This is a genomic window from Psychrobacter sp. AntiMn-1, assembly GCF_001854065.1.
GTDB classification, from domain to species: Bacteria; Pseudomonadota; Gammaproteobacteria; order Pseudomonadales; family Moraxellaceae; genus Psychrobacter; species Psychrobacter pacificensis.
Genome location: NZ_CP012969.1, coordinates 2,595,218 through 2,652,888, shown reverse-complemented (window position 1 = coordinate 2,652,888; position 57,671 = coordinate 2,595,218). Strand labels below are relative to the sequence as shown.

Here is a 57,671-nt window from a genome sequence, read left to right as displayed (position 1 = left end):
AATTTATTATGTACAACTTCATGACGGACATAGATGGGTGGCTCAAAACGTATTAGTGCTTCATTAACAATCGCAATCGCACGGTCCACACCAGCACAAAACCCACGGGGATTGGCAAGATAAATTTGCATAAAAAGGCCTATCGTCGGATAATTTATATCTAAAGCTTATGTATAAAAGCTTTGATTCAAAAGTTGGGGCAAAATCAATGCTCTACTTTAGCATAATTTGATTTTATTGCCCTCAAAAATAGCAGCGCACTCATTGCAATATGTCAGGTGCAAACATCAACATGCTAGCTACATATTGCAAAACCCACTTTATCTCATATAAAAGCAGTTTATAATGACGCAACTACGATGATTTCTATCGCCATACATGATGGCGTTTTTTCTTTTTTCCAGTCTCTACCACTGACTGAATCGTCTTTTAGTCTGTTACTAAGACGCATTTTACTAGCACATATTCCATTAGGATAAATTGTATGACAGGTTCATTATTTATTGTTACTGCCGCCTCAGGTACGGGCAAGACCTCACTGGTTAAGCAATTACTTGCTACGACCAACGACTTAACGGTCAGTATCTCACATACGACTCGCACCCCGCGCCCAGGCGAGATTGATGGTCAGCACTATCATTTCACAGATACTGATAGTTTTACCAATGGTATCAATGCGGGTCTATTTTTAGAGCATGCAGAAGTATTTGGTAACTATTATGGCACGTCAGAGAAAAGCGTACGCACCCAACTAGCAGCGGGGATTGACGTTATCTTGGAGATTGACTGGCAAGGGGCGACGCAAATCAGAGAAATCTTTGCCGATGCCATTATGATTTTTATTCTACCACCCAGCATTGCTACATTGCGCCAACGTCTCTCAACCCGTGCGCAGGATTCTGTAGAAGTGATAGAGCGCCGTCTAGCTGGCGCGGTCACCGAAATGGCACAATACGTAAATGCTGACTATGTCGTGATCAATGATAATTTTGATGTAGCCTTAGCTGAGCTAAAAGCGATTATCGTGGCGGATAGACAAACCCTTAGCCGTCAGCAGCAGCGTTATCATCGCACGATTAGCAACTTGCTAAATAAGCAAGTAGAAGAGTAAACTAGGCTACAATGCTCGTCAGGTGCTTATCTAACAAGTAGATATAAAAAGCAACTACGCGACTTGGCAAAAAATGCTATAATATTTAGCTATCCCCTTTTATGTATTTGATATTATTTTTATTGAGTGGCGGGCAAGGTCCGTGGCTAATAAAAACAACCGAGGTAGCTATTTATGGCACGAGTAACGATTGAAGATTGTTTGGATAATGTTGATAATCGCTTTGAGCTAATTTTGGCCGCAAGCAAACGCGCCCGTCAATTGGCCAAAGGTATTGCCGAGCCGTTGGTTGATGTCGATAATGACAAGCCTACAGTATTGGCGTTACGTGAAATTGCCGCTGGAAAAATCACCCGCGACATTCTAAATCAACCAGAGCATAACTTTGCAACGAGCTCATTAGATTTAGCATTGTCAGGCGATCATAGCTTCTAAAAAGCTATTTTTGATAAGGTTTGTTTTGCCAAGTCTTTGAAGCTGATAATGGCTTTATAAGATAAACATAACTTTATTGATAACAAAAACCACAGCATAGGCTGTGGTTTTTTGGTTGTAACTGTATTGTATTTGCTGTTTTGATAGCCATTTATCTATCAAAATAGCCCACTGAGTCAAATTTTTTCATCGCCTACTCGCTTATCAGTTGACATTGAATGCGATTTGCGATTAATTAGAGAATGGCCTATCCCTACTTAAGTTTCGTATGGTTGGTCAATATTCAGTCACCATTCACTGCTTACTTCAATCCATAATCAAGTCAGTCATGGACAATAGGATCGTCATTTATGAGTCAAACCCTACCCAAACTCAGTCATCATCTCGTCGATGACGCTCAATATAACTTGCTGCGTTCAGTCGGTTATCTCACTGCTGCTGAGCGCCGTGACATTGTTGATGCCTGTGAGTTCGGTGATATTGCGCACATTAAAGACAAGCGTAAATCAGGGGAACCTTATATCACTCACCCTATCGCAGTGGCTGAGATACTGGCGGGCTTTCGCTTAGATCGAGATACCATTATTGCAGCGATTTTGCATGATACGGTCGAAGACACCGACGTGAGTGACGAGCAGCTCGAGCAGCGTTACGGCAAGATAGTGGCTAGGCTGGTCGATGGTGTGACAAAACTAAAATCCTCCTCTCACAATAAGCAGCAAAACAAAGCCGCGACCTTTCACAAAATTTTAACAGCCACACTCGCAGATCCACGGGTACTTATTATTAAGCTTGCGGACCGCCTGCATAATATGTCCACGCTTGATGCCGTGCGCCCTGAAAAACAACGTACGACAGCACAAGAAACGTTAGATTTTTATGTGCCATTTGCACGCTTGATGGGTCTTAATGATATCGCCGATTATATTGAGGTGCTGTGTTATCGTAACCTTGATTCTGATATGTACAACAAGATATCTGATAAGCTGCTACAGCATGGACTTGGGCGTAATTTCCAAAGAGAAGCCATTCATCGTTATCTGAGTATCGTGCTTAATAATTTGGGGCTCAACGGACTGGTCAAAGTGTTAGACAATCGTGTGGTCATTTACCGTCAGTTTTTCCGCAATCGCGGAGAAATTAACACGCTGCTACGTCACTATGCATTTGAGATTGTCCTCGATAATATCGAAGCTTGTGACAAGTTGGCGTATTATCTTATTAAAAAGTATCAAATTGATGATACGCACATTGCTGATAATATTCGCAGGCCGTTACCAGGTGGCAATCAATCACTCACGCTCATTTATGAGCGCGACAACGATGTCGTAAAAGTGACTATTTTGACCAAGCAAATGCAAAGTGCTGCAAGGCTCGGCGTTATCGGTGCAGAGCACGCCTCTGAAGTCAGTCAATCAGTTATCCAAGCGTCACTGCGTAACATGAAAGACTTGGTCGATGAAGACAACTTAAATGAGAATAGTCCTAACTTTTCAGCAGCGGTCTCGACTATTAATGAGCTGATGGATTATTTGCATTCGAGTAAGATTATTTGTTATAGCCCGCAAGGTCGTGCCTATGAGCTACCACAAGGGGCAACAGCATTAGACTTTGCTTACGCAGTCGGGCCTATGGTTGGTAACGTCGCTGTCGGTGCCAATATCGATGATAAAGCAGCAAAACTCGGTACCGTGGTAAAAAACGGACAGTCCGTTGAAATTGAGATAAACAGTCACTCAGAACCAAAAGCAGAATGGTTAGGATTTGTGGTGACCAACAAAGCGCGTGAAGAGATATTACGTTGGTTCAAAGACTTATCTACCGCTGACAAGCAGCATCATGGTCGTCAAGCGTTAGATCGTGCCCTTAAAACCTATCAAAAAACGCTCGATGACCTAACAGAGGATGATTGGAAAGATCTGACTGAATGGCGCGGTGTGACTGAAAAAAACGCCCTATTCGAACAAATAAGCTCCGGTACACTACTGCCACAGCTTGTAGTCACTCGTTTGTTTAACGATGAAGTCAGTGACGTACAAGCCAAAGCGCACAACGAAGACATGACACAGCCACAGCAGCTGATTGCCAATGCCTCTGGGGTTGAGCTCGATTTTGCTAACTGCTGTCATCCAATCTATGGTGACCCTATCGTTGGGCACTTATCTCGGCACGGCTTGGTCGTTCATCGACACAAATGCTTTTCGCTTGACGACATTCGTAAAGACAATCCCTATCAGGTGATTCAACTGCGTTGGCGTAGTGATAACGCTGTAAAACAAGGTGAAACAGACGAGCATGATATAAAAAATAGCGGCAAAATACGTTTTCCTGCTTACTTAAAGCTGTCTATTGCGCTTAGCGATGAGCAAATCAGTAAAGTGATTTATCATCTGCGCCAGCTGCATATGGGGGTTGAGACCGTTGACGTACGTAATAGTGATACTATCATCCATATCATCGTACGCAGTCGCAATCACTTGGCTCAAGGCATTCGTGAGCTGCGTTCATTACTCGGCTTCCCTAACATCATACGGCTATATCAATTATAATAACCCTGCCTGTCTAGCAAACTCTTTGTCTAGTCAGATTTGAACGCATCGCGCTGAGGTTTTGACAATCTCTAAAACAATAATAGGCACTGTTGCTTGTCAGTGAGCAACAGACCAACCAATAAAATACGAAAAGGACATAATATGACTCGTCAAACGATCCAAACAGATAAAGCTCCCGCAGCTGTAGGCACTTACTCACAAGCCGTAAAAGTTGGCAACACCGTTTATATTTCAGGTCAGCTTGGTTTTGACCCTGAAACCATGGAATTAAAAGAAGGTTTTAAAGCACAGGCTGAGCAAGTGTTCGAAAACATTAAAGCGATCTGTGAAGCGGCTGGTGGTAGCATCAATGACGTGGTTAAATTTAATGTATCTTTGACTGACTTGAGTGACTTTGCGGTTTTAAACGAAGTATTTGTGGCGAACCTAAGCGAGCCATATCCTGCTCGTGCTGCCGTACAAGTCGCAGCCCTACCTAAAGGTGGCGTGGTCGAAATCGAATCTATCTTATATATTGACTAAACTGATAGTAATTTTTTTAGATACTCCTATAACAGTCAATCTATCATAAGCTTAGCATCATGCTAAGCTTATTGGTCTCTGCCTCTTTTTCTTCATTTCACATCAATATTAATCTGATAAGACTGCGAAGCCGTTTATGTTGGTACAAGTTGCGCTGCCCGTACCCCTTTATCGGGTGTTTGACTATAGCTTACCGGCGGATATGCTTGCTTCGCCAGACCGTCTGATGCCGTCAATTGGAAGTCGCGTTGAGGTTTCATTTGGTCGCCAAACCTTAATTGGTATCGTGATTGCTCATGTTTCTGAAGATGAAAGCAGTGTACCCGTCAATAAAATCAAACCGATTAATAAATGTTTGGACGCTGACCCTATTTTGGATCCCAGCATGCTCAAGCTGGCTTATTGGCTCGCTCGCTATTATCATTATCCACTCGGTGATGTCTTAGCCGTCATCCTGCCAAGCCTTGTCCGCCAAGGTAAGCCACTAGATCTGCTAATTACTCATTGGCGAATATTGCCGCATATCACTGATGATGATTTTCGTGCCAATGCAAAAAAGCAAAAGCAGCAGTTTGACATGCTAAAGCTACATGGTGAGCGCGGTGCTAGTGAAGATGTTTTGCTATTAGAAGGGATGCAGCGAGCATTTTTAAAAACGCTCGAAGACAAAGGTCTAATCGAGCGCTATATCCAAACCAAGCAATCCCCTTCTCCCGTGAAATTGGCAAAAATGCCGCTTGATCTCAATGATGAGCAGAAATTTGCCGTTGATGCCATCGTTGCTGCGCATAAATCTGAAATCTATACTGGCTTTTTATTAAATGGTATTACTGGTAGCGGCAAAACTGAAGTCTACTTACAAGCGATGCAGGCGGTACTAGAAGCAGGCAAGCAAGTGCTGATCTTGGTGCCAGAAATTGGTCTCACACCGCAGACACGTGCACGCTTTGCTAGTCGATTTGCCGCTCATATTGTTTTGCTGCATTCCGGCTTGACTGATACCCATCGTTTGCAAGGCTGGCAAGACTGCCGCACCGGTCATGCACAAATTATCATCGGTACGCGCTCAGCAGTGCTCTATCCATTTGCAGCATTGGGATTGATAGTCGTTGATGAGGCGCATGATGGCTCGTACAAACAGCAGGATACTCTACGTTATCATGCGGCTGATGTCGCACTCTATCGCGGCCTACAGCACAACATACCAGTCATATTAGGTACGGCAACGCCTTCTCTTGAGCATCTGAAACTGGTCGAAGACGGCAAGCTGATAGAGTATCAACTACTGACTCGTCCCGGCAATGCCAAGCCTGCAACCATGCAACTGATTGATGCGCGCCTGCAAAGCACTCACCAGCAAGCGCAACATGATGGTGCTCGCTATGACACGGGGCTGACAGACTCAATGATTGGGGCAATTAAGCAAACGTTAGAAGCCGGCGATCAAGTCCTGGTATTTTTGAATCGTCGTGGCTATGCGCCTGTTTTATTGTGTGAGGCTTGCGGTTGGCAGGCAGATTGTCCCCGCTGTGATGCTCATTTGACCGTTCACTATAACAGTCTGGCGCAGCGCAGCGGCTATTCAGGTAGCTCTTATTTAAAATGCCACCATTGCGATTGGCAGGCTTATATTCCTACAGTATGCCCTGATTGTGGCAGTCAAAACCTAGATGCCAAAGGTATGGGTACGACAAGGCTCAGCGAAAACCTGCATGCAATCTTTGCCAATCCCCAAACCAGCAAAGTGATTTATCCAATTATCCAAATCGATCGTGATACCACAAGACGAAAAGACAGCTGGGAAAATATCTATCAGCAAATCAATCAAGGCGATCCTGCGATATTAGTTGGTACACAAATGGTGGCTAAAGGTCATCACTTTCCTAATGTCACGCTGGTCTGCTTACCCAATGCCGATCGCGGATTTTTATCAGCAGACTTTCGCTCACCTGAGCATACAGCGCAGCTCATGATACAAGTAGCTGGCCGTGCGGGTCGAGGTGACAAAGTGGGTCGCGTCTTGATCCAGACCCTACAGCCTGACAATGAATTACTGTTAAAACTGGTCAAAGATGGTTATTTATCGTTTGCCCGCGAGCTACTGCAAGAGCGTAAAATGATGGGCTTACCGCCTCACAGTCATGCCGCACTGATACGCTGTGAGGGCAAGACGCTGGCAGCTACCACACAAGCGCTCAAGGATGCTATTGCTCACTTACCCAGTGCGCACCATCTTGCGGTTCTTGGTCCTATTGATGCCCCAATGAGTAAAAAGAACAGCCGCTATCATGCGCAGCTACTACTCTTAGCCAAAGATCGTGCGCACTTACATCATGTATTGAACCAATGGTGGCAGCCCGTACTTGCCTTACCAAGTGCTAAATACCTCAAGCTTACCTTAGACATTGACCCCGTTGGTTGGTAAAACCGACACTTATCATTCGTCGGTGTTCTATATAGTGTTGTAATTTTTGTGATTTGTGCCTCCTAATGATTTTTACTTTGTCGTTACAGCTTCTCAGGCGTGGCTATGTTAGATTTATAACCACTATCAGGTGGTATGTATCCAAAAACCTCCTGCTACCTGAACCACAATGGATATTGTTTACTAAACCTCGCTATTAGCTGACTTGAGTGTTGTTATGAATCAAAATAATCTTAGCACTGACGAGCACGATCATAATCACCATAGCCATGAGTACAGTCATGACCATGACGACCAGTTAGAATCGTCATCATCGCAAGACACCAAAGGTTATCAGCGCACCTTGCTGTTTAGCTTTATTATTATCACTGGTTATATGTTTATAGAGGCTATTGGCGGCTGGCTTACTGGTAGCTTGGCGCTATTGTCCGACGCAGGTCACATGCTGAGCGATGCGGTTGCTTTAGGCGCGACCTTGATGGCATTCAAAATTGGTGAAAAAGCAGCCACGCATCAAAAAACATTTGGCTATAAGCGTTTTGAGATACTGGTCGCGACCCTGAATGGCGCTACGCTCGTTTTTATCGCCTTGATGATTTTTTATGAAGCGATCAAACGCTTTAACTCTCCACCAGAAATCGCAACCCAAGGTATGCTGATTGTGGCGACGGTCGGTATGCTGGTCAATATCTTAGTTGCATGGCTCATGCACCGCGGCAGTCAAGGTGGAGAGTCACACGGGCACAATCATGGTAGTAACGATGCCGCATTAACAAAAACACCCGATAATAAAGAACCTGTCAATCTCAATATGCAAAGTGCTTATTTGCACGTGCTGAGCGATCTGCTGGGCTCTGTTGCTGCTATTATCGCTGCGCTGTTGATGATGGGGTTTGGCTGGGTATGGGCAGATGCTGTGGCATCCGTGATTGTCGCCATTCTTATATTAGTCAGTGGATACCGTGTCGTACGTGATTCTGTGCATATATTAATGGAAGGCACCCCTGCCAACATATCGCTAGTCAACGTTGAGCAAAAATTACTCGCACACCCTCAAGTACAAAAAGTCCATGACCTACACGTTTGGAGTATTACCAGTGGCCTACACGCCCTATCCTGCCATGTTGTAGTCGATGGAGACATGAGTATTCATGAGTCGAGTAGCCTCATTGCCAATCTTGAACAAAGCCTATCAGCGCTCGGTATTCATCATGCGACTATTCAAGTTGAAAGTTTGTCACATCCAAAAAACAGCTCACATAGTGAGGCTCTTGTTTGCGATATTTCGGGACAAGCACCTGCTGGCAACAGTCATATTGGTCATAATCATTAAGAGCAAATACCAGTATTGTTAGAAACCTGACCAATTATTGGTTATGTTTTATCAAATGATATAAATAAAGCAATATGTGCCAAATAATCCAAGCAGCCACCAACACCCAAAGGCTGATACCAACCATGAGTAACATCATTCTGACCCATATATCGAGGCAGCCATTGCAGATATTTGGCAAATAGACTGAGCCCATGTTTGACATCATCAGCAACCAAAACCCAAGTGCGAGTATGACACCGGTACAAATGACGATAAAGGCTATTTGCCAATCATCTTCAATGAGGCTCGCCACTTAGGACAAGCTGTCAGTTCTGATGAGTAGTTACTCATAACGGTCATTCTCAATAATCTGATTGGCTATAAATCATTGTTGTCTTACATAGTATTAAAAATGAAAACCTATGAGCCAATAAAATAATAAGGTTTCACTTAAGTTTGCCTAAAACTTGTTTCTACGATTGTAATAGCATGTTAAAACTGATGAAAAACCCTATCTCTCGACCATATTTTTGATATAAATTCTGTATACTTAAGACTGACTACCCCTTTTCACGATCTATTGATGATATAACATTATGTCTAGACGTTCAGCACCCTTTGTCGCCCCAGACTATATCGATGATCCTACGTCAAAAGACGGCAAAAAACACGCCAAAGTTTTGCTATCGACGCTGCAAGAGGACATTGCAAACTTTCGTCATGAGCAATTTCCGCCTGATATTTTGCGCCAGATTCGCGATATGCCTATCTATGAAGGCAACTTAGCAGAGGTACAGGCTTATCAGCAACGTTGGCAAAATCTACTTGAGCGCGCCAAGGATTTTTATCCCGCGGCCAATATGCCACCTGATTATCTGCCATTGCCTGCCAGTCTTGAGATACCGCAGTTTATCTACCATGTTCAGCGCCTACATTTAACCAAAACGCGAGCCAAGGAATCTAAAAGCTTTGGCTCAGTTGGGGCACTGACTGATAAATGTGGTGACTACACTGATGATGAAGTCGCTCGCATGACAGCGGTACTGGATAATGATGACGACGCGCGTTTGGTCGCTCATCGTGAGTTTATCGATCTGCGCGCTTATGTGTTTTGCCGCGATAGCAAGGGTGAGATGCTAGAGCCTGAACGGGTACGTTTTTATCGTACTGGTCTTATCGTCCATGCTTTGCCTGATTTTAAGATTGTCGACAGCAGGCAAACACCGCGCAAGCGCCGCAACGACGCTTATAATAATCCGCTTGCAGATAATGGTGTTTGGAAGATTTATCGCAAAAAATAATGTATGTTGATGCTATATTTTTTCGCGAGTCTAATTTTAGTTATACCCGTTTTAAATTGCTTATTTTGTCCTAATTTCTGAGGATTCCAGATGTTCGCTGCCGCCGCCGGCTCACCAAATTTAATGTTACAAGCCACTATCTTTTTGGGAGCAGCGCTGCTCTTTGTTCCCCTTGGTAAACGCTTCGGTATTGCAACGGTCCTAGGCTACCTCATCACAGGGCTTATATTGGGTCCAAGCGGTTTGGATGTGGCGGGTGATGCTGAAAGTCTACTGCACTTTTCAGAGTTTGGCGTGGTCATGCTGCTATTTATCATCGGGCTTGAGCTGCAGCCATCGCGGCTTTGGGCGCTGCGTCGCTCTATATTCGTTCTTGGCGGTCTACAGGTTGGGCTGACTGGTACACTATTGATGGGGCTATTGCACCATTTTTTCGCCTTACAGCTAGATACTGCTTTTATCGTTGGCTTTGGTTTAGCACTCTCCTCGACCGCTTTTGTGCTACAGATATTGACCGAAAAACAGCAACTTTCGAGCACACATGGCCGCGAAGCTTTTACTATCTTACTATTCCAAGATATCGCGGTTATTCCTTTATTAGCAGTCATTCCGTTCCTATCGGGGGTTCGTGAGCAAAGCTACGATTTACTGTACTTTGGTAAAGTATTCGCAGTCTTTGCTGGTCTCATTTTTGCCAGTCGTTATGTGGTTCGACCATTCTTTAAGTTTGTGGCCTCAAGCGGTGCTTCAGAATTACTGACAGCAGTCGCGTTATTTATTGTTATGGGCGTGTCTATTTTGATGGGTCAAATTGGTCTATCAATGGCACTAGGTGCATTTTTGACAGGCGTGTTGTTAGCTGACTCTGAGTATCGTCACGAGTTAGAGGCCAGTATCGAACCGTTTAAAGGATTGCTATTGGGTCTATTTTTCATGTCGGTCGGTATGCTCACTGACGTCAAACTCATTTTGGCCAAGCCGATATTTATCATTGGCTGTGCCCTCGCTTTAATGTTTATCAAATTTGCAGTGATTGCAGCCATTGCCAAAGTATCTGGCAACCGCTGGCCAACCAGTATCAGATTGGGTGTGACCTTGGCACAAGGCGGTGAATTTGCCTTTGTTCTGTTCAGTGTCGCCACCGCCCAAAGTGTCTTACGTCCTGATCTTGCCAATACGCTAAACCTTGTCGTTACGATCTCAATGGCACTGACACCATTAGCCTTTTTGTTGTTAGAAAAAATAGGCGAACCATTATTTGCCAAACGCAAACCAAGTCGAGAATACGACACCATTCCCGATCATGAGCATCAGGTAATTATCGCAGGCTTTGGCCGAGTCGGTCAGATCATTGGTCGTGTGCTTCGTATGCATAACATTGAATTCACAGCCATTGAACGTTCTGCCAACCGAGTAGATTTCGTGCGTAAATTTGGTAACCAAGTCTATTACGGCGATCCAAAAAACCCTGAGATTCTACGAGCTGCCGGTATTCAAAAGGCGCGTGTCTTTATTTTGGCCATTGATGACCTAGAGCGCTCCATCACTACCGCTCAGTATTTACGCAAAAACTATCCTGAGCTGATTGTATTAGCCAGGGCGCGGGATCGTCAGCATTACTACCGCTTACGCGAAGTTGGTGTGCGTCACATTTGGCGTGAGACTTACTTGTCATCTTTAGATATGTCACGTGAATCGCTACAGCTACTCGGTATCTCTCCGGAAAAAGCTCGAGAGACAGTAAAAACATTCCGTGATTATGATGATGACTTAATTGAGCGTCAGCAAGCCATTTACGATGATGAAGCCAGCATGATTGAGTCCGCACAATCAGCGATGGCAGAGCTTGAAAGCCTATTTGATGAAGATATCGGCAAAGCGCGCAAGATGGATTTGACCGATTTCTACGAAGCCTTAAAGAGCCAAGCGACGCCAGTTGACGAACCACACGATACCGCAACAGACTCTAAACACTAGCAAAAACTAGATAGGTATAGCCCCTAGTCAGATAGACAGTTTTTAGGGGCTTGTTTTTTATTTAGTGAGCTTGTGCAATCCCAGTTATCACTGTCTGGTATATGATAAAAAACCAATGTCTGCTCGTTCAGATAGCGGATTGGAAATGTCACGTTCTGGATCGTAGCAATCACCGCGCAATCCGTCTCTAGCACACCAGCCGCTTGACTATCGACATGCATACGTACCTGCTGCTGCTCGGTACTGAGTGGCAAATCTACAGGACACCGCCCAGTCTGCTGATAAATCAATGCCACTCGGTTTTGGGCATTTTTGGCAATATCATAAGCATCAAATAGCACCTCATTTTCTTTTGGTTTGGCGATGATAGGTAAAAACTGCACCTTAATGACCAATAATGCAAAGGCAAAAAAACCAAATCCTAGCGCCAATCCAAATAAACTGACGCCACCTTCTCTTTTTAAATGTGCTTGTTGTGCCGCCTCATCTCGCGGATGATCGTTAATCGCATCCGCGATCTCACGTCGCGCCATCCGGTAATAATATGCATCTGTCCAGCGTGCCACCATAGCAGACCAAAACAACCAAATAATCGCAGCAATACCAATCCGCGTCGCCATTTGATAAACGTCTGGCACATAAGACATCGCCACAAACTCAAAGGCAACAAGCACAATAGCGACATTAAGCTGAATAAATGACCATCCTGCCACGCTATACACAATGGCATCCATATAACGTTTACGGTATAACAGCCAAGGAAAAGTAATAAAAAATGCGGCCCAATGCCATTTTGGCGACAGATAGCCTTGCTGATCAAACTGCTCAAAGCGCTTGAGATAATAGCGCTGAGTACGATCACCGATAAACCATTGATCCAGTTGCTTGCGTTTAGCAGGTGTTAATGACTCTTGATAAAACGGTGGCGGTGAATCCGTCTCAATAAATAGCATGGCAATACGCTCTACTGACTCTTAGGAAAAATATCTCTTAACGATGACACTATAATAACGCTAAAACCCATATCTAGGATAGAGAAACGACAGAACTGAGCAGCAAACGCGCTAAAATAGGATTGCACGTTCACAGTTGTATGGATTTAACTTATAATGAGCCAACATCACCCACTTAATTAAGCCTTACAAATCCTATGAGTCAACATTCTGATATCAATGACACCATCAACAGCCTTGATACTACTGATGAGCAAACCTTTAATAATACTAGTGCGCCTATCGATACGGATACAAACGCTAGCCAAGAGATAGAACCTAGCTCTGACAAACATATCCGCATCGTTAATACGTTTATGAAGCGGCGCACGCATATGAACAAAAACGCCGAGCTAGCACTCACCTCACCAGAGTTTTCTGAGTATCTGGTCAATAACAGTTTCGGCGATGGCGACCTTTCAGGTATTGATGACTTGCGAGTATTGTTCGCTGATAGCCCGAATGGTTCTGACGCACCGCTGACCTTGGAGATTGGTTTTGGTTTGGGTGATTCATTTATCGAGATGGCAGCCGCAGAGCCCGCGCGCAATTTTGTCGGTGTCGAAGTGCATGAGCCAGGTATTGGTAAATGCGCTTATATGGCAGGAACGCAGAACTTGAGCAATGTCAAAATCATCAATGGCGATGCTATTCAATTGCTGAAGCAATTACCAGAAAATCATATTGACCGTATCCAGCTTTACTTCCCTGATCCATGGCAAAAGAAGCGTCATTACAAACGCCGTTTCGTCAGTCCTGAGCGTATGGCTATCGTTACGCGCAGTCTAAAACAAGGCGGCTGGTTTCATACAGCCACGGATTGGGAGCACTATGCATTTTGGATGGTTGAGGTATTGGATGGGTTTGCTGGATTGACCAACAAAGCAGGCGCAGGCAACTTCACCGACCGTCCTGACTTTCGTCCAATGACCAAATTTGAGCGCCGCGGCCTTGAGCGTGGTCACGGGGTCTGGGATTTGATCTATATCAAAGACTAGCAAACACAATCTTGCTATCGATAATTTTGACAAAGCGGCTATTCTATTTAGCCGCTTTTTTATGCCCGTTTATAAGCTTGCTATCACAGCAATAAATATGCTTGGCGGGTCGTTGGTTGCTTTTATCTCGTCATACTCTTGACTTCAAAGCCCTATAGTATGGTAATACGTGGAAGAATCACAAATTGTAATTATGTGAAACATAGCGGCCAGAGCACAGTTTGTCAACGAAAAATCATCTTCAACGCTTGATACTGGAAGCTTGCAATATATAACCTATACACGCAAGCATAGATACCATAAGGGCTTCAAGAGTTCTCCCCATAAGCTGTGGATAACCCTGTGTATAAGTGGCCACTTGACAACCATATGCCTAGGTAACTTAAAGGTTAAGATAAAATCGTTCATTTTTTGTACAATTTAAAAATCATTTAAAAACAATAACTTATATTAAATATAAAGCCATAAAAAATTATTTTAAATATTTTTAAAAATAATTTAGCCGTTTATAATGTTTCACAACCAGTAAAAATGAGTACATTATTTGCTGTGGACAACTCATAAGTCTATTGACAAACATAGCTGTTATCAGTTTCAAAAACACATTTGAAGAGATGGCTATCTTCGTGAATCCTCACTCTTATATCGTACGACATTCAGTGTCGTTTAGCGTCGTCCAAGACTCAATATCGCGCTTGGATTTTGTTATAATTACTCTATCGAATCAATAGCACTACAGAGATTCAGATAGCTATTAGCCGTTAATATCCGACTCAAAAGCTATTGTAACTGTGATTGATTATGAACTTATTTTTACTTCTCTCGTTATTTAATTTTACTGTATAGTAGAGCGATATCTCGATATTACTACTGATAGCAGTCATATGACAACCTGTGTATTTAAGCCAGTTGTCAGAGCGCGAATAGCTATATGATTTATCTTATTAGCGCTGCTCAGTATGCACCAGTTATCACTCTTAGACGTATAAATCTTTTATCTATAGCGCCAAATCAATTATCAAAAAAGGAATCCAGTATGGACGACAATAAAGCCAAAGCCCTCAAAGCGGCATTAGGTCAAATTGAAAAGCAATTTGGTAAAAATACCATCATGCATCTGGGTGATGATTCAGCCATTCTTGATGCCGATGTGGTCTCAACAGGTTCTCTTGGTCTAGATATCGCACTTGGTATTGGTGGATTGCCGAAGGGTCGTATCATCGAGATCTACGGCCCTGAGAGCTCAGGTAAAACCACAATGACCTTGCAAGCAATCGCGGAGTGTCAAAAACAAGGCGGCACCTGTGCATTTATCGATGCTGAGCATGCGCTTGACCCTGTGTATGCACGCAAGCTAGGCGTCAATACCGACGACTTATTACTGTCACAGCCTGATAACGGTGAGCAAGCGCTTGAAATTACTGACATGCTCGTGCGTTCAGGCGCAATCGATATGATCGTTGTTGACTCGGTTGCTGCCTTGACTCCGCGTGCAGAAATTGAAGGCGAGATGGGCGACTCACATATGGGCCTACAAGCGCGTCTGATGAGCCAAGCGCTACGTAAGATTACTGGTAATGCTAAACGCTCTAATTGTATGGTTGTGTTTATTAACCAAATCCGTATGAAAATTGGTGTTATGTTTGGTAGCCCAGAGACTACAACTGGTGGTAATGCCCTTAAATTCTACGCCTCTGTACGTATGGACATTCGCCGCATTGGTGCGGTCAAAAATGGCGATGACATCATCGGTAACCAAACTCGTGTTAAAGTCATCAAGAACAAAATGGCACCGCCGTTCCGCCAAGCTGAGTTTGAGATTACTTATGGCGAAGGTACCAACCACTTGGCCGAAGTGATTGACTTGGGTGTCGAGATTGGCGCGGTTGGTAAGGCAGGTTCTTGGTACAGCTATGGCGATGAAAAAATCGGTCAAGGTAAAGCCAACTCTGTGCTTTTCTTAAAAGAAAACCCTGCTATCGCCAAAGAGATCGAAGATAAAATTCGTGATGAAAAGCTTGGTAAGAAAAAAGATAGCAAAGCGCCTGAAACTGACGATGTAGAACTGGCACCTGACTCTGTACAATAATGGTCTGTCTATTATCAGTAGCTGCTATAAATAATCATGACTTATTATGAAAATTAAAACATTGGCTGAAATCTTAGCTGAGTCGGAAACCGGCTCAGCTAGTTCTGTTGATAGCAAACGAAAAAAACCTACTAAACACTCCTATCAAAACACATCTAACAAATCAGGTAAATCTAGCAAGCTTTCTAAAGTCCCAGATCAAGATCATTCAAGCACTAGTGAGCCTACTGTTGACACATCATATTTTGAAGAATCTTCTGCTAAGATAAAAAAAAACTCTAAATCCAAAAAACGTAAAAAACGCTTTCATCCAGCTGCTAACTTCACCGCTGAGTCAAGCGATACACCTGCTTATCAGCCACCTGAAGCACAAACCATCAAAGAGATGCTGGCCGAGGTCAAGAACAGCGTACATAGTGGTGATGCAGAGAATGACATAGCTGAAAACGACAACTATGCTCCCTCGTTTGAGCAATCAGAATGCGGAAGTGAACGTCCATCATTTGATGATAGTGCAGTAGAAAACCAAAACGATAATATACCAGCCGCGCTTAAAGCTTACCTGCGTACCCCAGAGCAAAAACAAGCAGAGATTGATGCTATCAAAGCTGAGAGCCGGCTACGTTGGCTTGCCTTCTATTACTTGTCACGACGCGAATACGGCAAAGCTGAGCTCAAGCAAAAGCTAATCGACAAAGAACAAGACCCAGAAAAAATAGATGCCCTACTTGATGAGTTTGAGGAAAAAGGCTATCAAAGTGACTACCGCACCACTCTTATGCTGATACGTGAGAATATCCGTAAAGGTCGGGGACGCGGGCGTATCAAGCAAGAGTTCTATCGCAAAAAAATCGCGATGCCAGGTAACATCGATGAATTGATTGATATGGCAAATAGTGAGTCTGAAGAGTTTCGCGAGTTCGTTGATCCTGATGACAGCTTAGTTGAGGGGGTTGATTGGCTAAAACTGGCTGTGGTAGCCCGTACCAAAAAATACGGTGATGACCTACCTACTGAGCAAAAAGAAAAAGCTAAGCAGTTGCGATTTTTGCAGTACCGAGGGTTTAATACAGATATCTGCTTTGCAGCACTCAACTACACCGTAGAGACGTTAGATGAGCGCTTTTGAAATCTTCATAGCACTGCCAAACGATCTCTGAACATCAATACCATTGTCATTGTAATGAACACAAAGAAGAGCACGTTATTAAACGCGCTCTCATGATATAAATCTAGGCGGTATTCAAACTATTTGTTATTTTAATGTTCCAAGACGACTAGATAACTGATTGATAATTTGATCAATCTCTTCATTAGCTTCTACTTCATTATCTAGATTGCCGTTAGGCGTTAGCTGGTTCATTACCTCAGGTAGTAATTCAGCCAAACCTTGACGTACTTCTGTTTCGTTTGCACCCGTACGCGCTGCTACTTGCTGAATCTCACGCTCATCAAACAGCTGATTTATCTCACTTGGGTCTAGATTGTCATTGATTTCATTGGTACTCATCCAAGAGCGTACCTGGTCGCCATGACCCATACCAGTAATTTTCGATAGTGCACCGCCGATACCGCCATTACGCTTGATCCAGCTCAGCACCATTGGCATAAGGACAGCGATAAGCATCCCCTTACCACCAAAGCCACTACTGTTACGCTGACCCCCTAGTACACTGCCTAAAATATCTCCCAGTCCACCAGCGCCTGAGCTGACGCTACCACGCTGACTGCCACCAGCCAGACCACCAATGATATCATCTAAACCAAAACCATTGTCAGGTTTGCGATCATACTGCTGAGGATTGTATCCACCTGTCTGGTTGCTGCCGCCTAACACACTGCCTAGTATATCGCCCAAGCCACCTGTACGACGTGGATTGATACGTTGATTCACTGGATGGCGTTGAGCATCCTCTGGATTCATCGCACTACGGGCCACTTGGCTCACTAAATTCCCTAATAAACTCATGATCTCTTCCTCTTATCGTCATATTATTTATCATAAGAACCTACTGCTTAATCCTATAAATACTTGCTTTTCGCTTGTATAAATTTGAGAAATGAGACAGTCGGTTTATGTGCTTTGTTATTGACTTTTAATATAACAAAACTCTTTGGAGACCAAGATAGGTATTTTGTTATGACATGTAGGCATTCGTAAGCCTATAACAGATGAGTAAGACTAAATAGAAACGTGAAGATCAATCAGTATATTTTACCCTGTTTAATCCTTATTAATATTGGCTAAAACACTAAGCGTTCGCCATTCCTCTGGGCTTACTTGATCACAAAATATGGTGATAGATAGAGGGCGCTGATAAGGCTCTACTATGTTGAACTCAAGATTTATCGCCCATTGATAGTAATGTGTAGAGAGTAGCTGTGCTTGCCACAGCTCATCGCCTCGACTTGTCTGAATCAACAACTGCCACTGTTTATCCATACGTTGATCAAGTGGCGGCTGACTCAGATGTCGTAGTGTCAAACGTGTCAGAAATAAATAGCCAACAATGGCTAGCGAGACAGTCAAAATCAGCAAATATTGCCACCATGCCAAAGCCGCAAGCCACGCTAAGACAATCATGATCGCAGTTAAACCCACATAGAGCAGCCGGCGTAGCCGACTGGTAGAATGAATAGCTGTATCAATGCGCAGCGCCGTTGCTAGGGTCATATGGGCGCGCCATGAGAAATCATCAGTATTGTGCCTATCAAATACAAAGCCTCTAAACCAAATCTTTGGTGTGTCGCCATGTTTTTATTTTATTAACGAGTGCCCATATATCATCCTCTGCTGGACGATTTTGATTGGTAAAATAATCCAATAGATCCGGGTCCTCATGGGTGAGCATTTGAGCAAAGGTCTCTTGCTCAGCAGAATCTGCTGTCAGATACAGCTCTTTGACATAAGGATCGATATAAAAATCTAACTCTTTCAAGCCGCGACGAGCTTGATAAATAATACGGCGCTGCTCATTGGTCGGTTCTGGCTGAGTGATACTGGTCATAAAGATACTCTCTTTCATTTCAATAGTTTTTGATGTGGTATTCAATCATAGTGGAAAATTAGATTGTAGATATTGTATTTATCACGGTGTGGCTTTATCGAGTATTTGTATTAATAATACAATGCTCATGATGGTACGCTGATAATTGACTCCATAGTGCCACTGCTTGCTGCATCATGTCTACATTATGCGTGCGAATGATGCTGGCACCTTGTTGTAGCGCAAATATCCCAGCAGCAGTCCCTACTGCGTCTCGTTCTATGGCTTGAGTGGTCTGTACTGTTTTGACACCACTATTGGTCAATACCTCTCCTAAAAAGCGCTTACGTGAAATACCAAACATCATTGGCAAACTCAATGCCTGTAAGCTGTCTAACTGACTTAATAAAGCACAATGATGCTCATAGTTTTTGGCAAAACCAAAACCTGGATCAATAATAATATTTTCCTGCTTAACCCCAAGGCGCGTTACCTCTTTGATACGTGTGGTCAGTTCTGTGCTCACTTCATCAATTACATTATCATACTGTGCCAGATTGTTCATCGTCGTTGGCTCACCGCGCATATGCATCAGCATGACAGGAATATCAAGGCTAGCGGCCAGTTCTGCAGCGCCAGTACGTTTTAACGCCCTGACATCGTTCCAAATATCAGCACCAGCATCAAACGCTGCCTGCATGACCTCTGGGTTGCTGGTATCAATAGATAACCAAATATCATCTCCACAATGCTGGCGTATAGCTTGTACCACTGGCACAACCCGTTGTAGCTCTTCAGTAGTCGATACAGCATCTGCATTGGGGCGAGTAGATTCACCGCCAATATCAATAATAGTAGCACCGTTATCTATCATCTGCTGACAATGAGCAACGGCATTCTCTACCGCATTAAACCGCCCACCATCCGAGAATGAATCTGGCGTTACATTCAAGATACCCATGATATGCGGCTCAGACAAATTCAAGGTTTTATTACGGCTCGATATTTTATAGTTGGGTAAAGGCTGAAATAATGACATGACCGATCCATCATAAATAAGTTGTATAAAATAGCTCGAGAGTTCGTTATCTGTGCTTATGATACCAGTAAATCTTATGACGTCCTAAGCCCTTCATAAAATGAAAGCAATAAAAAAGCCCTTTATGATAAAGGGCCTTTTATTAAACTACAATCAGAACTGCCTTACATCGCCGGTAATGGTGGCGGTGTAGAAGTAGTCGTCTTAATGTCATTTTTTGACAAGTTGACTTCGTTATGCTGATAGACTCTTGGTGGACGCGGTTCTTCACCTGCTAGAATATCTTGCAGTTGGTCACGGTCGATGGTTTCCCAGTTCATGAGCGCTTCAACCATTGCATGCATTTTATCTTGATTGGCTTCAATCAATTCGCGAGCGATATCGTACTGCTCTTCTAGCATACGGCGCACTTCTTCATCAACCTTTTGCTGCGTGGCTTCTGAAATCGTACGACCACCACCGCCAAAGTATCCTTGCGAGCTGTCATCATCTTCATACACCATGATACCTAGTGCATCAGACATACCGTACTTGGTTACCATGGCGCGTGCCATTTTGGTTGCACGTTCAAAGTCATTTGAAGCACCCGTTGACATTTGATTAATAAAGACTTCTTCAGCGATACGACCACCGAACAAAATCGCAATGTCGCTTAACATCTTAGATTTATACATACTGGTTTGATCGTGCTCAGGCAGCTGCCAAGTAACACCAAGCGCAAAACCACGAGGCATGATAGTGACCTTATGCACCGGATCTGTACCTGGCAGTAGTTCAGCTACTAGTGCATGACCCGCTTCGTGATACGCGGTCGCACGGCGCTCTTCTTCGCGTAACACCATAGATTTGCGCTCAGGACCCATGTATAACTTATCTTTTGCATCTTCAAAATCATTCATGTCGACGCTGGTTTTGTTACGACGCGCGGCAAACAAGGCTGCTTCGTTTACAAGGTTAGCAAGCTGTGCACCACTGAACCCTGGCGTACCACGAGCAAGAGAACCTGCATCGACACTGATGGTGTTCGGCAACTTTCTTAAGTGTACTTTTAAGATTTGCTCACGGCCTTTGATATCTGGCAAGCCCACTTGAACCTGACGGTCAAAACGACCTGGACGCAATAATGCTTTATCAAGCACGTCAGCACGGTTGGTTGCAGCAATAACGATAACGCCTTCATTGCCTTCAAAACCATCCATCTCAACCAATAATTGGTTCAATGTCTGCTCACGCTCGTCGTTACCGCCGCCCATGCCAGAGCCACGATGACGACCGACTGCATCAATCTCATCAATAAAGATAATACAAGGGGCGCTCTTTTTCGCCTGCTCAAACATGTCGCGTACACGTGATGCACCAACACCAACAAACATCTCAACAAAATCAGAACCTGAAATTGAGAAGAACGGTACTTTAGCTTCACCAGCAATGGCTCTTGCTAACAATGTCTTACCCGTACCCGGTGGACCTACCATCAAGATACCACGAGGAATCGTTGCACCAAGTTTGGTAAATTTATCCGGATCACGTAAAAAGTCAACCACTTCAACGACTTCTTCTTTGGCTTCTTCACAACCAGCCACATCTTCGAAGTTCACCTTGATTTGGTCTTCCGTCAGCATTTTGGCTTTTGACTTACCAAAGCTCATTGGGCCGCCGCCTTTACCGCCTGCACCGCCCTGCATATTACGCATAAAGAATAAAAACAGACCAATAATCAGTAAAATTGGGAAACTGGCTATCAGTAGTTGCATCAATACGCTTTGGCGCTTTGGTGCGGTCCCTTGGACTTCGACTTGGTTCTCACGTAGCATTGGCATCAACTGGTCATCTGACACAGCCGGTCTAATGGTCTCAAAAGTTGAGCCATTTTTCTTTTCGCCGGTGATCTGTTCGCCGTCAATTTCGACACTGGCTACTTGGTTTTCTGACACAGCGGTCACAAACTCAGAGTAGTTAAGGTTATCTGGCTCAGATGATTGATCAAAGCCGCTAAACACCAGCACTAAAACGCCGATTACCACCAGCCACAATAAGGTATTTTTTACCATGTCGCTCACTAGTTATTCCCATCCCTTACTTATTGGTGTGTTTACTAAACACGTGACGTCTATAAACGTATTGCTCATTTTTAACGAGTATCCCGATAATAAAAAGCTGCTAAATTAAACTTATATGATTTACAGGTAGCATAAAAATTGCTTTTATAAATAATCAGTATGAGATAAACATAGATATACGATCATTGAGCTTGTAAAACGCTTATTATCAGACGACTTTGTCTAAAACGTATGCTAAAAACAAAGGTAATATACCATGATATATGGCGCTAACCTGCATAATTCAAGCAGGTTTCGCGATTATTCAGTTAATGAATGTAGCGCTTTTTATACGACCATGATGATAGTTTATGGTGACTGATTAACTCGCTTACAATAGTAGCAACTCATTGATGTTAAAACTATTTAATCGCCACCCAAAACATCTCTTTTGAGCGCGGACGTGACGCACCTGGTTTTATACTACGAATCTTACTAAAATCCTGCTGCATCTGCTTGCGTAATTCTTGTGTGCCTTCGCCCTGAAACACTTTCATAATAAGTGCGCCACCTTTTGGTAAGGTTGATAAAGCAAAGTCCACTGCCAGCTCGCATAAGTACATCATACGCGGCTGATCGATAGCGCTATTCCCCGCCGTATTGGGTGCCATATCAGACAATACCACGTCGACTTGCCTATCGCCTACTTCTGCCATAATGGCGTCAAACACTTCAGCTTCACGAAAATCACCCTGAATAAAGGTAACATTAGGCAGAGCATCCATGGGCAAAATATCAGAGGCAATCAAGATACCGTCGTCACCAACCAACTGTCCCGCTACTTGAGACCAACTGCCAGGTGCACTACCCAAATCTACCACCGTCATGCCTTTTTTAATCAGGTTGGTTTTTTCGTTAATCTCTAATAATTTATAAGCGGCACGGGCACGGTAGCCATCTTTTTGAGCCTTTTGTACATAATGATCGTCAATGTGCTCTTTCATCCAAGCACTGCTGCTCTTTGATAGTTTTTTGTTTTCGATACGCGTGGCCAAAATACCTGCTCCTATTGCTTTACTAAATCTAGCTGCTTTAATTGCGCTATCGCTTACAAACTGATACTAATCCGTTGCGGATTATTCTAAATACGGTGTTAATCAGATTTTTTATTCATGGTTGGTCGCAAACTGACCAAATTCTATTGGTTAAATGACTGTTTTATAAGGCAGTAGCGTTTATAATGTACCAAACATTCAGTTTAACATTTTCGTCACGTAAAATCGTGCAAAATCCTGCTGATCTCATGCAAGATGGTCACAGATTATCTATAATGATCCATAACTGTTTTTGACAGTACCATTTTTATTTTTACCAACACCTAGGAATTCTATGCAACTCGATAACGCTACCATCAAACGTCTAAAAGGCATCGGTCACGAGCTAAAGCCTATCGTTATGATCGGCAACAAAGGTATTACCCCAACCATTACCGAAGAGATTGATCGCGCCCTAACAGATCATGAGCTTATCAAAGTAAAACTGCCTGCTGGCACCAAAGAAGAGCGCGACATCATTGGTGCTGAACTTGCTAAAGCAGCTAATGCGTCTTTGGTCCATTCTATTGGACGTATGGCATTATTGCTACGCCAAAACCCAAATGCCAACCCTAAACTGTCTAACCTAGCACGTCACGCGCAGTAATATGTCATGACAAGCTTTGCTTGAATAACAGTAGGCCGCATCAGCTTAAATAATGACGGTAACTATAAAAGCCGCGATGCATCTTGCTCGCGGCTTTTGTCTTGTCTGCTGGTTTTGGATCTGCTTAGTGTGTCGTATCAGCCTAGGGCATATCCCTATTTAAAAATGGTGATAAACGTTTGAATTCGGGGTGCACCCTAGTTATTCGGTTTAATCTTTTACCATTAATTTTTAAAAGTATTATAGAGTTTGATAAATAATGAACCAATTTTTTAATCTTGTTATAGCCGCCGAGACGCTAGAAAACGACGCACAGCAACTGGACGTGACGGTAGAAGCATTACAGCGTATTCGTGTCAAGGTGAACGCTAAGATCGTTCGACAGCCAGTATTACAATTACAGTTAACCTATCAAATTACTTTACCCAGTCAAATATTAGCCAATCAATTGGTTTGGCCAACTTGGCAGCAAGCCCGAGTAGGATTTGCTGATTATCTGTGGGAAGAGACTTGCCTTGAATGCTTTATCACGGGTAACACTCTAAGTGATGAGGCTGCTACTGAGATTCAAGACGCTAAACCTTACATTGAGATTAACGCCAACCCTGATGGCCGCTATGCACTCTATGAGTTTAAAAGCTATCGCCATCCTGCCACATTGCCACCAACACCTTTATACGAGACTGATGGACACACACGTGCCTCTATTGAGTGGACGTATAATATAAATACACAGGACATAATACAGAAATCGTTATTTGACAAATCACCAGCAGCGTATTCCATTCATCGCTATGAGCGAGGCTTTAACGTTCCTCTGGTCGAACTTCCTAATCAAAAATACGCCATTGCAAATACGATTATTGAGCAGATACATCCTTGTGTTATTTTACAGCTCGGTAAGACCGCTTTATATTTTGCCTCTCAGCACGCCTCCCCTCCTGATTTTCATAATCAAGACTATTGGCCAAAATTTGCACTTTGATTTACTTCTATGATCTGCACTCACTTAGATACAGTTATTATTAGATATCATTATTTAAAGCACAAAAAAAAACCCAGCAATGTCATAAAGAGCATTACTGAGTTTGGAGAAAACTTTTAATTCGTTTAACTGATACTTATTTGTCAGCCATCGCAAGGTAGATACCACGGTCTGATGCATCATCAACATACTGCGAATCACGCCATGTGGTATAGCTGTAAGTACCGCTATATGGGCTGATGCTATTTTGACGGAAATCAGATACCCAGTCATTGCCATCAAAAATCTGGATATGACCATGTGGACGGCTTGAGGTGCGGTTATAGACAACGACGTCACCAACTTGAGGTTCCATATCGTTACTAATTTTGGTAAAGCCTGCTTGGGCTAGTGTGCCACGAGAGGCATATTGATAAGCTGAAGGATTAGGCGTAAATTTGTAACCTGCTGACTGTAGCGCTTTACGTACATAGCGAGCACAGTAGCCAGAACTTCTAGATAGTGCAACTCGTGAGGCATTTGCCGCTGCGATAGCAGGAGCAGAGTTGCGATCAGGAACACGACTTGCTTGCTGTTGATGCTGCTCATATGACAAACGGCTAGTGAGTGACGCAAGCTGATATTCTTTTTGCTTAGCATGAGCGCTTAGATTGTCAATGGCTTGACTGATCTCATCGTTGCTATATACATGAGCACCACTGTTAGTGCTATAGATGTTGCGACTAGAACCATAGTTCGCAGAAGTAGAGATATTTGTGATGGTATGACTCAAGGTATTATTTGGTTGAAAGGTTATTTCGGCAGCACCACTCGTCTGTGCGATACCCATTCCCAATACTGACAAAATTAATAAAGCTTGTTTCATAAATTTACTACCTATTGTTAATACAAGTCTGCTCGTCATCCGTGACGAAACATCAATTAATTTAGAGGATATAATCATTAAAAAACATGATAAAATCCTTATCACAACAGCTCGTTCTTTTATAGTGACTAACACCAGTATCACCACCCGTTTAGTCAACTACCTCATAAAATTTTGCTATATATCGCTTTTAGCATGTCTATTCTACATATCGAGTTTGTCACCTAATAGATGAGTCATCACGATGTCAAAAAAACAGCCTAATCGGCTTGCCCAGCTTATAGATCATCAAGCCTTTGCTGGTAGCGCGCTACCTCAACCTCTTGCTAATAACATGCGGCTATATATAGAAGCGACCAATGAGGTAAAAGAGCTGCTGGTAGACTGTCTACCTGAGGAAATCCTCAATACTTGTTGGGTCGTAGGTTTAACCTCTGAGCAGTTAATACTCAGTGTGGGTTCGACGACAGCTGCTAATCATATTCGCTATTTACAGAATGCGTATTTGCAAGTATTAACAGAGCAGTCAATTACATTTAAACAACTCAAGCAAATTCGCGTTGTAGTAGCTAAAACATTTGCTGATAATTATTCATCTAGACAATCATCAGCGTTATTAGCAGCCTTGCCCAAACCTAGTAAAGCCAATGAAAATCAGGCTCTTAGCCAAAACACAAAACGGACTATATCACAGGCTGCAGAGCATGTCACCACTGATGAAAATCTAAAAAAAGCCCTCCTACGCTTAGCAAATCATTAAAAATACAGATATTACAATGTAAAGTTATGTAAATAAAACCATAAAGTGAGATTGATAACGCTGCTTTTTTGTAATGTCTTAAACAAAAAAAATCATCTACAGCTTTTACGCACTCTGCCTTAGAATAAAATTCACAAAATGCTATAAACTTTATATTTAAAATATTGCATATTATATAAATATAATTATAGCGTTGCTATGTAATATTGCGTAAATGTTTCGATACTTCGTGTATATTCCTGTATTTATCCTTCAACTGCTAAACCATTTAGCGGTGAATATTCGATCGGGCATGTTACATTGTCATCAAAAGTTACAATTTCAAAGTTATTTTTATCAGAGAGTATTTCACGCACTAACAAATTATTTAATGCATGACCAGATTTGTAGGCATTGAAACGACCGACGATAGGATAACCAATCAGATATAAATCCCCGAGCGCATCTAAAATTTTATGGCGAACAAATTCATCATTAAAGCGTAGGCCTTCTTCGTTAAGAATATTGGCATCATCGATGACGATGGCATTTTCCATACTGCCGCCCAAGGCCAGATTATTCTGACGCAATTGTTCTATGTCACGCAAAAAGCCAAAAGTACGTGCTTCGCTTAGCTGCTCAATAAAGTTTTGGGTAGAGAATTGCAGTTGAGCATGTTGAAAATTTCTGTCGATGGCAGGGTGATCAAAGTCAATCTCAAAATTCAATTCAAATCCATCGTAAGGGCGTAGCTCTGCCCATTTATCATCTACTTTGACGCGTACTGGTCGTACAATCTTAATGAACTTCTTTAAAGCATCTTGTTCACAGAATCCTGCATCAAGTAGCAAAGCAACAAAAGGAGCGGCACTACCATCCATAATCGGTATTTCTGAAGCAGAAACACGAATCAATAGATTATCTACCCCAAGCCCAGCGATCGCACTTAGCAAATGCTCAACCGTACCTACACGCGTACCACCAAATACTAAGTTTGATGACATCATGGTGTCTTGCACCAAAAAAGCACTTGCTGGAATAGGCTCGCTGCCTACAATATCAGAGCGCTCGAAAACAATACCAGTATCAACCGGCTGTGGATGAAACTCCAAGTCAACAGGCTGACCACTATGGAGACCAGTACCTGTAACGGCTATCGCTGTCTTTATGGTTCTTTGGTTCATGGCTGTCTTCTCACATATTTTGTTACAATTGACATAGTGTACCACTACCTTCCCCATATCCGCTACAAATAAAAAGGGTTAATTTCCTTATCTCTTTGATTGATAACACTTATCGTCATTATCTCATCATATATTTTCACAGTTTTATGCCCTGTTGAAGGCTTCGAAACACTAGATTCTGGATATATTTTTTCGATCAGAAACATTTTGCGATACTCCTGATTTTGTTACTCTCCTTTTATAGGCCAGTCTTTTGTATGTAGACACAAAAAAGCCAGCGTTTGAGCGCTGGCTTTTTTTAATTTAATACTAAAAAACTATTTGTTCTGTTGACGCTTCAGATAGTCTTGGATGCTATTGGTTTTAGTTTTTGTCTGCTCTTGAGGCGCGCTTGGACGTGCAGTATTAACGTTATCTTGATGCAGTTGAGCTTGTGATTTCTTCTGACTATTTAATGCACTGGTATGTACATTAGGATCAACGGGTTGTGTACTATTGACAGAAGGAACAGGTTGCTCAACCACTTCTGGCTCTTGCCCTGCGTTTTCATCTAAGGTCAGACCTGTTGCAATAACCGTTACATGCAAGTCATCACCCATTTTTTCATCGATTACAGAGCCGTAGAAAATATGAGCATCGTCGATATCCGTAATCTCTTCAACGATAATGCTGATTTTGCTCATCTCGTCCAGTGATAATGACTCAGAAGAAATCACGTTGACCAATAGACCTTTCGCATTTTCTAGACGTAAATCATCAAGTAGTGGTGATCTGATGGCTTTTTCGGTGGCTTGACGTGCACGATCATCGCCACTTGCACGGCCAATACCCATCATTGCATGACCTTTAGCCGTCATTGCCGTACGGATATCGTTAAAGTCAATATTGATCATACCTTCGCTAGCGATAGTCTCTGCAATACCTTGAACCGCATGTAGCAAAACATCGTCCGCTTTTTTGAAAGCGTCTTGCATAGAGATGTTACCGTATACGCTCATAAGCTTGTCGTTTGGAATCGTGATAATCGAGTCCACGAAATTAGTCAACTGCTCGATACCTGCTTTCGCAGCTTTAATACGTTTGCCACCTTCAAATTTAAATGGTGTGGTCACAACCGCAACCGTCAACACCTCCATTTCTTTGGCAATACGTGCAACCACGGGTGCTGCACCTGTACCTGTACCACCACCCATACCAGCAGTGATAAATACCATATCTGAGTTTTCAAGCAATGCACGGATAGCTTCTTCTTCGCTTTCTGCTGCTTCACGACCAACTTCTGGATTTGCACCTGCACCTAGACCACGGTTCGTTTTTGCACCAAGTTGTAGTTTGTGCGGTGCAGTCAGACGATCTAGCGCTTGCTTATCTGTATTAGCACAGACGAACGTTACACCTCTAATCCCTTGTTGTACCATATGTTCAACCGCATTACCGCCGCCGCCGCCAACACCGAATACAGTGAAGCTCGCTTGGCCGTTATTTTGAAGCTGGTTATCATCTGGCATGGTGTATTTTGACATAAAAAAGATTCTCCAGTTGCAGATAGCGTGTAGGTCGATACGTAGTAACGCACTCATATGGCGCGCTATCGACATACTATATATAAATGTATTTAAATAAAACAGGGCTATGGATCAAATAGTTCAGCGCGGACCATAATAGGTCATCATCGCTTAAGGTATTACTGTTACTGCTTAGCGTATTACTTTCAATATGACTTCAATTTTTACTTACTTTATTTAAGAGCATCCTACAAAAGCGCTTATGCTCTACATGTTTGGTAAGTATGTCTATAGTATTTTTTTCAACACATCAGCAAAACGTTTGCCTGCGCTTTGAAAGACCCCTGTGACTCGATTTTTTTGAATCGTATCAGGTTCGCTTTTTTCACTGCGGCGAAACTGCTCACTTTGACTATATAATAGTGTGCCAAAAGCTGTTTGGTAAGCCCGGTCATTGACCTGACTATTAAGCTGTTTAAATGACTCATCGTTATCAAAATGATTGTAAGCACTAATAGCAGGATGCGTATTGGTCAATACCACTGGCATTTTGAGCAGCCGTTTAGCAAACGGTATCATTCCTTTAATCGTACTACCGCCGCCTGTCAGCACGATACCTTTGTCAATATAGCCTATTAAACCTGCTTCATGCAGTTGACGAGCGACTTCAGTGAATATCTGCACATAACGCGCTTCAATGATACGTGCTAAATTATAGATACCGATGTTGATTTCATCGCTCGATCCTTGCGGTTTAAACAAAAAGAATGAGCTTGGGTCGACACTATTGGCATCAGCCGTACCATGAGACTTTTTCAGTTTCTCAGCTTCAATCATCGATATACCAAAATCAGCTGAAATATCCATTGTTACTTCATGGCTGCCAGTAGCAATACAATGCGTAAAAATCAATTTATTTTCTTTGTAAACACAAATACTGGTCGTACTGGCACCGATATCTACCAAGCAAACCCCTTGCTGACGCTCTTCGGTCATTAAACTGTATTCAGCACTGGTCACTGCATCAAATACGATATGGTCAATACCGACATCGCAGCTTTGTAGTAGTTTTTGAATATTTTGGCGGCTAGCGACAGGCATCATCATCATGTGATACATCACAGTGATATTATGTGCCATCATCTCAATTACATCGTCGACCATGAAGTCTTGATCATCAACATAGATACCTTGCTGGCAGCAATGCATGAGATAGTAATCGGATGGCAGATCGCGCGACTTGGCATTAGACAAGGCCTGTACCATATCTTTGGCACGTACGAACTCGTCCTCAACCCTCACCTCTCCAGCACTGTTTTTACTAGATAGCTCAGGTGTTGCGAGCGTCAACCACACGCTATGCACGCGGCAATTGGCAGTATCCTCTGCTTCTTGGATGGCTTGCTTGATAGCACCTTGTAGGCGTTCACGATGCTTAATTTGGCCTTGATAAAAATCGCTATTTTTAACTTGCCCTACGCCTAAGATACGAATGTCTTTTGCAGAGACAACATTGCCAATTACGACATACACTGCCGTGGCACTTAGATGGACAACAACCAAATTTTCGTTATATTTCATGGTAGCAGACAAATTATTACTAAATAGGAGCGCAAATAATGCCATCCTATTGAATCATTAAAAAAAGCGCTGTTAATACGCTATGATGTTGTACATATATTATTCATTTTGGGCAAACAGTTTCGACTCAAGTAACCACTCATCAGTATTACTTCAATTATTTGGGCTCATCAACTGGCGGCGCTGACATATCCCAGGCAATCGTAAAACCATTCTTGTAGCGTAAGTCTACAGATTGCATCTCATCTCGGCGTCCGCTTAACTGATTACCAAGTAACTGGCTTAGATTCAGTAATTTTTGTGCGGTGTTCTCATTATCGACGATGACGCGCAAGCCATTATCAAAACGAATGAGCCAAGTCATTCTTGGTGACAAAATAATGTCTTCAACCTGCATATCAAGTGGCGCATACCAATCATTGACTTGCTGCATTTGCTGCATAATGACTGGCGCTTGAGCCATTTCACCTTGCAGAGTAGCAAAGCGCTCTTGCGTCAAGTCGCTACTATCAGCAGGAACGAACACAGATCCTTTGGCATCAACCAAGCGCTCTGTTCCAAAATTAGCGACTGCTTGCTTAGGTAGTGCAGTAACTACAATGCCGCGTTGCCAGTCTCGAGAGATACTCACTTGATCAACCCATGCAAGGCTTGTCGTAATATCTCTTAATGCTTGCAAATCAGAAGTAAAAAAACTGCTGACCTTTTGCTGATCCATCACTGTCTGCAATGAGTTGTATTGAGCGGTAGAGAGCCCTTGATTGCTGATATGAATCTCAGCAGGCGGTGCATCACGTAACGCTTTACCACCCATTATCAATATTAGTACCAATAATCCTAATACCAATATCATAAAAAGATATCGGGCCGAGGTTGGTAATTGGAGTTTGGATGCTGGGCGACCGGCTTTATCACTCATCAAGTCAGTTACCTCGTTGACAGTTTGAGCCATAACGACCTTTGTCCCTATATTTGCATAAAACTGATCATGCTAATTATTGACGTAAATCTGCAAGTTTTTGCAGAAGCTTATTAAAGCAATATATTATCAAAGACTGTCAATAAAAAGACTGATAGTCAGCGATTATTCTTATTTAAACGTAACATTTTTCTTGGGTTATGAATAACTTATAGGTTATCCCTACAAAAAACGTAAATATTACTAAAACAAAGCTATTCTTACAATATTAACGTATTTTATAGGCAAACAATAGCGTAACGCTCGCTAGTAGCCTTGAATTTACACAAGTTTACATGAAGCTATGTTATAGCAGCTCTAGTGATACATTGACGGCTTTTTTGACTAAAATCGCCATGCTACAAAAGTGATAAAGCTGAGAAATTATAAACCTCTATATAATTTCTCATTGCCCATGCTTTAACATAGCTCATTTACTCAATATGGTTGTCATCAGACTCATTGCTAAAAAATCGTGATAAATATGATGAGCGCCACATCAAAAAATTAGACTGTCTGAGATAATATGTGCCAGCACAATGTGTCAAAATCCATGCCTCTAGCTTTGGCTGCCATTGGTACCAAACTATGACTGGTCATACCGGGCACGGTATTGATCTCAAGCAACCAAAAATTCCCTGCTTCATCCTGCATGGCGTCAATACGTCCCCAACCTTTTGCATCTACAGCACGGAATGCCGCCAGACTTAACTCTTGCAGATGCTTCTCATCAGCAGCGCTCAATCCGCAAGGAATATAGTAGCTGGTATCGTTACGATTATACTTGGCCTCAAAGTCATAGAAATTGGTGATATCAGCAGGCTCAAGTCGAATGACAGGATAAGCTTCGTCATCGATAATCACAATCGTAAACTCACGACCTGTGATCCAGCGCTCAGCCATCACGGCATCACCACACTGTACGGCAGTAGCATAGGCCGCAGGCAATTCATCGAGATGATTGACCTTGGTCATGCCAATACTTGAGCCTTCGTGAACGGGTTTAATGATAAGCGGCAGTCCTAGCATATTGACCACTTGCTGCCAGTCGGTATCAGCTGTCAATAATGAAAACGGTGCTGTGGATAAGCCGCAACCTTGCCAGAGCTGTTTGGTACGCACTTTGTCCATACCTAATGCTGATGCCAAAACGCCAGATCCCGTTTGCGGTATATCAAACCACTGTAATACACCTTGCAGTAGACCGTCTTCGCCGCCACGACCGTGCAAGACATTAAACACGCGATCGTAATCACGTAATTCTGTGATGTCTTGATGCTTAGGATCAAAATGAGTGGCGTCGACACCTTGGTTTTGCAGTGCCTGCAATACAGCCGCACCGCTATCCAAAGACACGCTGCGCTCATTGCTACTACCACCATAGATCACAGCGACTTTACCAAACTGAGCGGCATCTTTTACATGACCAGTCATCGTACTGATAGATTTTTTATTCTCTTCCTCATTTGGCGAAATGCTCGCGTCGCTTTGTCCTGCTTGTGCAGCCGCCGCCAATGCTGGTTCTGGATTGGTGATGGCTGATCTATCTTCGGTATCATCGATAGCGAGGTTCTGAGTACTCATGTTTCCTTTATTATTAGTCGTCATGAAGATAGTTCCTAAATTTTAGCTTACTTGATGTAAAGATTATTGGCAGCCAAATCAATAGCGATATGCCCCACATTACCCGCGCCTTGCGTGATAAGCATGTCATTGGCTTTTAATAAACGCTGCATCACAGGGGCAAGATTGTCTTTATCAATAATCGTCGGTTCAACTTCACCACGCAAACGGATACTGCGTGCCAACGATTTGGTATCAGCCCCTGCAATCGGGCTCTCCCCTGCTGAATATACATCCAATAGTAGCAGCTCATCAACACTTGATAGTACGTCGACAAAATCGTCATAACAATCACGGGTACGGCTATAACGATGCGGCTGGAATAGCATGACCAAACGGCGATCAGGGAAGCTTTGGCGAGCCGCTTTGATCGTAGCGTCTACTTCTTTTGGATGATGACCATAATCATCAATCAATAAGACATTGCCATCATCGATATCGACTGAGGCATGCTGCTCAAATCGGCGGCCTACCCCTGCAAACTTCTGTAGGGCACGCTCAATCGCGGCATCATCGACACCTTCATCCGTTGCCATGGTGATAGCAGCCAGTGCATTATAGACATTATGTGTACCAGGTATGTTTAATGTCAGACGCAATGGCTTACGGTCACGGCGCAATACGGTAAAGTGCGTCTTGGTACCTTCTGCCACCAGATCGACAGCTTGTACGTCATTAAAAGGCTCAAGGCCAAAGGTCAATACTGGGCGACCAATGTCATCAATCATTGCATACAGCTCAGGGTCATCACCGCATACCACGGCCAACCCGTAAAACGGCATGTTTTGCAAAAACTGAATGTATGCGGCTTTTAATTTATCGAAGCTGTTCTCATAGGTTTCCATGTGATCTTGATCGATATTGGTCACAATTGCTGCCATTGGGCGCAGTGATAAAAAAGACGCATCGGACTCATCCGCTTCTGCTACCAAGAAACGGCTGTTGCCTAGTGCTGCATTTTTACCTGAGGCATTTAGCTTACCACCAATCACATAGGTAGGATCTAGCTGTCCTTCTGCCATCATGGTGGTGAGCAAACTGGTCGTCGTCGTTTTACCATGCGCACCAGCAACGGCAATACCATGACGATAGCGCATCAACTCGCCAAGCATATCGGCGCGGCGTACGACTGGCAGGCGAGCTTCAAGTGCGGCTTTTACCTCAGGATTGCTACGATCAATCGCTGATGACACGACGATCACGTCAGCGTTGGCAATATTTTTGGAATCATGACCAATCGATATTTTGATACCAATCTGCTGTAGACGCTTCGTCACCAGGCTTTCTGCAATGTCAGAACCACTGACTTGATAACCTTGATTGTTCATTACCTCAGCGATGCCGCACATGCCTGAGCCACCAATACCAATAAAATGCAAATGCTGAATACGGCGCATTTCTGGTATTTCAATCAAACGCTTAGGAAGGGCTTTGGCAGAGGTAGACATAAAATTTTCTCTTTATTAAGGGATAATAAAAATTAAAGGACAGTAAAATATGATCAGTAAAAAATAACGAGTGGCAAAAGCCGAAACTATAAGGCTTGCCAAATAATATCAGCCACTTGTTTACTCGCACTGCGATTGGCAAGCGCATGACCTTTTTGGGCCATCTCAAGGCATTTCTCTCGATTGAGTACGCTAAGCTCATCGCTTAAACGTTTGGCCGTTAGCTCTGACTGTGGCAATAAAACCGCAGCAGCATGTGAGGTCAATGTGCGCGCATTGGCGGTTTGATGATCATCAACCGCATGTGGTAGCGGTACAAAAATAGCAGCAATACCGACATTTTGGATTTCAGTCACTGTCAATGCACCAGCGCGGCAAACGATAATATCTGCCCAGTTGTAGGCGGCCGCCATATCATCGATAAAGGGTTGCACTGTGAACTGATGCTTGCTTAAATCTTGCTCACTATAAGCCGCCTGAGTGGCTGCTTCGTTATTGCGTCCGCATTGATGGAGGACTTCAAACGGTTGGTCTAGCAAAGCCAGTGCTTTTGGCACGGTCTCATTTAATACCTGAGCACCAAGCGAGCCACCCACGACCAGCAGTTTAAGCGGTGAGCTATCATTGATATCATAACGCACCTTTGGCTCTGCGACACCAGTGATGGCGTTACGCACAGGATTGCCAACTGTTTCAAGCTTGGCATCTTGTTCACTATTGGCAAAAGTGTTCTCGAATGCTTGTAATACTTTGGTAGACAGCTTAGACAGATAACGATTGCTCATGCCAGCGATGGCATTTTGTTCATGGATAACCAGCGGTGTATTGGTCAGACGTGCAGCAAGTCCACCAGGCGCACTCACATAGCCACCAAAACCAACGACCACGTCAATCTGATTGCTGCGAATCACTTTCACCGCAGCCATCGTCGCTGACAATAACGTTACTGGCAGCTTAACTAAACGACCCACGCCCTTACCGCGCAGCCCCTGCATATTGATGGCATGAAAAGGATAACCCGTCGGTTCAACCAAACCATTTTCCATACCATTTGGCGTTCCAAGCCAATGAATAACCGCACCGCGACCGGTCAGCTCGTCGCTCACTGCAAGCGCGGGAAAAACATGTCCGCCCGTCCCAGCTGCCATCATCAATATGTGCGGTGTTTTCATGGAGATCTGCCTATCTTTACTTTACTGATATGAAGGATTTGTCCTACTACTATGATGCCATTTACTAAAAAAATGACACGGTAAAAGCCCGCATAGTATAGAGGAAATCATTGTCTTATATACAGTACTTTATGCAGTAGAAATAACAAAAAAACCAAGCCATGAGCTGGCATGACTTGGCGTCATTTACTACTGACATACGACCATACAAGGCAATGATAAACGAGGTATTAAGACGTACTTTCTTTAATGGACATCTGTCTTAGACTGTCTAAAACTATACCGTAAATTTATTTTCGATTGCCATGATAAAGTCGGTCGCGATATCGGTACCGCACTGATCATCAATCTCACGTACGCACGTTGGGCTGGTGACATTAATCTCAGTAATACGCCCACCGATCAAGTCCAAACCCACGAACATCAGACCTTTTTCTTTGACAATCGGCGCCACAACTTCTGCCACTTGACGCTCAATATCGGTTAATGGCATCGCCACACCGCGACCACCTGCGGCAAGATTGCCACGGGTCTCGCCTTTGCTTGGGATACGCGCCAAGCTATAGTCGACCACAACGCCATCTACAATAAGTACGCGTTTATCACCTGCTTTAATCTCTGGCAAATAACGCTGCGCCATGATTGGTAAAGTCTCAAGCTCAGTCAGCACCTCAATCGTCACGCCAATATTTGGACTATCAGCAGTCAGACGGAAGATACCCGTACCGCCCATACCATCTAGCGGCTTAACGATGACATCTTGATGCTCAGCGATAAACTTGCGAATGTGAGCCTGTTTGCTGGTCACAATCGTTGGGCTCATATACTCACTAAACCACGTCGCAAATAATTTCTCATTACAATCACGGATGGCTTGCGGATCGTTGACCACGAGCACGCCTGCTGCTTTGGCATGATCAAGCATATAAGTGGCATAAATAAAGCGCATATCAAACGGTGGGTCTTTGCGCATCAAAATCACGTCATAGTCAGCAACTGAGCCTGTCGTTTTATCACCCAGTGTATAAAAATCTGCAGGATCACGCTTCACCGTAAGCGGCTGAGTATCGACCATTAATTGTCCACGGTCCAACCACAAGTCATGAATCTGACAGTAACCAAGCTGATGACCACGGTCTTGAGCGGCCCACATCATAGCGAGACTGGTGTCTTTTTTATAATTGACCCGCTCGATAGGATCCATAATGACGAGTATTTTTAGCGATTTTTCTTGGTTTTGTTGGCTCATTGTTTGACTCATGGTAGGGCTCACTTACGTTATATTATTAGTATAAAACAGGCTCAGTGCCTAACTATACGCCGTACTGCTCACGGTAATGTTGCATTTTGGCTAACTGGGTCGCGTCTTTATGTTGGCCGTTTTGTGCACCATGGTCATCTGCCAGATAACTGATTAAATCGTCAATATCAACCAATGCACGCACTGGCACTGCTAATGTGGCAGCAAGCTCTTGAATAGCAGAGTGCTCAGCTTGGCCTTTTTCTTTGCGATCAAGCGCGACGATAATACCCGCAACGCTTGCTCCTGCTTGCTCTAAAATCTCGACCACTTCACGCATCGCTGTGCCTGCTGTGATGACATCGTCAAGCACCCAAACAGCCTTTCCACTTACGTCAGCACCGACCAAATTGCCCCCTTCACCGTGGGTTTTGGCTTCTTTACGATTGTAACCCCATTTTGCATTGATGCCATGATGTAGCCATAACGCTTGGGCGGTCGCTGCGACAAAAGGAATACCTTTATAAGCCGCACCAAAGATGACTAGCTCTTGCTCATTACCGTCATTATTTGCCGCAATTATCTGTTCAGCTAAGGCATCTGCATAACCACGTGCTAGCAGTGATAACATCTCACCCGTTGCAAGCAGACCTGCATTAAAAAAATATGGACTGATACGACCAGACTTGAGGACAAACTCGCCGAATTTAAGTACTTGGTTATCTAAAGCCAGTTGAATAAATTGATGAGATGAAAACGTTGGGTCTTGCAGGCGCGATACGTGAGACATGATGACATTCCTATGGGCAAAAAGAGGGGCGAAAAAATTTGCATTATTGTACGCATTATTGATCAGCTTGACCAACCGTTGATCTCGTAATCCTGCATATTGGCATAGCGAGTCAACAAACCACTACGCGACGAGATATTAAAATAACTCTGTCCATCTGCCCGCACTTGTATCTCCCAGCCTAAATGATACGCAGCAACAATGATGTGACCAGCAAATATCCGGATCTGACGATATGCGTGGCGCTGCGTAGGCTCACAGACAATCTGACTGAGCAAATAACTACGTACGTGCTGGCAAATTTGCGCGGCACTATAGCTATGATTGATACTTTTACGAGTACTACATTGCTTTAGCGCATGGACAGCAGCGCTACAGGCCATAATATCTGTCGCCAAACTGCCCTCGCCTGTCTCAAATTGCTGCGGTTGCAAAATCACTTGCCAATCATCGGCATACAGGCTACTCAGCAGTTCATCAGGATTATAGCGTTTGATCAATGCGCGCAGAGAGGCTAAAGACTCGTTAACTTTGTCATTGTTATTTGGCTCAGCCATCTCGTCGCTATCAGCAGAGCCAAACCCATAACGATTGAGTTTTGGATAGGTACGAATCGCCTGCTGGATATCTGACATATCTAATAATGTCATCTTTGATAATGGCGATAATAAGGGCTGATCACTGTGATTTTGATAAAAGCTATCAGGCAATTCGACAAGCTGTGCCGCCTTGAGTAACGATAGATGCTCCGCCAAGGCTTCTGACGCAATCAGCGACCATTTTGATAAGCTATCTGCATTAGGCTGATAGAACCGCGTCGAATTACCATAAAGCCGGCGCAGCTGACCATCTAGGAGACGAGCAGGCTCAGGAATATCACTCAATGGTCTGGCGGGATCAAGGGGGGATCGTTTGGGATCAAAGTTCGGATGTACGATCGCAGGTTGCTGTGAATCAGCTAGCATAAAAGACTGCCCAGCATCGCCTTTTGTGAGCTTGCTACCTTCTGCTGCCAGACTGGCATGAGACAAATGGTCATCAGAAGTAAACGGCTGAGTCATGAAATCTCCATAAACTATCACATATAAAACGAACAAAAACGTTCAAACCGAACAATGATCTTAACGCTAAAAACTACGCTTGATGGTCTAAAATATCACGATAGCCTGTCTGCCAATCAGCGTACTCAAGCCAAGCTAAAGGAATGTTGCTATGTAAACGCTTTCCTGTCACTGATGTCTTTTTTTCATCGATAGTAGGCGCGGCTTCGCCGATTTGTTCACTCAACCAAACACCAAGCTCAAAAGTGGTCACAGGTCTGTAGTCTGTCGCAAGATAGAGTGGCTTTGGTGCGGCTGTCGTCAACACATTGGCAATGATAGTGACCAAGTCGCGATCCATAATACGATTGCTCCAATGCTCGGCGGCTACTGGCTCTTTTTGTGGCTCGCGCGCTTTACGCACGCGCATAAGGCGCTCACGTCCATAAATGCCGCTAGGTCGAATGATGATGGCTTTATCACCAAAGCTTTGCTGCAGTGCTTGTTCGGCTTGTAATATAACCTTTGATGCGTCACGCTCAGGCGTCATAGGTTCAGTATGCTCATCGATCCATTCGCCATTGTCTTGACCGTAAACACCAGTAGAAGAAATAAACACGACGCGCTGCAGGTTCGCCAGATTAGCAGAAAGCGTTGCCAAATGCTGGCTGATCGCTAAGTAACTGTCATGATAACCGCTGGTCGAATACTCATCAGGGGTGACGATAATCGCAATATAGGTAAATGATTGCAGCTGCTCGCTCGTCAGAGTCAGCGCATCAGCCTGCAAAAAATGGGCGCTATCCACTAATGCATAATGATGACGCTCACTACGAGCCAGCCCTGTCACCGAAAAGCCGTCTTGTGCCAGCTTATTGGTAACAGGCAAGCCGATATCACCTTGCCCGATAATAAGTATATTTGGTGTACTCATAAAGCATCTTTCCTTTTATACCACTTATACAACGATTACAGCGCTAAAAGATAACTCTACTTAAAAATACCGTCTGTATGACAGCTGTATATCCTCATTCGCATCGACGCGCTCTTGCCAGTCGTAGCTGGCATTGATACGTAGTGCTTGTTTTTTATCAATATCGTATTGTAAACCGAGGCTTGAGATCGGTTGCCAATAATGACCACGAACGTTGGACTCATCGCTGCTGCCATGATACCAATATGGCAATTGCAATTCAGCTTGCGCGCGTAACTGATTGTTAATCTGATAACGACAGCCGGCATTAACGCCTGCCCCTACCCGAAAGCCTTTATTGATAGCGCGCCCTGCTTGCGCGGTCCCGGCCAAAAACGTATAGCATAGTTGCGGCGGCATCTGACCCGTACCACTGCTTGGCGTACCAAATGCCCACGACCAGCCCGTCTCATAACCCACACTACCCACCAGATGATCTCGCCCGCCCTCTTGTGAGCCATCATTCACTCGCGTCGCCTCAATGCTTGTACCCCACGTTTTGCCTTTTTTGCCAGCATTGATAGGATTAAAAGAGCGTCCACGAATCAAAGTCGCATTTTGCAAGACCACGCTGTCTGGTTGATTGGGCTTATCATCATCTGTGTCATATAGACGTAAGGTCGCAGCTACCCCTTCTAAATTAAAAAACTGTGAATACCCTGACGCGTGGTCAAGCGTATCATGAAACCCTGCTCTAAACCCAATATCGATATAGTCATTGTCACCGCGCTGACCGATAGCTATCACTCCCAACTGTAGTGGATGCCTATCTATTGGGTTATTATCCGATACCTCGATTTGACGTTTGCGTAACCGTTGTCCATCATCTGATAGGCTTGATACAGGATTGATCTGTGCCGATTTTATCTCATTTAAGGTTTGTTTGGCGCTGTTATAATAGCCCAACTGCGCGCGTTGTTGCTTAACGTCATTAAGCTGAGCTTGACGCAACGTATTGTCGGCCGGTGTATAAGTGGCATTTGCCAAAAGATTTTGACTGTTTAATAACTGAATGACATCAGAGGGCACGACCACATAAGCCAGTTGCTTCAATAAATTCTGCTGCGGACGAATAACGTCAATCAGGCGCAGAATCTCAGAAGCACAATTATCCGTGGTAAAGTAATATGGCATTTTTAGCGACTTGGTCTCCCAAACATGGCGCATAACCTGCTGTACTTCACTAGATGTCAGATTCAACTGATACGTCCACGTATCACGCTCGTCATCTTGTAGATACTTTGCGAGCTTTTGGGGATAAGGATCAATCTCGATAGCACTGTCATAACTGCCAATCATGGATTTGGTCGCATAGATTGGAAAGCTATCGTTTGGATCACCATCCACCGTATAATTGAGCGCATACGCCTGACTGATTTGATTGGGATCTGCTACGCTCGATTTTGAATCAATGCGCAATAACGTATGACCAAAGGCAGAGAGTGGGTTGTCCAAATACTCCTCAGCAAACACAATAGATAACTGCTCAGGCGCCAATGTCGACATCCAGTCATCCAGCTCTGGACACTCAGCCGATAGACTCGCATCATCGATAGACAGCGTCTCTTTTAGCCATGCCACTCGTGCTGGGAAACGGCACAGAACGGAATTATTATTGGCTTGAGTTTTTATATGAATGTTTGCTTGGTTATTACCAGTTGTCTGCGATGTGAATTCTTTTGCCAGTGCGACTAGTGTCGCGTCTAATTCTGCGGCTGAATCCTGCTGACCGTTATCACTCAAAAAAAAGCGTGGATCATCGACCAAACTCTCCGTTTTCTTTTTAGATAAAATGCTGCTTTGATCATCGTAAAAATACAATAAGCGTCGCCATATTGTATGCTGTGCTAGATTGTCAGTTTTTGCCTGTCGACGCCATGTTGCCAGTAACTGCTCTGTCGCCATATCTGACCCAGACGCAGTATTATTTTGAGTATTGTTTCCATTATTACTGAGAGTAGATGTCTCAATGCGAACAGCATCTTCAGCGTCACGAGGTGACGTACTATCTGATAATTCAGATGAGAGCGCTCCTTCGGTAACCAATAAAGGCGTCGGTAAAAATGCCTGCGTGTTTGCAGAAAACAATAGCGCCGCTATCGCCATTGGCAGTCGCGCTCGCTGACCAATGGTTATTAGAGTATAAGTTCCAGACGTAGACATCGGTTTTATAGACATGAGGCAGGCTCTCACACGTTATTATTTATACGCTATTCGCGCTGTGAAGGTTTATTCTGCTAGAGACTCAAATGATATAAGCAAGCTGCGACCATCTAACTACTTTGATAAACTTTCTATCACAACATCACCAATACTGTTATAAAAAGAGAGCTTTATGCCCGATTCATCATTATCTACATTGCCAATGACAATCACAGATGGTTTGCTGTCAGCCGCTACTTGGCTGGCCTCACCAAACTACAATATCAGGCCAAAAGGTCTAAGTATTGATGCCATCATTATTCATAATATTAGCCTACCACCCAATGAGTTTGGTGCGTGCGACTCTAGCGGCACGCATTATGTAAAAGCATTATTCACTAATCAATTAGATTGGGATGCGCACCCTTATTTTCAGACAATCAAAGGCGCAGAAGTGTCAGCGCACCTGTTTATTGAGCGTGACGGGGCTATCACTCAGTTTGTCAATTTTAACGAACGCGCTTGGCACGCTGGACGCTCTAGCTACTTAGGCCGACCTGAATGTAATGATTATAGCATTGGCATTGAGCTTGAAGGGTCAGATTTTGTGTCCTTCACCTCTGCTCAATATGAGAAGCTCGCAGCGGTAATCGCGGCTATTTATGAAGCGTACCCGAAAACGCAGCGACATTTGACAGGGCACAGTGATATTGCGCCAGGGCGTAAGACGGATCCTGGTGATTATTTTGAATGGGCAAGGTTGCGGGAGCTAGTTGCAGGGTTATTACGAAATAACTCTTTATCACTGCAAAAATGATTTCCACATCCAATCCATTTATCTCCGTGATGAAAGTGCTATAATTCGTCAGTTTTTTTGCAACAGCAAATCAGCACACTAGCTCTTACACAACCCTGTACACAACTTAGCAAGATAGGTTCTCATGGCAAAAAGTCGGTTATTTCGTTCAACCATGGTGGTCAGCAGCATGACCATGTTATCGCGTATTTTAGGTTTGGTACGCGATGTCGTATTGCTAGGGGTTTTTGGGGCTGGCGGTTTGATGGACGCCTTTTTGGTCGCCTTCAAAATCCCAAACTTTTTGCGACGACTGTTTGCTGAAGGGGCGTTTAGCCAAGCATTCGTTCCTGTGCTGTCCGAGTACAAGGAAAAGTACAGCTTACAGCAAGTACAGATTTTAGTCAGTCGCACCTCGGGCGCACTCTTGCTGGTGTTGTCGATGCTGACAGTTGTTGTTATCTTAATCGCGCCTTGGGTAGTGACGTTGTTTGCCCCCGGGTTTGCCGATCAACCTGACAAATTTGCCATTACCGCTGAATTACTCCGCCTTACCTTCCCTTATTTGCTGTTTATTTCTATGACGGCTTTTGCCAGTGGTATTTTGCAAAGTTATGGTCGTTTTGCTGCGCCCGCCTTTGCCCCAGTCCTATTGAATTTATGTATGATTGGTGGTGCGCTGATTTTGGCGCCGATGTTTGATACGCCTATTATGGCGCTTGGCTATTCCGTGGCGATCGCAGGACTATTGCAATTCTTAATACAACTGCCTCAGCTATGGCAACAAAAACTACTGGTCGCGCCCAAGATTGACTTTCAGCACGAGGGCGTTCGCCGCATTCTAAAATTAATGCTGCCGGCTATCTTTGGTGTGTCTGTCACTCAGATTAACTTATTGCTGAACACCGTTTTTGCCTCATTGATGATTGGTGGTTCGGTGTCTTGGCTCTACGCGGCTGAGCGTATGAGCGAGCTACCACTAGGGCTAATTGGTGTGGCGATTGGTACGGTCATATTACCAAGTCTGTCAAAAAGTGAAGCGCAAAAAGACGATGTTAGTTTCAAAAAGACCATCGACTGGGCCGCGCGCCTTATCATTTTGGTCGGTGTGCCTGCCTCGGCTGCGCTCTTTGTACTCGCAGATGTGCTGATGCAAGCCCTGTTCTTACGTGGTGAGTTCACCCTTCGTGATGCCCAGATGAGTGCACTGGCATTGCGTAGTATGGCAGGTGGTATCTTAGGATTCATGCTGATCAAGATCTTTGCCCCTGCATTTTTTGCGCGTCAAGACACCAGAACACCTGTCAAAATCGGCATCATTTCTGTTATTGCCAACATGGTATTTAGTGTCATTTTTATCGGGATATTTTATTTCTTAGAAATGCCATTACATGGTGGCCTAGCCTTGGCAACGACGGGCGCAGCGTTCGTAAACGCAGGCTTGCTCTATTACTTCTTACACAAGCGCGATATTTTCCGTTTTGGCCCCCATTGGAACAAACTATTCACACAGTTTGCCATTTCGACTGGCTCCATGATCGGCGTACTTTATCTCATGTTACCCTACTTTCCTACTGATGAAGCCCAGTGGCAACGCATCATCGCACTCATGATTATGTGTGTCGCCGGAGCGCTCGTTTATGGCGTGGTATTGCTAGCGACAGGTGTCCGTCCTCGCCAGCTCAAACACGGTTAAGCCAACGTAGATATAGGCATGAGCTTGGCTTACGAAACCAAAACAAGCCTATCATCAGAATTGACAATGCTTGCCACCAATCGTTGTCATAATGACCTATTAATGAATAACTGACATTTGAGGTTCGATATGACAACGAAACAGCCACTCTTCCAGCGCTTACCGCTTCTCCTTGCAACAGGTGTACTCGGTACTGGACTACTGCTGAGCGGTTGCAGCAACAATGAGTCTGCAGTCACTGAAACTGCTACCAACAATGAAGAAGTTGCAGCTGTCGTTGATACTTCAGATACAGACACAGCTGAGCAAAAAGAGACAGCAGATAGCACAAGTGAAACGACTCAGGTCACAGATGATACTGAGAATACAACGACCGTTGATAATGACAATATCAATCCAGTCACTGCTCCGATTAACCAAAAAAGCCTAGTGACCAATCCGACCGAAGCGGGTACGCCAGAGGATACGGTCAAAAAAGCACTAAATACCTTGTATTATGGTGATGTGAAGGATGCGGCAGGCTACTATCAAGTAGATATGGCAAATTTTGAGCAAGAGCTTGCCAACACTCAATCGGCGTTTCAACAAACGGTCGATGGCGTGACGATTACTGATACAACGTACAATGATGACAAAACGCGTGCCACCATCACTGGCGAGTTGATGCTCAAAGGACAAAGCGACCCTGCACCATTGACCTATCAACTACAGAAAATAGATGGTCAATGGAAAATTTTGGGTTAAGGCATTTTGCTCTAATCATCTGCAATGTTGTCCGATGCCACGGCTTTACCAAGCATCACAACATCAGCGATAAACCCGTCCATATCACAAACTTCTGGCATATACCCCCACTGCTCAAAGCCAAGTTTACGGAACAGTCCCAAACTTGGCTGATTGTGGGCAAAGATAAGGGCAACGATATTTCTGATTCCTAAACTGGGCGCTTGCGTCAACATCCAGCGTGTCAACAGACTGCCCAACCCTTTACTCTGATAATCTTGGTTCAGATAGATGCTGATTTCAGTGCTGATATGATAAGCGGTACGCGCATATAAATCACTGAAACTGCCCCATGCAACAATTGGTAGTTTTGTACTCTGTCTATCGGCATCACCTTCTAGTAATGCTTTGACTACATAAATAGGTCTCGTTGGACTGTCTAAATGCTCATCGAACCAAGCTGTACGTTCTTCGAGCGTTACTAATGCCAAATTTGCCGTTGCTTGTTTGCCAGGAATACTTTGGTTATAAATCGCCAAGACTTCTGCCAAGTCTTCTTTACTGGCACGTTGTACCATAAACTGCTGGGTCAGCTGATGTGTCAACGGGGCAGTTGCTATGACATCTAAGGCAACATCGGACATAGAGTCTCCATATTAATTGGCATTATTATTGGTATTCATGATGATAGTAAAAAATCGTCATACTGATAATAGACGTATGTACAAACCATGAAATTCATAGAGCGTCATTCATACTTGCATTATCCGTAGACTATAGGATGTTAGTGTGGCTATTTTACTTTATAATGGCTAATTTTCGACACATCAATTTTGACCATAGATGTGTTTTTTCGTTTTTTATCTGGTCTCATCATAGCTGAAAACTTATGAAAACCTATTTTCTTGAGCAACTGATTGCATCATCAAATGCCGCGTCTACTACTAATGACCCAGTAGAGTTAGCGCCTTGTGTGCTCACTATTGGCAATTTTGATGGCGTACACCTTGGTCATCAGGCAATGCTGGCACAAGTTCGTGATATTGCGCATACCCAAAACTTGGACGCTGCGGTCATGATATTTGAGCCACAACCACGTGAGTTTTTTGAGCCAGCTAAAGCCCCTGCGCGTTTGACCAATCTAGCAGAAAAGCAGGCACTCCTAGCACAACATGGGGTTAAAACCTTAGTGGTGGCAGGTTTTGATGAGGACTTTCGCTCATTATCAGCACAAGCCTTTGCCGATATATTAGCCAAGCGCTTAAATGTAAAAGCGCTGGTACTAGGTGACGACTTCCGCTTCGGTCATGATCGTACTGGCGATAGTCAGTTTTTGCGCGATTATGGTTTGGATGTGACTAACCTACATACCATCACTGATAGCAATATTGACAACGACCACTTGAATGATGTCAATAATGAGGCTGCACGTATTAGCTCTACTCGCATCCGTGACTTGCTATTGGCAGGTGATATTCACGCTGCCAACATACTGCTGGACCGCGACTACGCCATTACGGGGTCGGTCGTCCGTGGCGATCAAATTGGTCGCACTATGGACTTTCCTACTGCCAATATTGATTTGCAGCGAATAAAACCCGCTTTGCACGGTATTTTTGCCGTTGATGTCGTCAGCTTAGATGAGAATGGAGAGGTCATACCTGATGGTTTAATAAAGCTGGCTACTGATAATAATATAGGCGTCGCAGGTTTGCGTCCACATAGTTTGTTCGGTACCGCTAACATTGGCAAAAGACCCTCTGTTGATAAAGGTGATGACTGGCGATTGGAAGTACACTTTCCCAAACTAAAAGCAGATTTGTACGGGTTGAATCTAGAAGTGCGCTTCTTGCACTTTTTGCATGGTGAGCGTCGCTACGATGGTTTGGACGCCTTGAAAGCGGGTATTCATCAAGATGTCACTGACCTACTAGAATGGCGTAATAATCAAGTTTAGCAGTCAGACGTACCTTACATTTTATCAAGTCCAAACTTTTTTGCTGTTGCGATTCCGGTATGTCCTTGACGATAGTATGCGATGACTTTGATCTTAAAGTCTAGATCGTAACGCATAAAAATACCCCATAAGTTGTGTCCAACTTATGGGGATCGGTTCACTATATTAGGTTTTTTATATCAGCTTTTAGGCATCAGGATGCATTCGTACATTTAACTCATCAATCGTCTCTACCCATGCTGCATCTTTTTGCCATTCTTCTTGCAAGAACATACGCTGGCTATCGGTCCAGAAATCAGCTTCTATCAATTTCTCTTCACTTGATAACTGGTTGTCTGCGATAAACTTATCAATTGCTTCATCAGAGCTATCTAGACCTAACTGAGCAAATAGCTCATTCATATTATATTCTGGCTCACCCAACATACTTTTCTCCTTAAATGGTGTAGTGGTAATTGTGCTTATTATTCAAATTAACCCATTTATTGTAGCAAGCTTTGTGCTAATAGCTGTTAATCAACGTTTATCTAACGTTATCAATTGTATAGGCAGCAAACAGATATTGCCATTTCAAGAGATGCGATAGATTACTTTTTATTTCATCATATTTTTTGGATAAAAAAACTTATAGACATAAAAGAGCCCTCCTATATTAAGAGGGCTTTTTTTTCACTCATTACTTAAGTTAAGACAGCTATATAACTGCTTAGCTTATGGTAGTAGGTGTGCTACTGCATCACGCTCTTCGCTCAGCTCTTGCTCAGTGGCGGCCATTTTCTCTTTTGAGAATTCTGATGACACATCAACGCCGTCTACGATAGACCAGTCGCCGTTTTTGCATGTGCATGGGAATGAGTAGATAAGGCCTTCAGCGATACCATATTCCCCATTTGAGTAAACACCCATAGAGACCCAATCGTTCTCGTCAGTACCGAGTGCCCACGTGCGCATATGGGCGATAGCAGCGTTGGCAGCAGAAGCTGCAGATGAGGCGCCGCGAGCTTTAATGATGGCCGCGCCGCGCTGCTGTACTTCTGGGATATACGTGTTTTCGTACCAATCACGATCAACCAACTCTAGCGCTGGTTTGCCATTGACAGTCGCAGCCGTTAGGTCTGGATACTGGGTCGATGAGTGGTTGCCCCAGATGGTCATGTTTTTGATGTCATTAACAGTGCTGTCAGTTTTTTCGGCTAGCTGTGCCATCGCACGGTTATGATCTAGGCGAGTCATGGCAGTAAAGTTACGTGGATCTAGGTCTGGTGCGTTACGCTGAGCGATTAGCGCGTTGGTGTTGGCAGGGTTACCGACGACCAATACTTTTACATCACGGCTAGCGACTTCGTTTAATGCTTTGCCTTGTGCTGAGAAAATCGCAGCGTTGGCTTCTAGTAAGTCCTTACGCTCCATACCTGGACCACGTGGACGGGCACCGACGAGTAACGCGTAGTCAGCATCTTTGAATGCCACATTTGCATCATCAGTTTGGACAATACCAGCAAGCAATGGGAATGCGCAGTCTTCTAGTTCCATGACCACACCCTTTAGGGCATCAAGCGCTGGTGTGATTTCAAGCAATTGCAAAATAACTGGCTGATCTTTACCTAGCATCTCGCCAGATGCAATACGAAATAGCATCGCGTAGCTGATATTACCAGCGGCACCAGTGACGGCAACACGTAAAGGCTGTTTCATTGACATTGAATACTCCCTAATTGATGATTAGATCATTCATGATTGTAATAGATGATTATCTTTTTAGATATCGACTTGTTTGCTGCACAAAGGCAGCGCTAAACCGAGAGCTAGTGTAGCACTTCGTTTGGCAAATCGTCTAGAGACAATCAGAGGCTTGCCGCGGATTCTCACGGATTATATTGTTACATTTTATACGAAAAGAATATCTATAAGCTCAGAGCCTATAAATAAAGGGCTGTATAATTTTTAGATACGGCCCATAGTATGTTTTATCGCTATGAGACGAGTAAATAAGAGCATAAAAATGACAATGTAATACGGGCAAGTTTACTCAGATTTTATTAAAAACAGTACCGAAAAGGATGTAGAAAAAGAACGGTAGACTATCTAAAAAATAGTTAAATAAAAGCTATCTACCACCTGAAATGATGAATTGGCTGCCGCAGTTATCTACAACATTGTGACAAGTGCCAAAACTGCTACCCTCATAGCACACATGGATATCCGTCAGTATCGATTGACGACGACTGCCTTCTTGGCAAATGAGATCGACACTATTTGATGACATACCACTATTTAGGCGCGTCATTTGACTAATAAATCGAGATTTAGAGACTGTATAACTGTTGCCCGTATTCAGCTCGTTAGGAAGCTTTAGTTCACCAGCGTAGTTAGTGATTTGTCGGAAGTAGCGACTGGCACTCAGTGGGCTACAAGCACCATAGCGCTGCCACGTTTGGCTACGTACTGTCGTATCAGGCATGATGCGATTGACAACCTTTAGTTGTAGTGGTGTCAAACGTGGCTCGCTACCACGACCACAGCGTTCGCCGTAGCCCATGTCTAAGCCTGAAACTGTTAACGAATAGCCTTCTAGACATTGACGCATGCGGGCTCTTGTCGGCTGCATGCTACATAGCGCGGGGGTCATCTCGACCATCAATACGCGCTGGCCAGCTTTGACCGTGCTCGCCGCATATGCTGGCGTAAGCATAAGACCTTGTATGATTAACAAAGCACCAAAACTCGTCGTTTTATTAACTTTACCCATATGATGCCTATTTTTCAAACTTCCACGGAACTGCACCAAGAAACTGGATGTCTTAAATTTTGAGCTTGTTTCTGCTTTCGTATTAGATGACCGGGGCACCTGAATCAGTAACGGTTGCCGAGTTTTCGATAATACAGGCAGTTTGAAGTATTTTTTGATCATAGGGCTGAGAGCAATTAGCAATGATAAAACATGGGCTATCACTTAAATCATTGTGCTAACAGCATTAAACACATAGCGATCTAAGAACAAGACTGAAGAACATACACGTCAATTAAAGCAATGGTAACAAAATGTCTTTTTTAATCTATAGCAAAAACGTAAACGTTGTCGTGCTCGTCAACAATTGCAAAATTAAGTTCAGTATTTATTGTATAAAGTACTAAGACTTGCTGCCATTTAGCCCATAAAAAATAGACCGTTAACTATAAAAGCTAGTGGTCTATTAAATACGAATTCACTGATTAAAAAGCAGCAGGTACTGTACCCATACGTTGACTGATTGGCTGACCACGACCCAGCAGACTACTATAGATAGTAGCGTTTTCCATCACGTGTTTGACATAGTTACGCGTTTCAGGAAAGGCAATCGATTCGACATATTGATCTGCGGCGATTGCGCCATAGGTTGGTTGCCAGCGTTTGGCATTATTAGGACCTGCGTTATAGCCTGCGGTTGCCAGTACTGGCTGATAGTTCAGTTTACTTAAGATATCACCCATATACCATGTACCATAACGGATATTGGTATCACCACTATTGGCACGGCTCGCACTATAAGTCTCACCTAAGTTACGCGCGATATATTTTGCCGTATCAGGCATGATTTGCATCAACCCACTGGCGCCTACATTTGAGCGCGCAGAAGACACAAAACGGCTCTCTTGACGCATGATGCCATAAGCCCACGCTGGATCAATGCCTGCTGATTGACTATAACGCACCACTGACTCTTGGTGTGGCATAGGGTGCGAAAGTGCCAAGCTATTAACTCTATCGGTATTATCGACGGCATAAATCGCCCGATCGAGCCAGCCCATGTCATACGCTTGACGCGCCGCCGCGATAATGAGATTGTCATCACGGTTATCGCGTGCTTGCTTCACAGCCCAGTTCCACTCGCGGTTGGCGTAGCCGCGACTCGCGTCAGAGTTGTATAGTGCAAATGCACGGGCAAAGTGTGGGTTTTGCATCACGCGCGCGCGGTCAGCGGTACTGACTTTAGGCAAATTGCTACCACCTAAGCGGCTGGCATCAAAGCGCTGACCGATCCTGTCTTTTGCCATCAAGCCATAGTAGTCATTATTTTTCGCTAGGTTTTGATACATTTTTTTGGCGGTATTGCGCTTACTGCTATTGCTTGATTGTTCATAGGCGCGTGCCAGCCAGTATTGCCACTGACCATCCTTCTGAATTTCACCATCCATTTTTGAAATAGCTTCAACCACATCATCCCAGCGGCCAAAGCGGATTGCCGCCATGGCATAGTCTTCCGCTTCTTCAAAGTTAAAGTCATCATCTAAGCTATTGCGGAACCAGTCTACTGCTTCAGCATTAAAACCGTCATCGGTATTGTGGTTCATGCGCTTCACGCCAAGCGTACGATAGGCGTAACGACGCGTTTCGTCATTTAATAACTTTATAGCGCGCTGATTGTCTTGCTTGATATCGAAGTCTAACTGCAGTGCCGCTTCTCGATAGGATTTATCTGCGACACGGCCAATAGCATATAGGTATAGGTATTGATTGGTTTGACTGGCGGGCTCGCGGCCAAAGCGGCTAAAAAACGATGAAGGATTGAGCTGAATTTCACTAAGCGCCGAATAGGCAATCGGTGTCCCTAAGCGCGATGACAATGCCATGATGTCGCCGGTCTTACCGACACGCAGCATCCGCTTGAGTCGAGCGGCGCGATCCTGATTGCTAATCAGCGCGTTGTTATTCATCTCCATCGCTAGCTGGTCACAAAGGGCTGGCTGCTTTTTGGTGGTTAGCCAAACATCAGATTTGGCAGCCATGGCACGCATGGTATCACCGCCATTATTGAACCCAAGGGCGATAGCGCAGCGCTCACTGGCATCAGCATTGGTAATCAGATTCGCCACTTGTCTGACAGAGGCGTAGTCATTCGACCCCGCTTTGGTCTCCGCAAAGTCAGCCACTAGCTTCTCGGCCATGACCGTATCTGGATACTGGCGTACAAACTGCGATACGGCCGCTGAACTTTGTGAATTGAGGTCTAGATTCATCCGCCAGTAAGTTGGATACATGGCAAATAGACCACCGCTCATGATTTGCTCATAATTATAGAGCGCACCCACATCCCCACGATCCGCTGCGATAGCCGCTGCCATAAATGAGTCAATACTACGGTCTTGCTGATAGTTGCTCTCTTGTTGGTAGCTTTCCTCATCGCCCCACGTCAACTCTGCACAAGCCACTTGTGACATACCAAGCGCGCTTATAGCGGTTGCCACACTCAATGCGCTTATCCACAACGAGCCTACTGTGAGTCGTTTCGACGTCTGCTTTTGACTGGTAAATTCTTCATCCTTGATGCTATGAGCAACACGCAACTTTGTCATACTGACTCTCTTTATGATGTTTCTATAAATATATGAATAACGGTTCGCTAAGTACCGCCAAGGGTATCGCAATCATCATACTATACTCATTGTGCTTTCAACTATCTCCTTTACCTTTTGTTAATAAATAGGAGAGCACGGTGTAACATAGAAATGATAACGAGCCTCAGTTTTTATAAATGGTAATATTAATCACAGTAAATAATTGATACTGCTATGAATTATTTATCATATTGACAACCCATCGCCTATGCTAATTTTTCACATTAGTACAGGGTTGTGATAAAATACGCCACCTGTTAATCGGCTACTCCGTTATATTTTTGGTCAATCATGGACTTCCCCTTATGAGTGTTACTGTATTCAATCCCCGCATCGATGACGATGCTGCTGCTGAGACGACTGTCACCGCACGTGCTGTCACTGCACTCAAGGAGCAAAGTTCAGCCCAAGCGCCCGTCGAAAAAGCCGCAACCAAGAAGGTATTCATCACCACCCAAGGCTGTCAGATGAATGTCTATGATTCAGACAAAATGCTCGATGTGCTCGGTGACTCGCACGGCATGCAAGTGACGCACAACATTGATGAAGCCGACGTGCTGTTGATGAATACCTGCTCTATCCGCGAAAAAGCGCAAGAAAAGGTGTTTTCAGAGCTTGGGCGCTGGCGCAAACTCAAAGAAAAACGTCCTGATCTCGTGATTGGCGTTGGTGGCTGCGTGGCCTCACAAGAAGGGGATAATATCCAAAAACGCGCGCCTTATGTGGATATGGTGTTTGGCCCGCAAACCTTGCACCGTCTGCCTGAGCTGTATGATCAATCCAACGATCAGCGCCACGTGTCACCCAAAAACCGTATCGGTACGATTGACGTATCCTTCCCCAGTATTGAAAAGTTTGACTTTTTGCCTGAGCCAAGAGTCGAAGGATATAAAGCCTTTGTCTCAATCATGGAAGGCTGCTCAAAATATTGCTCATTCTGCGTCGTTCCTTATACACGCGGTGAAGAATTGTCGCGTCCACTTGACGATGTGCTGGCTGAGATTGATAGCCTTGCCGCGCAAGGTATCCGCGAAATCAACCTACTTGGTCAAAACGTCAACGGCTATCGCGGCGAAAAAGACGATGGCAGTATTTGCCGTTTCGCTGAGCTGCTGCATTATGTCTCGCACGTCGATGGTGTGGAACGTATTCGTTATACCACCAGCCATCCGCTTGAGTTTACCGATGATATCATTGACGCTTATGCACAATTGCCAGAGCTGGTATCGCATCTGCATCTACCTGTACAAAGTGGCTCAAACGCGATTTTGGCGGCGATGAAACGCAACCATACCATCGATGTGTATATCGATCAGATCAATAAGCTCAAAGCCATCCGCCCAGACATTCACTTGTCGAGCGACTTTATCATTGGTTTCCCTGGTGAGACTGATGAGGATTTCCAAGACACGCTAAACTTAGCAAAAGAGCTGAACTTCGATCACTCGTACAGCTTTATCTACTCCAAGCGTCCGGGCACGCCAGCTGCTGAGTTACCAGATGATGTCAGCTTCACCACCAAAAAAGCGCGTTTGGCTGAGTTCCAAAAAGTGATCGTTGACTCGACATTGGCCAAAACGCATGAGATGGTCAGTACAACGACTCGCGTCTTGGTTGAACAAGTCGCCAATCGCCATCCAGACTGCCTAATCGGAACAGCAGACAACACCCGTACGGTGATGTTCCCTTACGATCCTGAGCGCAGTGATGAGCTGCTTGGTAAAATTGTCAGCGTACGTGTCACCGATTTTGTCAGTCCGCACATGGTAAAAGGCGAGCTAATCGAAGTATTAGCATAGTGGTTAAGTAACAATGGTTAAATTATAAGTTTGAGTAAGAATAAAAAAGCCGTTCACTATAATAGAGAACGGCTTTTTTGCGGGTGAATGTTAACCATCACTATTCTGATAACCAATCTGTCTTCCGTAGCTGCTGCTTGGTCTCGCGGCGACGTTTCTTGCGGACGATATCGATATCTTCTTTTTCATGAATACCACCCTTTCTTAACAGTGGATCAAGCGCCAAGTAATTACGCGGTTTGACAGTGCCTAGCGAGTGCTGTGCACCTGATTCAGTCTGCTTGTCTAACTGTCTCTCAATTTGTTTGGCTTTCTTTAACGTTTGTTTTAAGCTCATATAGTTACCTATTAGATCTCTTGCAAAAGTACCAGTTCATTGACTTCAACTGACGGAGTTACAAGGGCTGACGATGACTTATGCAAGAAGTCTAATAACTTTTTATAGCATAAAACTATTAATTACTTCAGCAAACAAGGCCGCTGCAATGATGATAAAGATAATGCCGCAACCACGATTAAGCCATGCTAAACGATTACCAACATCGAGCCAACTTGCCAGCTTTTTTCCGCCTAGCGTATAGACAATCTGCCAAATCGTTTCGCTCATGAATAGCCCAATGGTCAATAAGATATATTGCGGCCATAGTGGCGCACTAAAATTAATAAACTTAGGAAAGAACGCTGCGAAAAATAATATCGCTTTTGGATTAGATAAAGATACCCAAACCCCTGTACGGAATAAAGTGAGATTGCTGGGACTTGTCTTGACCGCAGCACTCGACAGCGAGCGCGGCTGCGGTGTAATAGCTTGACCTTCAAAAGCCCCATAGTCGGCCTCAACCTCAGCACTTAACTCCTTGGCATCGCTCATCAAGCTACCATCACCCGCATCACTCCATGAGCTGATGCCCAAATATACCAAGTATGCCGCGCCCACGGCTTTGATAATTGTGAGCAGCCATGGCGACTGGCGACTGATCACATCCAGCCCAAGTAAAGTCGATAGCAGCAAGATAAATAGCCCAAGGCTTAACCCTGCCAGCGTCCATAATGTGCGCTTGACGCCATAGTTCATGCCATACTGGAATGCCAACAACATGTTGGGACCTGGTGTTGCGGAAATCAAAAACGTACTTGCGAAAAATACTGCAAATAGATGCCAAGACATCAGCTAACCCCTACTTTGTTATATATAAATGCTTCTTATACGAACAGCCACATCGCCAAAAAAAGAAATACCGCCATTCAGGCGGTATTATTGATACTTCTCACATTATATACATATGTTTGCCACTTTTATAGCGTATCGACACCTCTATAAGCTACTTGACAGTACAACTGTCTAATAGTTTTTGCAAAAAGCCGTCACAACGTTTGATTTCGATCAGTTCTACATATTCATCCGCTTTGTGTGCCTGCTCAATACTACCAGGGCCACAGATGATCGTTGGGATGCCTGCATTGGTAAACTGACCACCTTCCGTTGCGTAAGCGACTTTATGACGCTCATCATCCCCTGTCAGAGCTGCTATCAATGATTGTAGCTCAGCGCTGTTATTATCCGTCATGGCAGGAACACTCTCTTCCTGCATCAGCTCGATACCCGTCTCAGGCGCACGCGCTTGCATTTGCGCATTTAACTCAGCAACTTTTGCTTGAATGGGCGCTAGTATATCGTCTTGGGTCATGTGCGGCAGGTTGCGATAGTCAAAAGTGAACTCACACAGATTGGGCACGATATTGGTGGCTGTACCGCCGTGTATAGTCCCTACTGACAATGTCGAATAAGGCACGGTAAACAATGCATCATTGTCATCACGAGTGCTCAGTTCTTCAGCAAGCGTGTCGACATAGCCCACCAATTTGCTTGCATAGCTGATCGCATTGACCCCTTGTCCAATCAATGAAGAATGCGCCGATTTACCATGGACACGGCAACGATACACCGCGATGCCTTTGTGCGCGACCACCATCGCCATATTGGTTGGCTCACCGACGATGCAATAATCAGGGGTGATACCGCGCGCTTTTAAATCCGCCAAAATCAATGGCGCACCCAAACAGCCCACCTCTTCATCGAACGACAGCGCGAGGTGCAATGGGCGACGCAGCTGACCGCTATTTGATAGCTGTACAGCTTGTGGCAATATTGTCAGCGCACACGCAATAAAACCCTTCATATCGCACGCACCGCGTCCGTATAGCTTGTCACCACGTATCGTCGCGGTGAACGGCTCTGATGTCCAGTCTTGACCATCGACAGGCACGACATCAGTATGACCTGAGAGCACCAAACCGTTATTAATTTGGTCAGCGTTTTCGCCAGCGGGTACAGTCACAAACAAGTTGGCCTTGGTCTTTGCCTCGTTAAAGGTCAAATCTACCGTCAGACCAAGCTGCTCACAATACGCTCTCACATCATGAATCAATGCTAGATTGGAGTGTCGACTGACCGTATCGAAAGCGATAAGCCTAGACAGCCAATCAAGGCTATTACTCGGATGCGTAGCAGGGTTTAACTGTTGGTCATTGCTAGCATTGTCATTAGTATCTTGGATCATAAAATATCCCTATTATGATTTTTAAGAATTATGTCTTAAAAGTCATTTCTTAAAAGCCATTTCTTAAAAACTATGAGGTATCAGATTTGTCTTATGATGGATTATTCTGATTCATCACGTCAAGCACGGGTGGCATCGGTTTTGGCAACTTGCCTTCTGCTTGTAGCTCTTTGGTGGTTTTGGCATTGATAGATAGTCCAGCAATCAGGGCGATGTCTTTTACAGGCTTGCGCTTACGCGTCGCAAAACTCACAGGCACCATACGAGCAAACTCGTAGATATAAAGATAAGACTCCTCTCCCCCCTCAAAATCCTCTTCTTCTTCTAACCGAATGCCACCAATTTTAGCCAAATCTGAGAGCATCTCATTCTCTTCGCTACTCAAATTACAATCAGTAATACCAAAACCCGTCATAAAGCCGTTTGACCACTGTTTCAATGCCATCACGCGCTCGTATAAATCATGTTCATCATCAGGGATCAGCGGCATATAAGCGTAGGCATCATCTTTATCTTTTAACTGAAACACCGTGTCTTCTGCTTCTTCTGTCAGCAACGTCAATGCCGCCTCTGGTAGCGGTGCAAAGCTCAGCTCTTCAAACACCTTTGCCCATGTGGCCTCATCAGGCGCGTTACACGCCGTCATCAGCCCTGTCATCAGGCCGTGCACCTCACTGATAGACACGTCCGTCCAATCATCAAACGCAGTCAGCCAAGTATTCCAGCCAGAGATATTATCATTCATAATAGAGGTCCTAGTAGTTGATTACTGTTCAAAAAATAAAAATAGTCACGACAAAATGTCTGGGACAAATCATCGATAGATAAAAGTAAAAAGACAAAGCCTCGTACTTGTAATTACTTTGTTGATATAGATATTATGCGGTCACCTATGGCATTATTAAATGCAGCGAACAAAATTCATTCACGCTTACTTGTTAAGGATAAAAACTGACTATGTATGATCAACTTAGAATATTAGAAAAAATGGTACTCGACATCAAAAAACAGTATCAGCTTGTCAGTGCTGAACTT

50 protein-coding genes (2 of these 50 running past the window's edge) are annotated in these 57,671 nt (G+C 44.0%); 20 read left to right on the top strand and 30 right to left on the bottom strand.

Annotated elements, in window-relative coordinates; translation table 11 throughout:
• Positions 1-131: the 5' portion of a 4-hydroxy-3-methylbut-2-enyl diphosphate reductase gene (ispH, locus tag AOT82_RS11355; protein WP_058024602.1), read on the bottom strand. 826 nt of this gene lie to the left of the window's left edge; 131 of the gene's 957 nt are visible here — the first part of the coding sequence; it begins with the start codon at positions 129-131; its stop codon lies beyond the left edge, outside the window.
• Between the two features lie 353 nt (positions 132-484).
• Between ispH and gmk the strand changes: the two genes are divergently transcribed.
• From gmk to AOT82_RS11310, 8 genes are all read left to right on the top strand, one after another.
• Positions 485-1,111 carry a guanylate kinase gene (gene gmk / locus AOT82_RS11350; RefSeq protein WP_071003072.1) on the top strand — a complete coding sequence of 209 codons (627 nt, stop codon included), beginning with the start codon at positions 485-487 and terminating at the stop codon, positions 1,109-1,111.
• Between the two features lie 174 nt (positions 1,112-1,285).
• Entirely contained in the window at positions 1,286-1,546 is a 261-nt protein-coding gene (gene rpoZ / locus AOT82_RS11345) for a DNA-directed RNA polymerase subunit omega (protein WP_071003070.1), read from the top strand.
• Positions 1,547-1,896: 350 nt separating this feature from the next.
• Positions 1,897-4,095: a RelA/SpoT family protein gene (locus AOT82_RS11340; RefSeq protein ID WP_071003068.1), complete on the top strand. Its 2,199-nt coding sequence runs from the start codon at positions 1,897-1,899 to the stop codon at positions 4,093-4,095.
• Positions 4,096-4,239: 144 nt separating this feature from the next.
• A complete protein-coding gene (locus AOT82_RS11335) occupies positions 4,240-4,620 on the top strand; it encodes a RidA family protein (RefSeq protein ID WP_071003066.1) in 381 nt (126 codons plus the stop codon).
• 136 nt (positions 4,621-4,756) lie between these two features.
• Complete coding sequence (locus AOT82_RS11330; protein ID WP_071003064.1) at positions 4,757-7,045, top strand: primosomal protein N'; 2,289 nt, start codon at positions 4,757-4,759, stop codon at positions 7,043-7,045.
• 217 nt (positions 7,046-7,262) lie between these two features.
• A complete protein-coding gene (locus AOT82_RS11325) occupies positions 7,263-8,378 on the top strand; it encodes a cation diffusion facilitator family transporter (protein WP_071003063.1) in 1,116 nt (371 codons plus the stop codon).
• A gap of 578 nt (positions 8,379-8,956) precedes the next feature.
• A complete protein-coding gene (locus AOT82_RS11315) occupies positions 8,957-9,661 on the top strand; it encodes a hypothetical protein (protein WP_058024595.1) in 705 nt (234 codons plus the stop codon).
• 90 nt (positions 9,662-9,751) lie between these two features.
• Positions 9,752-11,638 (top strand): monovalent cation:proton antiporter-2 (CPA2) family protein, encoded by a 1,887-nt coding sequence (locus AOT82_RS11310; protein ID WP_071003060.1) that lies wholly within the window; start codon positions 9,752-9,754, stop codon positions 11,636-11,638.
• A gap of 23 nt (positions 11,639-11,661) precedes the next feature.
• Here the strand turns inward: AOT82_RS11310 and AOT82_RS11305 are convergent, their stop codons facing one another.
• Entirely contained in the window at positions 11,662-12,591 is a 930-nt protein-coding gene (locus AOT82_RS11305) for a DUF2628 domain-containing protein (RefSeq protein WP_071003059.1), read from the bottom strand.
• Between the two features lie 197 nt (positions 12,592-12,788).
• On the opposite strand from AOT82_RS11305, the gene trmB reads away from it, so the two are divergent.
• The 3 genes from trmB (at position 12,789) to AOT82_RS11290 (ending at position 16,846) form a co-directional block, all read left to right on the top strand.
• On the top strand, positions 12,789-13,628 hold the full coding sequence (trmB, locus tag AOT82_RS11300) for a tRNA (guanosine(46)-N7)-methyltransferase TrmB (protein ID WP_071003058.1): 840 nt from the start codon (positions 12,789-12,791) through the stop codon (positions 13,626-13,628).
• Positions 13,629-14,664: 1,036 nt separating this feature from the next.
• Positions 14,665-15,717: a recombinase RecA gene (recA, locus tag AOT82_RS11295; RefSeq protein ID WP_071003057.1), complete on the top strand. Its 1,053-nt coding sequence runs from the start codon at positions 14,665-14,667 to the stop codon at positions 15,715-15,717.
• Between the two features lie 46 nt (positions 15,718-15,763).
• Complete coding sequence (locus tag AOT82_RS11290) at positions 15,764-16,846, top strand: regulatory protein RecX (RefSeq protein ID WP_071003056.1); 1,083 nt, start codon at positions 15,764-15,766, stop codon at positions 16,844-16,846.
• Between the two features lie 126 nt (positions 16,847-16,972).
• On the opposite strand, the gene AOT82_RS11285 is transcribed toward AOT82_RS11290, so the two are convergent.
• The 6 genes from AOT82_RS11285 to AOT82_RS11260 all read right to left on the bottom strand — a co-directional run bounded on the left by AOT82_RS11285 (position 16,973) and on the right by AOT82_RS11260 (position 22,837).
• Positions 16,973-17,686 carry a YidB family protein gene (locus AOT82_RS11285; protein ID WP_071003055.1) on the bottom strand — a complete coding sequence of 238 codons (714 nt, stop codon included), beginning with the start codon at positions 17,684-17,686 and terminating at the stop codon, positions 16,973-16,975.
• 255 nt (positions 17,687-17,941) lie between these two features.
• Positions 17,942-18,391, bottom strand: coding sequence for a hypothetical protein (locus AOT82_RS11280; RefSeq protein ID WP_071003054.1), 450 nt, complete (start codon positions 18,389-18,391; stop codon positions 17,942-17,944).
• A 52-nt stretch (positions 18,392-18,443) separates the two neighbouring features.
• Positions 18,444-18,725 carry an FAD assembly factor SdhE gene (locus AOT82_RS11275; protein WP_058024586.1) on the bottom strand — a complete coding sequence of 94 codons (282 nt, stop codon included), beginning with the start codon at positions 18,723-18,725 and terminating at the stop codon, positions 18,444-18,446.
• Between the two features lie 94 nt (positions 18,726-18,819).
• Positions 18,820-19,743: a dihydropteroate synthase gene (gene folP, locus AOT82_RS11270; RefSeq protein ID WP_071003053.1), complete on the bottom strand. Its 924-nt coding sequence runs from the start codon at positions 19,741-19,743 to the stop codon at positions 18,820-18,822.
• Positions 19,744-19,907: 164 nt separating this feature from the next.
• The gene (gene ftsH / locus AOT82_RS11265) at positions 19,908-21,803 is read right to left on the bottom strand and encodes an ATP-dependent zinc metalloprotease FtsH (RefSeq protein ID WP_071003052.1); all 1,896 of its coding nucleotides are present in this window, start codon (positions 21,801-21,803) and stop codon (positions 19,908-19,910) included.
• Positions 21,804-22,204: 401 nt separating this feature from the next.
• The gene (locus tag AOT82_RS11260) at positions 22,205-22,837 is read right to left on the bottom strand and encodes an RlmE family RNA methyltransferase (RefSeq protein ID WP_071003051.1); all 633 of its coding nucleotides are present in this window, start codon (positions 22,835-22,837) and stop codon (positions 22,205-22,207) included.
• Positions 22,838-23,171: 334 nt separating this feature from the next.
• On the opposite strand from AOT82_RS11260, the gene AOT82_RS11255 reads away from it, so the two are divergent.
• Together AOT82_RS11255 and AOT82_RS11250 are read left to right on the top strand one after the other, a co-directional pair.
• The gene (locus AOT82_RS11255; protein WP_071003050.1) at positions 23,172-23,483 is read left to right on the top strand and encodes a YhbY family RNA-binding protein; all 312 of its coding nucleotides are present in this window, start codon (positions 23,172-23,174) and stop codon (positions 23,481-23,483) included.
• Between the two features lie 259 nt (positions 23,484-23,742).
• Positions 23,743-24,468: a hypothetical protein gene (locus AOT82_RS11250; protein WP_071003049.1), complete on the top strand. Its 726-nt coding sequence runs from the start codon at positions 23,743-23,745 to the stop codon at positions 24,466-24,468.
• A 136-nt stretch (positions 24,469-24,604) separates the two neighbouring features.
• Here AOT82_RS11250 and AOT82_RS11245 read toward each other — a convergent pair whose 3' ends face one another.
• On the bottom strand, positions 24,605-25,333 hold the full coding sequence (locus AOT82_RS11245; protein WP_071003048.1) for a CHAP domain-containing protein: 729 nt from the start codon (positions 25,331-25,333) through the stop codon (positions 24,605-24,607).
• A 244-nt stretch (positions 25,334-25,577) separates the two neighbouring features.
• On the opposite strand from AOT82_RS11245, the gene AOT82_RS11240 reads away from it, so the two are divergent.
• Positions 25,578-26,093 carry a hypothetical protein gene (locus AOT82_RS11240; RefSeq protein WP_071003047.1) on the top strand — a complete coding sequence of 172 codons (516 nt, stop codon included), beginning with the start codon at positions 25,578-25,580 and terminating at the stop codon, positions 26,091-26,093.
• Positions 26,094-26,338: 245 nt separating this feature from the next.
• Here AOT82_RS11240 and lpxC read toward each other — a convergent pair whose 3' ends face one another.
• From lpxC to AOT82_RS11180, 12 genes are all read right to left on the bottom strand, one after another.
• Entirely contained in the window at positions 26,339-27,256 is a 918-nt protein-coding gene (gene lpxC / locus AOT82_RS11235; protein WP_071003046.1) for a UDP-3-O-acyl-N-acetylglucosamine deacetylase, read from the bottom strand.
• Between the two features lie 317 nt (positions 27,257-27,573).
• Positions 27,574-28,779 (bottom strand): cell division protein FtsZ, encoded by a 1,206-nt coding sequence (gene ftsZ / locus AOT82_RS11230; RefSeq protein ID WP_071003768.1) that lies wholly within the window; start codon positions 28,777-28,779, stop codon positions 27,574-27,576.
• A gap of 270 nt (positions 28,780-29,049) precedes the next feature.
• Positions 29,050-30,387, bottom strand: a complete 1,338-nt coding sequence (gene ftsA / locus AOT82_RS11225; RefSeq protein WP_058024576.1) for a cell division protein FtsA — start codon at positions 30,385-30,387, stop codon at positions 29,050-29,052.
• A gap of 112 nt (positions 30,388-30,499) precedes the next feature.
• Positions 30,500-31,294, bottom strand: coding sequence for a cell division protein FtsQ/DivIB (locus AOT82_RS11220; protein ID WP_071003045.1), 795 nt, complete (start codon positions 31,292-31,294; stop codon positions 30,500-30,502).
• Positions 31,295-31,807: 513 nt separating this feature from the next.
• The gene (locus tag AOT82_RS11215) at positions 31,808-32,734 is read right to left on the bottom strand and encodes a D-alanine--D-alanine ligase (RefSeq protein WP_071003767.1); all 927 of its coding nucleotides are present in this window, start codon (positions 32,732-32,734) and stop codon (positions 31,808-31,810) included.
• A gap of 197 nt (positions 32,735-32,931) precedes the next feature.
• A complete protein-coding gene (gene murC, locus AOT82_RS11210; RefSeq protein WP_071003044.1) occupies positions 32,932-34,371 on the bottom strand; it encodes a UDP-N-acetylmuramate--L-alanine ligase in 1,440 nt (479 codons plus the stop codon).
• Between the two features lie 86 nt (positions 34,372-34,457).
• Complete coding sequence (murG, locus tag AOT82_RS11205) at positions 34,458-35,543, bottom strand: undecaprenyldiphospho-muramoylpentapeptide beta-N-acetylglucosaminyltransferase (protein WP_071003043.1); 1,086 nt, start codon at positions 35,541-35,543, stop codon at positions 34,458-34,460.
• A gap of 277 nt (positions 35,544-35,820) precedes the next feature.
• Positions 35,821-36,792 (bottom strand): glutathione synthase, encoded by a 972-nt coding sequence (gene gshB / locus AOT82_RS11200; protein ID WP_071003766.1) that lies wholly within the window; start codon positions 36,790-36,792, stop codon positions 35,821-35,823.
• Positions 36,793-36,856: 64 nt separating this feature from the next.
• Positions 36,857-37,573, bottom strand: a complete 717-nt coding sequence (gene pyrE, locus AOT82_RS11195; RefSeq protein ID WP_071003042.1) for an orotate phosphoribosyltransferase — start codon at positions 37,571-37,573, stop codon at positions 36,857-36,859.
• Positions 37,574-37,635: 62 nt separating this feature from the next.
• Positions 37,636-38,634, bottom strand: a complete 999-nt coding sequence (locus AOT82_RS11190) for a hypothetical protein (RefSeq protein ID WP_071003041.1) — start codon at positions 38,632-38,634, stop codon at positions 37,636-37,638.
• 73 nt (positions 38,635-38,707) lie between these two features.
• The gene (locus AOT82_RS11185; protein WP_071003040.1) at positions 38,708-39,547 is read right to left on the bottom strand and encodes an SDR family oxidoreductase; all 840 of its coding nucleotides are present in this window, start codon (positions 39,545-39,547) and stop codon (positions 38,708-38,710) included.
• A 60-nt stretch (positions 39,548-39,607) separates the two neighbouring features.
• The gene (locus AOT82_RS11180) at positions 39,608-41,764 is read right to left on the bottom strand and encodes an Lnb N-terminal periplasmic domain-containing protein (RefSeq protein ID WP_156770992.1); all 2,157 of its coding nucleotides are present in this window, start codon (positions 41,762-41,764) and stop codon (positions 39,608-39,610) included.
• A 157-nt stretch (positions 41,765-41,921) separates the two neighbouring features.
• Between AOT82_RS11180 and ampD the strand changes: the two genes are divergently transcribed.
• The 3 genes from ampD (at position 41,922) to AOT82_RS11165 (ending at position 44,964) form a co-directional block, all read left to right on the top strand.
• Entirely contained in the window at positions 41,922-42,545 is a 624-nt protein-coding gene (gene ampD, locus AOT82_RS11175; protein WP_058024569.1) for a 1,6-anhydro-N-acetylmuramyl-L-alanine amidase AmpD, read from the top strand.
• A 124-nt stretch (positions 42,546-42,669) separates the two neighbouring features.
• Positions 42,670-44,220 carry a murein biosynthesis integral membrane protein MurJ gene (gene murJ / locus AOT82_RS11170; protein ID WP_071003039.1) on the top strand — a complete coding sequence of 517 codons (1,551 nt, stop codon included), beginning with the start codon at positions 42,670-42,672 and terminating at the stop codon, positions 44,218-44,220.
• Between the two features lie 129 nt (positions 44,221-44,349).
• Positions 44,350-44,964: a hypothetical protein gene (locus AOT82_RS11165; RefSeq protein ID WP_071003038.1), complete on the top strand. Its 615-nt coding sequence runs from the start codon at positions 44,350-44,352 to the stop codon at positions 44,962-44,964.
• Positions 44,965-44,975: 11 nt separating this feature from the next.
• Here AOT82_RS11165 and AOT82_RS11160 read toward each other — a convergent pair whose 3' ends face one another.
• A complete protein-coding gene (locus AOT82_RS11160) occupies positions 44,976-45,587 on the bottom strand; it encodes a GNAT family N-acetyltransferase (RefSeq protein ID WP_071003037.1) in 612 nt (203 codons plus the stop codon).
• A 245-nt stretch (positions 45,588-45,832) separates the two neighbouring features.
• On the opposite strand from AOT82_RS11160, the gene ribF reads away from it, so the two are divergent.
• Entirely contained in the window at positions 45,833-46,900 is a 1,068-nt protein-coding gene (gene ribF, locus AOT82_RS11155) for a riboflavin biosynthesis protein RibF (RefSeq protein WP_071003036.1), read from the top strand.
• A gap of 186 nt (positions 46,901-47,086) precedes the next feature.
• On the opposite strand, the gene AOT82_RS11150 is transcribed toward ribF, so the two are convergent.
• The 4 genes from AOT82_RS11150 to AOT82_RS11135 all read right to left on the bottom strand — a co-directional run bounded on the left by AOT82_RS11150 (position 47,087) and on the right by AOT82_RS11135 (position 52,234).
• The gene (locus AOT82_RS11150; protein WP_058025028.1) at positions 47,087-47,326 is read right to left on the bottom strand and encodes a DUF2789 domain-containing protein; all 240 of its coding nucleotides are present in this window, start codon (positions 47,324-47,326) and stop codon (positions 47,087-47,089) included.
• Positions 47,327-47,611: 285 nt separating this feature from the next.
• Entirely contained in the window at positions 47,612-48,601 is a 990-nt protein-coding gene (locus AOT82_RS11145; RefSeq protein ID WP_178379285.1) for a malate dehydrogenase, read from the bottom strand.
• Positions 48,602-49,007: 406 nt separating this feature from the next.
• The gene (locus tag AOT82_RS11140; protein ID WP_058025029.1) at positions 49,008-49,649 is read right to left on the bottom strand and encodes a hypothetical protein; all 642 of its coding nucleotides are present in this window, start codon (positions 49,647-49,649) and stop codon (positions 49,008-49,010) included.
• A gap of 464 nt (positions 49,650-50,113) precedes the next feature.
• Positions 50,114-52,234 carry a lytic transglycosylase domain-containing protein gene (locus AOT82_RS11135; RefSeq protein ID WP_071003035.1) on the bottom strand — a complete coding sequence of 707 codons (2,121 nt, stop codon included), beginning with the start codon at positions 52,232-52,234 and terminating at the stop codon, positions 50,114-50,116.
• 347 nt (positions 52,235-52,581) lie between these two features.
• On the opposite strand from AOT82_RS11135, the gene miaB reads away from it, so the two are divergent.
• Positions 52,582-54,075, top strand: coding sequence for a tRNA (N6-isopentenyl adenosine(37)-C2)-methylthiotransferase MiaB (gene miaB, locus AOT82_RS11130; RefSeq protein WP_071003034.1), 1,494 nt, complete (start codon positions 52,582-52,584; stop codon positions 54,073-54,075).
• A 100-nt stretch (positions 54,076-54,175) separates the two neighbouring features.
• On the opposite strand, the gene AOT82_RS11125 is transcribed toward miaB, so the two are convergent.
• The 4 genes from AOT82_RS11125 to AOT82_RS11110 form a co-directional block, all read right to left on the bottom strand.
• Positions 54,176-54,412 (bottom strand): hypothetical protein, encoded by a 237-nt coding sequence (locus tag AOT82_RS11125; RefSeq protein WP_227517145.1) that lies wholly within the window; start codon positions 54,410-54,412, stop codon positions 54,176-54,178.
• A gap of 102 nt (positions 54,413-54,514) precedes the next feature.
• Complete coding sequence (locus AOT82_RS11120) at positions 54,515-55,243, bottom strand: LysE family translocator (protein WP_071003033.1); 729 nt, start codon at positions 55,241-55,243, stop codon at positions 54,515-54,517.
• A gap of 154 nt (positions 55,244-55,397) precedes the next feature.
• Positions 55,398-56,636, bottom strand: coding sequence for an acetylornithine deacetylase (gene argE / locus AOT82_RS11115; RefSeq protein WP_071003032.1), 1,239 nt, complete (start codon positions 56,634-56,636; stop codon positions 55,398-55,400).
• Positions 56,637-56,727: 91 nt separating this feature from the next.
• Positions 56,728-57,381, bottom strand: coding sequence for a UPF0149 family protein (locus AOT82_RS11110; RefSeq protein WP_071003031.1), 654 nt, complete (start codon positions 57,379-57,381; stop codon positions 56,728-56,730).
• Positions 57,382-57,593: 212 nt separating this feature from the next.
• Here AOT82_RS11110 and AOT82_RS11105 point away from each other — a divergent pair, with 212 nt between their 5' ends.
• A protein-coding gene (locus AOT82_RS11105) for a hypothetical protein (RefSeq protein ID WP_071003030.1) crosses the window boundary here: on the top strand, positions 57,594-57,671 show its 5' portion. The gene runs 363 nt beyond the window's last position; 78 of the gene's 441 nt are visible here — the first part of the coding sequence; its start codon is at positions 57,594-57,596; its stop codon lies off the right edge, out of view.

What these genes read in the sequence shown, in the direction of transcription:
- ftsZ (WP_071003768.1), bottom strand. Translation starts at nt 28,779, where the DNA reads ATGTCAAAATACACCATGCCAGATGATAACCAGCTTCAAAATAACGGC.
- ampD (WP_058024569.1), top strand. Translation starts at nt 41,922, where the DNA reads ATGCCCGATTCATCATTATCTACATTGCCAATGACAATCACAGATGGT.
- ftsA (WP_058024576.1), bottom strand. Translation starts at nt 30,387, where the DNA reads ATGGCATTATTTGCGCTCCTATTTAGTAATAATTTGTCTGCTACCATG.
- AOT82_RS11135 (WP_071003035.1), bottom strand. Translation starts at nt 52,234, where the DNA reads ATGACAAAGTTGCGTGTTGCTCATAGCATCAAGGATGAAGAATTTACC.
- AOT82_RS11305 (WP_071003059.1), bottom strand. Translation starts at nt 12,591, where the DNA reads ATGCTATTTATTGAGACGGATTCACCGCCACCGTTTTATCAAGAGTCA.
- gshB (WP_071003766.1), bottom strand. Translation starts at nt 36,792, where the DNA reads ATGAGCCAACAAAACCAAGAAAAATCGCTAAAAATACTCGTCATTATG.
- murG (WP_071003043.1), bottom strand. Translation starts at nt 35,543, where the DNA reads ATGAAAACACCGCACATATTGATGATGGCAGCTGGGACGGGCGGACAT.
- recA (WP_071003057.1), top strand. Translation starts at nt 14,665, where the DNA reads ATGGACGACAATAAAGCCAAAGCCCTCAAAGCGGCATTAGGTCAAATT.
- murJ (WP_071003039.1), top strand. Translation starts at nt 42,670, where the DNA reads ATGGCAAAAAGTCGGTTATTTCGTTCAACCATGGTGGTCAGCAGCATG.
- AOT82_RS11330 (WP_071003064.1), top strand. Translation starts at nt 4,757, where the DNA reads ATGTTGGTACAAGTTGCGCTGCCCGTACCCCTTTATCGGGTGTTTGAC.
- AOT82_RS11250 (WP_071003049.1), top strand. Translation starts at nt 23,743, where the DNA reads ATGAACCAATTTTTTAATCTTGTTATAGCCGCCGAGACGCTAGAAAAC.
- AOT82_RS11335 (WP_071003066.1), top strand. Translation starts at nt 4,240, where the DNA reads ATGACTCGTCAAACGATCCAAACAGATAAAGCTCCCGCAGCTGTAGGC.
- AOT82_RS11145 (WP_178379285.1), bottom strand. Translation starts at nt 48,601, where the DNA reads ATGTCAATGAAACAGCCTTTACGTGTTGCCGTCACTGGTGCCGCTGGT.
- AOT82_RS11290 (WP_071003056.1), top strand. Translation starts at nt 15,764, where the DNA reads ATGAAAATTAAAACATTGGCTGAAATCTTAGCTGAGTCGGAAACCGGC.
- AOT82_RS11255 (WP_071003050.1), top strand. Translation starts at nt 23,172, where the DNA reads ATGCAACTCGATAACGCTACCATCAAACGTCTAAAAGGCATCGGTCAC.
- AOT82_RS11120 (WP_071003033.1), bottom strand. Translation starts at nt 55,243, where the DNA reads ATGTCTTGGCATCTATTTGCAGTATTTTTCGCAAGTACGTTTTTGATT.
- AOT82_RS11165 (WP_071003038.1), top strand. Translation starts at nt 44,350, where the DNA reads ATGACAACGAAACAGCCACTCTTCCAGCGCTTACCGCTTCTCCTTGCA.
- AOT82_RS11285 (WP_071003055.1), bottom strand. Translation starts at nt 17,686, where the DNA reads ATGAGTTTATTAGGGAATTTAGTGAGCCAAGTGGCCCGTAGTGCGATG.
- AOT82_RS11215 (WP_071003767.1), bottom strand. Translation starts at nt 32,734, where the DNA reads ATGACTGGTCATGTAAAAGATGCCGCTCAGTTTGGTAAAGTCGCTGTG.
- AOT82_RS11240 (WP_071003047.1), top strand. Translation starts at nt 25,578, where the DNA reads ATGTCAAAAAAACAGCCTAATCGGCTTGCCCAGCTTATAGATCATCAA.
- AOT82_RS11125 (WP_227517145.1), bottom strand. Translation starts at nt 54,412, where the DNA reads ATGAGCTTAAAACAAACGTTAAAGAAAGCCAAACAAATTGAGAGACAG.
- folP (WP_071003053.1), bottom strand. Translation starts at nt 19,743, where the DNA reads ATGTCATTATTTCAGCCTTTACCCAACTATAAAATATCGAGCCGTAAT.
- AOT82_RS11220 (WP_071003045.1), bottom strand. Translation starts at nt 31,294, where the DNA reads ATGGCTCAAACTGTCAACGAGGTAACTGACTTGATGAGTGATAAAGCC.
- AOT82_RS11280 (WP_071003054.1), bottom strand. Translation starts at nt 18,391, where the DNA reads ATGACCCTAGCAACGGCGCTGCGCATTGATACAGCTATTCATTCTACC.
- pyrE (WP_071003042.1), bottom strand. Translation starts at nt 37,573, where the DNA reads ATGTCTCACGTATCGCGCCTGCAAGACCCAACGTTTTCATCTCATCAA.
- lpxC (WP_071003046.1), bottom strand. Translation starts at nt 27,256, where the DNA reads ATGAACCAAAGAACCATAAAGACAGCGATAGCCGTTACAGGTACTGGT.
- AOT82_RS11185 (WP_071003040.1), bottom strand. Translation starts at nt 39,547, where the DNA reads ATGAGTACACCAAATATACTTATTATCGGGCAAGGTGATATCGGCTTG.
- AOT82_RS11325 (WP_071003063.1), top strand. Translation starts at nt 7,263, where the DNA reads ATGAATCAAAATAATCTTAGCACTGACGAGCACGATCATAATCACCAT.
- AOT82_RS11315 (WP_058024595.1), top strand. Translation starts at nt 8,957, where the DNA reads ATGTCTAGACGTTCAGCACCCTTTGTCGCCCCAGACTATATCGATGAT.
- argE (WP_071003032.1), bottom strand. Translation starts at nt 56,636, where the DNA reads ATGATCCAAGATACTAATGACAATGCTAGCAATGACCAACAGTTAAAC.
- ribF (WP_071003036.1), top strand. Translation starts at nt 45,833, where the DNA reads ATGAAAACCTATTTTCTTGAGCAACTGATTGCATCATCAAATGCCGCG.
- AOT82_RS11190 (WP_071003041.1), bottom strand. Translation starts at nt 38,634, where the DNA reads ATGACTCAGCCGTTTACTTCTGATGACCATTTGTCTCATGCCAGTCTG.
- AOT82_RS11310 (WP_071003060.1), top strand. Translation starts at nt 9,752, where the DNA reads ATGTTCGCTGCCGCCGCCGGCTCACCAAATTTAATGTTACAAGCCACT.
- murC (WP_071003044.1), bottom strand. Translation starts at nt 34,371, where the DNA reads ATGTCTACCTCTGCCAAAGCCCTTCCTAAGCGTTTGATTGAAATACCA.
- miaB (WP_071003034.1), top strand. Translation starts at nt 52,582, where the DNA reads ATGAGTGTTACTGTATTCAATCCCCGCATCGATGACGATGCTGCTGCT.
- AOT82_RS11160 (WP_071003037.1), bottom strand. Translation starts at nt 45,587, where the DNA reads ATGTCCGATGTTGCCTTAGATGTCATAGCAACTGCCCCGTTGACACAT.
- gmk (WP_071003072.1), top strand. Translation starts at nt 485, where the DNA reads ATGACAGGTTCATTATTTATTGTTACTGCCGCCTCAGGTACGGGCAAG.
- AOT82_RS11110 (WP_071003031.1), bottom strand. Translation starts at nt 57,381, where the DNA reads ATGAATGATAATATCTCTGGCTGGAATACTTGGCTGACTGCGTTTGAT.
- trmB (WP_071003058.1), top strand. Translation starts at nt 12,789, where the DNA reads ATGAGTCAACATTCTGATATCAATGACACCATCAACAGCCTTGATACT.
- rpoZ (WP_071003070.1), top strand. Translation starts at nt 1,286, where the DNA reads ATGGCACGAGTAACGATTGAAGATTGTTTGGATAATGTTGATAATCGC.
- AOT82_RS11245 (WP_071003048.1), bottom strand. Translation starts at nt 25,333, where the DNA reads ATGAAACAAGCTTTATTAATTTTGTCAGTATTGGGAATGGGTATCGCA.
- AOT82_RS11140 (WP_058025029.1), bottom strand. Translation starts at nt 49,649, where the DNA reads ATGGGTAAAGTTAATAAAACGACGAGTTTTGGTGCTTTGTTAATCATA.
- AOT82_RS11275 (WP_058024586.1), bottom strand. Translation starts at nt 18,725, where the DNA reads ATGACCAGTATCACTCAGCCAGAACCGACCAATGAGCAGCGCCGTATT.
- AOT82_RS11150 (WP_058025028.1), bottom strand. Translation starts at nt 47,326, where the DNA reads ATGTTGGGTGAGCCAGAATATAATATGAATGAGCTATTTGCTCAGTTA.
- AOT82_RS11340 (WP_071003068.1), top strand. Translation starts at nt 1,897, where the DNA reads ATGAGTCAAACCCTACCCAAACTCAGTCATCATCTCGTCGATGACGCT.
- AOT82_RS11180 (WP_156770992.1), bottom strand. Translation starts at nt 41,764, where the DNA reads ATGTCTATAAAACCGATGTCTACGTCTGGAACTTATACTCTAATAACC.